Annotated in this window: 51 protein-coding genes and 1 pseudogene; 21 read left to right on the forward strand and 31 right to left on the reverse strand. The window is 70.1% G+C overall.

The window, feature by feature from the left end; translation table 11 throughout:
- Positions 1-584, reverse strand: a 584-nt coding sequence (locus VGT80_RS10785; RefSeq protein WP_327455635.1) for an EF-hand domain-containing protein, incomplete at its 3' end; no start/stop codon positions are given.
- Between the two features lie 137 nt (positions 585-721).
- On the opposite strand from VGT80_RS10785, the gene VGT80_RS10790 reads away from it, so the two are divergent.
- The gene (locus tag VGT80_RS10790) at positions 722-1084 is read left to right on the forward strand and encodes a phage holin family protein (RefSeq protein ID WP_327455637.1); all 363 of its coding nucleotides are present in this window, start codon (positions 722-724) and stop codon (positions 1082-1084) included.
- A gap of 13 nt (positions 1085-1097) precedes the next feature.
- Here the strand turns inward: VGT80_RS10790 and VGT80_RS10795 are convergent, their stop codons facing one another.
- From VGT80_RS10795 to groES, 3 genes are all read right to left on the reverse strand, one after another.
- On the reverse strand, positions 1098-2288 hold the full coding sequence (locus tag VGT80_RS10795) for a CaiB/BaiF CoA-transferase family protein (protein ID WP_327455639.1): 1191 nt from the start codon (positions 2286-2288) through the stop codon (positions 1098-1100).
- A gap of 115 nt (positions 2289-2403) precedes the next feature.
- On the reverse strand, positions 2404-4050 hold the full coding sequence (gene groL, locus VGT80_RS10800; protein ID WP_327455641.1) for a chaperonin GroEL: 1647 nt from the start codon (positions 4048-4050) through the stop codon (positions 2404-2406).
- Between the two features lie 55 nt (positions 4051-4105).
- Entirely contained in the window at positions 4106-4417 is a 312-nt protein-coding gene (gene groES, locus VGT80_RS10805; protein ID WP_327455735.1) for a co-chaperone GroES, read from the reverse strand.
- Positions 4418-4645: 228 nt separating this feature from the next.
- Between groES and VGT80_RS10810 the strand changes: the two genes are divergently transcribed.
- The 5 genes from VGT80_RS10810 (at position 4646) to VGT80_RS10830 (ending at position 11153) form a co-directional block, all read left to right on the forward strand.
- Complete coding sequence (locus VGT80_RS10810) at positions 4646-5881, forward strand: cyclopropane-fatty-acyl-phospholipid synthase family protein (RefSeq protein ID WP_327455643.1); 1236 nt, start codon at positions 4646-4648, stop codon at positions 5879-5881.
- Between the two features lie 148 nt (positions 5882-6029).
- Positions 6030-6443 carry a hypothetical protein gene (locus VGT80_RS10815; RefSeq protein ID WP_327455645.1) on the forward strand — a complete coding sequence of 138 codons (414 nt, stop codon included), beginning with the start codon at positions 6030-6032 and terminating at the stop codon, positions 6441-6443.
- A 318-nt stretch (positions 6444-6761) separates the two neighbouring features.
- Positions 6762-8081, forward strand: coding sequence for an acyl-CoA dehydrogenase family protein (locus VGT80_RS10820; protein WP_327455647.1), 1320 nt, complete (start codon positions 6762-6764; stop codon positions 8079-8081).
- Positions 8082-8172: 91 nt separating this feature from the next.
- On the forward strand, positions 8173-9651 hold the full coding sequence (locus VGT80_RS10825; RefSeq protein ID WP_327455649.1) for a tannase/feruloyl esterase family alpha/beta hydrolase: 1479 nt from the start codon (positions 8173-8175) through the stop codon (positions 9649-9651).
- Between the two features lie 14 nt (positions 9652-9665).
- Positions 9666-11153, forward strand: a complete 1488-nt coding sequence (locus VGT80_RS10830) for a tannase/feruloyl esterase family alpha/beta hydrolase (protein WP_327455651.1) — start codon at positions 9666-9668, stop codon at positions 11151-11153.
- On the opposite strand, the gene VGT80_RS10835 is transcribed toward VGT80_RS10830, so the two are convergent.
- Positions 11150-12058 carry a LysR family transcriptional regulator gene (locus VGT80_RS10835; RefSeq protein ID WP_327455653.1) on the reverse strand — a complete coding sequence of 303 codons (909 nt, stop codon included), beginning with the start codon at positions 12056-12058 and terminating at the stop codon, positions 11150-11152. The two genes, VGT80_RS10830 and VGT80_RS10835, sit on opposite strands and share 4 nt — an antisense overlap.
- A 95-nt stretch (positions 12059-12153) precedes the next feature.
- Between VGT80_RS10835 and VGT80_RS10840 the strand changes: the two genes are divergently transcribed.
- The 3 genes from VGT80_RS10840 to VGT80_RS10850 all read left to right on the forward strand — a co-directional run bounded on the left by VGT80_RS10840 (position 12154) and on the right by VGT80_RS10850 (position 13885).
- Positions 12154-12411, forward strand: a complete 258-nt coding sequence (locus VGT80_RS10840) for a hypothetical protein (RefSeq protein WP_327455655.1) — start codon at positions 12154-12156, stop codon at positions 12409-12411.
- Positions 12408-13160: a sulfite exporter TauE/SafE family protein gene (locus VGT80_RS10845; RefSeq protein ID WP_327455657.1), complete on the forward strand. Its 753-nt coding sequence runs from the start codon at positions 12408-12410 to the stop codon at positions 13158-13160. Before VGT80_RS10840 ends, VGT80_RS10845 begins: the two co-directional genes overlap by 4 nt.
- Positions 13161-13300: 140 nt before the next feature.
- Positions 13301-13885, forward strand: coding sequence for a GNAT family protein (locus VGT80_RS10850; RefSeq protein ID WP_327455659.1), 585 nt, complete (start codon positions 13301-13303; stop codon positions 13883-13885).
- Here VGT80_RS10850 and VGT80_RS10855 read toward each other — a convergent pair.
- From VGT80_RS10855 to tadA, 4 genes are all read right to left on the reverse strand, one after another.
- Positions 13882-14649, reverse strand: a complete 768-nt coding sequence (locus tag VGT80_RS10855) for an ABC transporter permease (RefSeq protein ID WP_327455661.1) — start codon at positions 14647-14649, stop codon at positions 13882-13884. The genes VGT80_RS10850 and VGT80_RS10855 overlap by 4 nt on opposite strands.
- A complete protein-coding gene (locus VGT80_RS10860) occupies positions 14646-15572 on the reverse strand; it encodes an ABC transporter ATP-binding protein (protein WP_327455664.1) in 927 nt (308 codons plus the stop codon). Before VGT80_RS10860 ends, VGT80_RS10855 begins: the two co-directional genes overlap by 4 nt.
- Positions 15573-15635: 63 nt before the next feature.
- On the reverse strand, positions 15636-16529 hold the full coding sequence (locus VGT80_RS10865; protein ID WP_327455666.1) for an SDR family NAD(P)-dependent oxidoreductase: 894 nt from the start codon (positions 16527-16529) through the stop codon (positions 15636-15638).
- A gap of 72 nt (positions 16530-16601) precedes the next feature.
- Complete coding sequence (gene tadA, locus VGT80_RS10870) at positions 16602-17042, reverse strand: tRNA adenosine(34) deaminase TadA (RefSeq protein WP_414693903.1); 441 nt, start codon at positions 17040-17042, stop codon at positions 16602-16604.
- A 102-nt stretch (positions 17043-17144) separates the two neighbouring features.
- Between tadA and VGT80_RS18610 the strand changes: the two genes are divergently transcribed.
- Complete coding sequence (locus VGT80_RS18610) at positions 17145-18269, forward strand: pseudouridine synthase (protein WP_414693902.1); 1125 nt, start codon at positions 17145-17147, stop codon at positions 18267-18269.
- On the opposite strand, the pseudogene VGT80_RS10880 reads toward VGT80_RS18610, so the two are convergent.
- Positions 18223-18927: pseudogene (locus VGT80_RS10880) on the reverse strand (enoyl-CoA hydratase/isomerase family protein); the annotation flags it as partial. The gene VGT80_RS18610 and the pseudogene VGT80_RS10880 overlap by 47 nt on opposite strands.
- Positions 18928-19017: 90 nt before the next feature.
- Here VGT80_RS10880 and rsmD point away from each other — a divergent pair.
- A complete protein-coding gene (gene rsmD, locus VGT80_RS10885; protein ID WP_327455672.1) occupies positions 19018-19587 on the forward strand; it encodes a 16S rRNA (guanine(966)-N(2))-methyltransferase RsmD in 570 nt (189 codons plus the stop codon).
- A 54-nt stretch (positions 19588-19641) separates the two neighbouring features.
- Positions 19642-20418, forward strand: coding sequence for a MerR family transcriptional regulator (locus VGT80_RS10890; protein WP_327455674.1), 777 nt, complete (start codon positions 19642-19644; stop codon positions 20416-20418).
- A 9-nt stretch (positions 20419-20427) separates the two neighbouring features.
- On the opposite strand, the gene mutL is transcribed toward VGT80_RS10890, so the two are convergent.
- Entirely contained in the window at positions 20428-22266 is a 1839-nt protein-coding gene (mutL, locus tag VGT80_RS10895) for a DNA mismatch repair endonuclease MutL (RefSeq protein ID WP_327455676.1), read from the reverse strand.
- A gap of 48 nt (positions 22267-22314) precedes the next feature.
- Between mutL and VGT80_RS10900 the strand changes: the two genes are divergently transcribed.
- Positions 22315-23295, forward strand: a complete 981-nt coding sequence (locus tag VGT80_RS10900) for a TraB/GumN family protein (RefSeq protein ID WP_327455678.1) — start codon at positions 22315-22317, stop codon at positions 23293-23295.
- 4 nt (positions 23296-23299) lie between these two features.
- Here VGT80_RS10900 and VGT80_RS10905 read toward each other — a convergent pair whose 3' ends face one another.
- From VGT80_RS10905 to VGT80_RS10940, 8 genes are all read right to left on the reverse strand, one after another.
- Complete coding sequence (locus VGT80_RS10905) at positions 23300-23854, reverse strand: DUF3035 domain-containing protein (protein ID WP_327455680.1); 555 nt, start codon at positions 23852-23854, stop codon at positions 23300-23302.
- 159 nt (positions 23855-24013) lie between these two features.
- The gene (lspA, locus tag VGT80_RS10910; protein WP_327455682.1) at positions 24014-24499 is read right to left on the reverse strand and encodes a signal peptidase II; all 486 of its coding nucleotides are present in this window, start codon (positions 24497-24499) and stop codon (positions 24014-24016) included.
- Positions 24496-27429: an isoleucine--tRNA ligase gene (ileS, locus tag VGT80_RS10915; protein ID WP_327455684.1), complete on the reverse strand. Its 2934-nt coding sequence runs from the start codon at positions 27427-27429 to the stop codon at positions 24496-24498. Before ileS ends, lspA begins: the two co-directional genes overlap by 4 nt.
- Positions 27430-27599: 170 nt before the next feature.
- Entirely contained in the window at positions 27600-28229 is a 630-nt protein-coding gene (locus VGT80_RS10920; RefSeq protein WP_327455686.1) for a hypothetical protein, read from the reverse strand.
- A gap of 113 nt (positions 28230-28342) precedes the next feature.
- Positions 28343-29281, reverse strand: coding sequence for a bifunctional riboflavin kinase/FAD synthetase (locus VGT80_RS10925; protein WP_327455688.1), 939 nt, complete (start codon positions 29279-29281; stop codon positions 28343-28345).
- Positions 29278-29709, reverse strand: coding sequence for a MaoC family dehydratase (locus VGT80_RS10930; RefSeq protein WP_327455690.1), 432 nt, complete (start codon positions 29707-29709; stop codon positions 29278-29280). The genes VGT80_RS10925 and VGT80_RS10930 overlap by 4 nt, the downstream gene beginning before the upstream one ends.
- A 23-nt stretch (positions 29710-29732) precedes the next feature.
- On the reverse strand, positions 29733-30596 hold the full coding sequence (locus VGT80_RS10935) for a TIGR01459 family HAD-type hydrolase (RefSeq protein ID WP_327455692.1): 864 nt from the start codon (positions 30594-30596) through the stop codon (positions 29733-29735).
- Positions 30597-30678: 82 nt separating this feature from the next.
- Positions 30679-31938 carry an EAL domain-containing protein gene (locus tag VGT80_RS10940; RefSeq protein ID WP_327455694.1) on the reverse strand — a complete coding sequence of 420 codons (1260 nt, stop codon included), beginning with the start codon at positions 31936-31938 and terminating at the stop codon, positions 30679-30681.
- Between the two features lie 180 nt (positions 31939-32118).
- On the opposite strand from VGT80_RS10940, the gene VGT80_RS10945 reads away from it, so the two are divergent.
- On the forward strand, positions 32119-33612 hold the full coding sequence (locus tag VGT80_RS10945) for an NAD(P)/FAD-dependent oxidoreductase (RefSeq protein ID WP_327455696.1): 1494 nt from the start codon (positions 32119-32121) through the stop codon (positions 33610-33612).
- A 35-nt stretch (positions 33613-33647) separates the two neighbouring features.
- Here the strand turns inward: VGT80_RS10945 and VGT80_RS10950 are convergent, their stop codons facing one another.
- On the reverse strand, positions 33648-34526 hold the full coding sequence (locus VGT80_RS10950) for a 3-hydroxybutyryl-CoA dehydrogenase (RefSeq protein ID WP_327455698.1): 879 nt from the start codon (positions 34524-34526) through the stop codon (positions 33648-33650).
- Positions 34527-34655: 129 nt separating this feature from the next.
- On the reverse strand, positions 34656-35555 hold the full coding sequence (gene gcvA / locus VGT80_RS10955) for a transcriptional regulator GcvA (protein ID WP_327455700.1): 900 nt from the start codon (positions 35553-35555) through the stop codon (positions 34656-34658).
- A gap of 134 nt (positions 35556-35689) precedes the next feature.
- On the opposite strand from gcvA, the gene VGT80_RS10960 reads away from it, so the two are divergent.
- On the forward strand, positions 35690-36034 hold the full coding sequence (locus VGT80_RS10960; RefSeq protein ID WP_327455702.1) for a hypothetical protein: 345 nt from the start codon (positions 35690-35692) through the stop codon (positions 36032-36034).
- Positions 36035-36149: 115 nt separating this feature from the next.
- Here the strand turns inward: VGT80_RS10960 and VGT80_RS10965 are convergent, their stop codons facing one another.
- Positions 36150-37094: an electron transfer flavoprotein subunit alpha/FixB family protein gene (locus VGT80_RS10965; RefSeq protein ID WP_327455704.1), complete on the reverse strand. Its 945-nt coding sequence runs from the start codon at positions 37092-37094 to the stop codon at positions 36150-36152.
- Positions 37095-37844 carry an electron transfer flavoprotein subunit beta/FixA family protein gene (locus tag VGT80_RS10970; protein WP_327455706.1) on the reverse strand — a complete coding sequence of 250 codons (750 nt, stop codon included), beginning with the start codon at positions 37842-37844 and terminating at the stop codon, positions 37095-37097.
- Positions 37845-37997: 153 nt separating this feature from the next.
- Here VGT80_RS10970 and VGT80_RS10975 point away from each other — a divergent pair, with 153 nt between their 5' ends.
- On the forward strand, positions 37998-38288 hold the full coding sequence (locus VGT80_RS10975; protein ID WP_327455708.1) for a hypothetical protein: 291 nt from the start codon (positions 37998-38000) through the stop codon (positions 38286-38288).
- A gap of 87 nt (positions 38289-38375) precedes the next feature.
- Here VGT80_RS10975 and VGT80_RS10980 read toward each other — a convergent pair whose 3' ends face one another.
- Positions 38376-38951 carry a cob(I)yrinic acid a,c-diamide adenosyltransferase gene (locus VGT80_RS10980; protein WP_327455710.1) on the reverse strand — a complete coding sequence of 192 codons (576 nt, stop codon included), beginning with the start codon at positions 38949-38951 and terminating at the stop codon, positions 38376-38378.
- Between the two features lie 9 nt (positions 38952-38960).
- Positions 38961-39158, reverse strand: a complete 198-nt coding sequence (locus VGT80_RS10985) for a twin transmembrane helix small protein (protein WP_327455712.1) — start codon at positions 39156-39158, stop codon at positions 38961-38963.
- Between the two features lie 306 nt (positions 39159-39464).
- Here VGT80_RS10985 and VGT80_RS10990 point away from each other — a divergent pair, with 306 nt between their 5' ends.
- Positions 39465-40115, forward strand: a complete 651-nt coding sequence (locus VGT80_RS10990; RefSeq protein ID WP_327455714.1) for a TetR/AcrR family transcriptional regulator — start codon at positions 39465-39467, stop codon at positions 40113-40115.
- 15 nt (positions 40116-40130) lie between these two features.
- A complete protein-coding gene (locus tag VGT80_RS10995) occupies positions 40131-40814 on the forward strand; it encodes a TetR/AcrR family transcriptional regulator (protein WP_327455716.1) in 684 nt (227 codons plus the stop codon).
- Here VGT80_RS10995 and VGT80_RS11000 read toward each other — a convergent pair.
- Positions 40811-42457 carry an acyl-CoA dehydrogenase family protein gene (locus VGT80_RS11000; protein ID WP_327455718.1) on the reverse strand — a complete coding sequence of 549 codons (1647 nt, stop codon included), beginning with the start codon at positions 42455-42457 and terminating at the stop codon, positions 40811-40813. The genes VGT80_RS10995 and VGT80_RS11000 overlap by 4 nt on opposite strands.
- A 77-nt stretch (positions 42458-42534) precedes the next feature.
- Between VGT80_RS11000 and VGT80_RS11005 the strand changes: the two genes are divergently transcribed.
- A complete protein-coding gene (locus VGT80_RS11005) occupies positions 42535-43161 on the forward strand; it encodes a glutathione S-transferase family protein (protein WP_327455720.1) in 627 nt (208 codons plus the stop codon).
- A 3-nt stretch (positions 43162-43164) separates the two neighbouring features.
- Here VGT80_RS11005 and VGT80_RS11010 read toward each other — a convergent pair whose 3' ends face one another.
- The 3 genes from VGT80_RS11010 to VGT80_RS11020 form a co-directional block, all read right to left on the reverse strand.
- Entirely contained in the window at positions 43165-43716 is a 552-nt protein-coding gene (locus tag VGT80_RS11010; RefSeq protein ID WP_327455722.1) for a hypothetical protein, read from the reverse strand.
- A 1-nt stretch (position 43717) separates the two neighbouring features.
- Entirely contained in the window at positions 43718-44512 is a 795-nt protein-coding gene (locus tag VGT80_RS11015; RefSeq protein WP_327455723.1) for an alpha/beta hydrolase, read from the reverse strand.
- Between the two features lie 159 nt (positions 44513-44671).
- Complete coding sequence (locus VGT80_RS11020) at positions 44672-45529, reverse strand: M15 family metallopeptidase (RefSeq protein WP_327455725.1); 858 nt, start codon at positions 45527-45529, stop codon at positions 44672-44674.
- A gap of 88 nt (positions 45530-45617) precedes the next feature.
- On the opposite strand from VGT80_RS11020, the gene VGT80_RS11025 reads away from it, so the two are divergent.
- Positions 45618-46841 (forward strand): L,D-transpeptidase, encoded by a 1224-nt coding sequence (locus VGT80_RS11025; RefSeq protein ID WP_327455727.1) that lies wholly within the window; start codon positions 45618-45620, stop codon positions 46839-46841.
- On the opposite strand, the gene VGT80_RS11030 is transcribed toward VGT80_RS11025, so the two are convergent.
- Positions 46801-47898, reverse strand: a complete 1098-nt coding sequence (locus tag VGT80_RS11030; RefSeq protein WP_327455729.1) for an aromatic ring-hydroxylating dioxygenase subunit alpha — start codon at positions 47896-47898, stop codon at positions 46801-46803. The genes VGT80_RS11025 and VGT80_RS11030 overlap by 41 nt on opposite strands.
- A gap of 107 nt (positions 47899-48005) precedes the next feature.
- On the opposite strand from VGT80_RS11030, the gene VGT80_RS11035 reads away from it, so the two are divergent.
- Positions 48006-48401 carry a hypothetical protein gene (locus tag VGT80_RS11035; protein WP_327455731.1) on the forward strand — a complete coding sequence of 132 codons (396 nt, stop codon included), beginning with the start codon at positions 48006-48008 and terminating at the stop codon, positions 48399-48401.
- Here the strand turns inward: VGT80_RS11035 and VGT80_RS11040 are convergent.
- Positions 48387-48605, reverse strand: a 219-nt coding sequence (locus tag VGT80_RS11040) for an alpha-glucosidase C-terminal domain-containing protein (RefSeq protein ID WP_327455733.1), incomplete at its 5' end; no start/stop codon positions are given. The genes VGT80_RS11035 and VGT80_RS11040 overlap by 15 nt on opposite strands.

Here is a 48605-nt window from a genome sequence, read left to right on the forward strand (position 1 = left end):
TTGGCCACCGGCTCCGGCTCATTGATCAGCGAGTAGCGCGCCGCGCCTTCGCGGCCGACGCCGCCGCTCGCCCGTCCGCCGCCGCCATCGCCGTCAGCCGTCCGGCCGCCACGACGCCCGCCGCCACCGCCCCGTCCGCCGCCACGGCCCATGCCGCCGCCTCCGCCGCCCCGACGTCCCCCGTCGCCGCTCGCGCGCGGCTGGCCGACGCCCGCGCCCGGCTCGCGGTCGAGGTCGGTCGCGGTGATCTCAGGGGCGATGTTGTGCTCGTAGGCCTGCATCTCGAAGCCGTCGATCTGACCGTCTCCATTGGCGTCCAGCAGGCGGAAGAACCGCCGGGCGTCAGCCTCGAACTCCTCGCGGGTGATCGCCCCGTCGTGGTCGGTGTCGGCGCGGGCGAACCAGGCGCCCAGCGGGTCGGGCCCGCGGAACGGCTCGCCGGAGGGGCTGATGAACAGCCGCCGGAAGCGCGCCTCCGCGCCGGGCGGCGGACCGCCGCGGCGGCCGAGGTCGCGGCGCCTGGGTTCCGAGGCGCAGGCGCCGACGGCCAGCACCAGTCCGGCGATCAGCAGCGGCCTCAGCATCGGATGGTCCCCTTTTTTGCCCAGGCGAAGCTCGCCGCCGGTTGCGGCCGAATTGCGCCTCAAGGCTGACACGCTGAAGCTCTTCCGTTCCGGCGCGCAGAGGTCTCTACTGCGGTGAGATCGGGAAAGGGGCGTCGATGGTCTTCAAGTTCGTCATCCGTGCGCTGTTCGCCGCGCTTGGCCTGTGGCTCGCGGCGCGCTTCGTGCCGGGCGTGCATGTGCGTGACGCGGCGACGGTGGTGTTCGCGGCCCTGCTGCTGGGCCTGGTCAACGCCTTCATCCGGCCGGTGGTGATCGTGCTCACCCTGCCGCTCACCATCGTGACGCTGGGGCTGTTCATCCTGATCGTGAACGCGCTGATGATCATGCTGGTCTCGGCCTTCCTGCCCGGCTTCGAGGTGCACGGGCTGCTGGCCGGAGTCATGGCGGCGATCGTCACCGGCCTGACCAGCTGGATCGGCCAGATGGTGGTGCGCGACAGCGAGTACCGCCCCCGCTAGCGAGGTCGCCGCGCTAGAGCGCCACGCCAGCGGCCATCAGCGCCGCCACCTCGTCGTCGCCGTAGCCGGCCTCGACCAGCACCTCGCGGGTATGCTGGCCGAGCTTGGGCGCCGGTCCGCGCGGCGTGGTGTCGACGCCCGGGAACCGCACGGGCGAGGCGGGTCCCATGAAGCTGCCGCCCCAGCCGTCCGGGGTCTCCACGAAACAGCCGGCCTCGTGCGCCTGCGGGTTCATTTCCAGCTCCAGCAGGGTCTCCATGGGGGCCCAGGCGACATCGGCCTCGTTCAGCAGCGCGCCCGCCTGCTCCAGGGTCATGGCGTCGAAAGCGGTTTCCAGCGCGGCGCGGACGTAGCGCACGTCATGGATGTCGGTGAACGGGGGCTGGAAGCGCGGCTCGGCGAGGATGTCCTCGCGCCCGATGGCCTTCAGCACGTTCGGATAGTCCGACGCGCTCTTCACCACCACCACGAACCAGCGGTCGTCGCCGGTGTGGAAGAAGCCCGACAGCGCCACCATCCGGTCCTTCTTGGGCTGGGCGGTGGTCACGTCGCCGTAGCGCAGGTGCAGCGACAGGTCCCAGCCGATGGCGTAGGCGCCGACCCGCATCAGGGCGGTCTCCACCTGCCGGCCCCGGCCGGTCTGGCTCCGCTCATGCAGGGCGGCGAGCACCCCCGACAGGGTCGCCAGCGCCGTGAAGTGGTCACCGAAGCCCGGGCGGCTGGGGAACGGCTCCTGGTCCGGCGGGATGGTCGAGGCGGCGACCCCGCTGCGGGTCCAGAAGGCGGTGATGTCGAAGGCGGCCACATCGGCCATGTCGCCGGTCAGGCCGTAGCCGGTGACATTGGCGTAGATCAGCTGCGGCGCCTCGGCTTTCACGCTGTCGTAGTCGAGCCCGGCGCGCTTGAGCGAGCCCGGCCGCACATTGGTGATGAACACGTCGGCGGTCTGCATCAGCCTCAGCAGGGCCGCGCGGCCTTCGGGCCTGGAGGTGTCGAGCACCACGCCGCGCTTGCCGCGGTTTTCCATGGTGAAGACCGGATTGCCCGGGCTCTCAGGCGTATCGGGGAAGAAGGCGCGGGTGGCGTCGCCGGCGGCGCTCTCCACCTTGATCACCTCGGCGCCCCAGTCGGCCATCACCGCCGCGCAGCCCGGCCCCGCCACCCAGGTGGACCACTCCACCACCTTCAGGCCTTCGAGCAGCATGGGTGTTCTCCCAACGGTCGGGTTCGAGAGGGCATCATCGACCGGGCGCGCGCAAAGAAAAAGGGCGGCGCCTCGCGGCGCCGCCCTCGTCCGTACGCGGTACTGAACTCTCGGACTAGAAGTCCATGTCGCCCATGCCGCCGCCCATGCCGCCGCCGGGCATGCCGCCGCCGCCGCCCTTCTTGGGCGCCTCGACGATGGCCGCTTCGGTGGTGATCATCAGGCCGGCCACCGAGGCCGCATCCTGCAGAGCGGTGCGGACCACCTTGGCCGGGTCGATCACGCCGGCCTGCACCAGGTCGACGTACTCTTCGGTCTGGGCGTTGAAGCCGAAGGTCGGAGAGGGGTTCTCCAGCACCTTGCCGACCACGATCGAGCCTTCGACGCCGGCGTTCTCGGCGATCTGACGGATCGGAGCCTGCAGGGCGCGGCGCACGATGGCCACGCCGGCTTCCTGGTCGTCGTTGTCGCCCTTGAAGCCGTCCAGAACCTTGGAGGCCTTCAAGAGGGCGACGCCGCCGCCGGGCACGATGCCTTCTTCCACGGCCGCGCGGGTCGCGTTGAGGGCGTCGTCGACGCGGTCCTTCTTTTCCTTCACCTCGACTTCGGTCGAGCCGCCGACCCGGACCACCGCAACACCGCCCGCGAGCTTGGCGAGACGCTCCTGCAGCTTTTCCTTGTCGTAGTCGGAGGTGGTGTCCTCGATCTGCTTCTTGATCTGGGCGATCCGGCCTTCGATGCCGGCCTTGTCGCCAGAACCGTCGACGATCGTGGTGTCGTCCTTGGTGATGGTGACCTTCTTGGCCTTGCCGAGCATGTCGAGGGCGACGTTCTCGAGCTTGATGCCGAGGTCTTCCGAGATCAGCTGACCACCGGTCAGGATCGCGATGTCTTCCAGCATGGCCTTGCGGCGATCGCCGAAGCCCGGCGCCTTGACCGCCGCGACCCGCAGGCCGCCGCGCAGCTTGTTGACCACCAGGGTGGCCAGGGCTTCGCCTTCGACGTCTTCGGCGATGATCAGCAGCGGGCGGCCCGACTGGACCACCGCTTCCAGCACCGGCAGCAGGGGCTGCAGCGAGGAGAGCTTCTTTTCGAAGAGCAGGATCAGCGGCTCCTCGAGATCGGCCTCCATCTTCTCGGCGTTGGTGATGAAGTAGGGCGACAGGTAGCCGCGGTCGAACTGCATGCCTTCGACCACGTCGAGCTCGGTCTCGGCGGTCTTGGCTTCCTCGACGGTGATGACGCCTTCGTTGCCGACCTTGTCCATGGCCTTGGCGATCATCGCGCCGACTTCGACGTCGCCGTTGGCCGAGATGGTGCCGACCTGGGCGATCTCGGCGTTGGTGGTGACCTTGCGCGAGGAGTTGCGGATCTCTTCGACGACCTTGGCGACCGCCTTGTCGACGCCGCGCTTCAGGTCCATCGGGTTCATGCCGGCGGCCACGGACTTGAGGCCTTCCACGACGATGGCTTGCGCCAGGACGGTGGCGGTGGTGGTGCCGTCGCCGGCCTTGTCGTTGGTCTTGGAGGCCACCTCACGGATGAGCTGGGCGCCGAGGTTCTCGAACTTGTCGGCAAGCTCGATTTCCTTGGCCACCGAGACGCCGTCCTTGGTGGAGCGCGGGGCGCCGAAGGACTTCTCGATGACCACGTTGCGGCCCTTGGGGCCGAGCGTCACCTTGACCGCATTGGCCAAGGTGTTGACGCCGCGCAGCATGCGGTCGCGGGCGTCGGAGGCGAAATAGACGTCTTTGGCAGCCATGTGGCTTCCCTCTTTCCTGATATCGACGGGGTGCTGTGTGAGGTGCGGGGCGCGCTTAAGCGGCCTTCGCGGCCTTGTCGGCCTCGAGCACGCCCAGAATGTCGCTTTCCTTCATGATCAGCAGGTCCTTGCCGTCGAGCTTGACCTCGGTGCCGGACCACTTGCCGAACAGGATGCGGTCGCCGGACTTCACGTCCAGCGGCTGGATCTTGCCGCTGTCATCGCGGGCGCCGGGCCCGACGGCGATCACTTCGCCTTCCTGAGGCTTTTCCTTCGCGGTGTCGGGGATGATGATCCCTCCGCGGGTCTTTTCTTCTTCCTCGACGCGCCGGACGAGGACGCGATCTCCAAGAGGACGAAACGCCATGATGCTCAAATCTCCGTTCGAGACGGTTGGGAATTAGGTGGCGCGGGCGGCTGCGGGGCGAGTGTTAGCAGTCTCGACCCTTGAGTGCCAACGCCGGGACGGGAGGTAAGGTCACGGGGCCGCAGAGTCAAGACTCAGACCGGGTTTGAGGGCCTTCTCCGACGGTTCCGGGGAACCGCCACCGTGGAAGCATCGTTCAATTTCCCGGCAGGGGGACGCGAGGGCGCCATGGCTTTGCACGCCTATCTCCAAAGGGTCATCCGCGAAGGCGCGCTGAAGGTGCGCATGCCGGGCGGCGAGACGCTCACCTTCGGCGACGGGTCGGGACCGCCGGTGGCGGTGGCGATCACCAGCCGGCGCTGGCTGGCGCGCATCGCCGCGAACCCCGCCATGGGCCTCGGCGAGGCCTATATGGACGGCGGGCTGGTCATGGAGGATGGGTCGATCCACGACCTCGTCGACCTGATCGGACGCAACGGGAAATATCGGCCGCTCAAGAGAGCGGGAGCCCTATCCCGCTGGTGGCTCGACCGGCGGCTGCAGGCCAATGCCCGCCTGGCCGCGCGGCGCAACGTCGCCCACCATTACGACCTGTCGGTGGACCTCTACCGGCGCTTCCTCGACCCGGACCTGCAGTATTCCTGCGCCTATTTCCCCCATCCCGGCGCGAGCCTGGAGGCGGCGCAGACCGCCAAGAAGCGGCACATCGCGGCCAAGCTGCTGCTGGCGCCGGGTCAGAAGGTGCTCGACATCGGCTGCGGCTGGGGCGGGCTGGGGCTCAGCCTGGCCAAGGCCGCCGATGTGGAGGTCGAGGGCGTGACCCTGTCGCGCGAACAGCTGGCCACCGCACAATGGCGCGCCGACAAGGCCGGGCTTTCCGACCGGGCGCGGTTCTCGCTGACCGACTACCGCGACGTGGAGGGCCCCTACGACCGGATCGTCTCGGTCGGCATGTTCGAGCACGTGGGGCGACCCAACTTCCAGGCCTACTTCGACCAGGTCGCGCGCTTGCTGAACGAGGACGGGGTGGCGCTGATCCACGCCATCGGCCGCGCCGACGGGCCGGGGTTCACCCAGCCGTGGATCGCCAAATACATCTTCCCCGGCGGCTACATCCCCTCGCTGTCGGAGGTGCTGCCCTGCGTCGAGCGCGCCGGGCTGATCGTCACCGACGTGGAGATCCTGCGCCTGCACTACGCCGAGACGCTCGCCGCCTGGCGCGAGCTCTTCGCCGCCCAGCGCGAGGAGATCGCCCGGCTCTACGACGAGCGGTTCTGCCGTATGTGGGAGCTCTACCTGTCGTTCAGCGAGATGGCCTTCCGCCACCGCAGCCACTTCGTGTTCCAGATCCAGCTGGCCAAGACGATCGACGCCGTGCCCCGGACCCGCGACTACATCGCCGAGGCCGAAGCCGAGATCCAGCAGGCGCGGGCGATGCGGCCCCTGGCGTCCGTAGCGGCGTAGACGTTTGATTCCAGAGCACGATTCAGCCGTCAGACGCTTCGGTCTGGCGCCATCGTGCTCTAGGGCGGAATTGTCGCAAGGTCTTGTTCCTGCCGCCAACGTCTGTTTGAACAGAGACGACACGCTGCTGGAACAAGAGAGAAAACCCATGCGCCGCGCCTTCGCGCTTGCCGCCCTTATCGCCCTCACCGCCGTGGGCGCCGCCTCGGCCGAGACCTGGAAGAAGTACGTCGACGCCGACAACGGCACCGCCTGGTCCTACGACGCGGACTACGCCTACAAGGACCGCGCCACCGGCCGCATCGTGGTCATGCAGGCGATCTCCAAGCCCTCGGCCAACCTCGGCCCGTCCGCCCCCGGCAAGCCGGACGGCGTGGGGTCGGTGGTGGCCATCGACTGCACGGCCCGCAACATGATCGTGCTCGGCAACTACACGCCGTCGAAGCCGCTCAACCTGTCGCCGACCTGGCGCTCCGACGCGCCGAAGAAGGCCAGCGGCTCGGACAACGAGGCCCTGCTTGGCGCGGTCTGCGCCGGCGGCGCGAAGTTCCCGACGAAGTAAGTCCCACGCGCCGCGGCCGTCCCTGGCCGCGGCTCGCCAACCTTGCGAAAGCTTAACTGGAAGCGCCGGGCGCGCTTTCCTATCTGAGCCGTCATGGGATGGTGGCTCAAACTCCTTCCGGCGCTCGCGGCGCTCGCCTTGGCGATCCTGCTGATCTGCCTGGGGGTGGCCCCGCCGCTTTACAACTAGGCATCCCTCCTCCTCAGGGGGAGGGATCAGTAAAACGCTTGTTTGATTTTGGCCGCGATGTGGGCCAATGCTTCCGTCAGGGCCGGCGCCAAGTCGGCCGGCACAATAGACCGCTCGGGAGCGCCCTCCATGACCATGACCGCCGACAGGCCGCAATCCAGCTTCGCACTGAGCCCGCAGGACGAACTCAACGACCTTCGGATGAGCGAAAAGGCGCTGCCCCTGCTGAACCACGTGAAGCGGTTCATCAAGGAGGTGGTCGAGCCGATGAGCGAGGAGTTCCATCGGCTGGGCGAGGGCAATCGGGACATCTGGTCCTATGCGCCCGGCCAGCTCGAGGTGCTGGAGAAGGCCAAGGACCAGGCCAAGAAGGAAGGCCTGTGGAATTTCTTCCTGCCCAACGCCGAGACCGGCGAGGGCCTGTCGAACCTGGACTACGCCTATATCGCCGTCGAGCTCGGCAAGAACCGCATGGCCTCGGAGACCATGAACTGCGCCGCGCCGGACACCGGCAACATGGAGGTCCTCGAGCGCGTCGGGACGCCAGCCCAGAAGAAGCAGTGGCTGGAGCCGCTGCTGGCCGGCAAGATCCGCTCGGCCTTCGCCATGACCGAGGTCAACGCCGCCTCCTCCGACGCCAAGAACATCAACACCCGCGCGACGCTGGTCGGCGACGAGTATGTGATCAACGGCGAGAAGCACTACATCTCCGGCGCCGGCGACCCGCGCTGCAAGATCATGATCACCATGGTGCAGACCAGCCCCGACGGCCCGCCGAACCTGCGCCAGTCACAGATCCTGGTGCCCACCGACGCGCCCGGTGTGAACATCGTGGGACCCATGTGCGTGTTCGGCGATCCCGACGCGCCGCACGGCCACATGCACATCATCTTCGACAACGTCCGCGTGCCGAAGGAGAACATGCTCTTGGGCGAGGGCCGCGGCTTCGAGATCAGCCAGCTGCGCCTGGGCCCGGGGCGCATCCACCACTGCATGCGCGCCATCGGCTCGGCCGAGAAGGCGCTCGACCTGATGGTCACCCGCGGCCTGACCCGCGAGGCGTTCGGCAAGCCGCTCGTCCAGCTCGGCGGCAACCTGGAGATCATCAGCCGCGCGCGGATCGACATCGAGGCCATGCGCCTGATGGTGCTGAAGGCCGCCAAGGCGATGGACGTGCTGGGCAACCAGGAGGCCCGCGTCTGGATCCACATGGTCAAGGCCATGGTGCCCGAGCGGGTCTGCCAGATCATCGACCAGGCGATCCAGATGCACGGCGCCACCGGGGTCTCGCAGAAGACCCCGCTCGCCCGGATGTACACCTCGACCCGGACGCTGCGCATCGCCGACGGCCCCGATGAGGTCCACCACATGGTGGTCGGCCGCAACGAGCTGCGCCAGTACCGCGAGACGCCGAAGGACCCGGGCGAGACCTCGATCTTCCGGCACTAGGAAACGGGCGCCTTCTCTCCGTGCGGGAGAAGGGCTTCGCCTGACCTCCAAGCTGTGTTGAACTGCCTCCCAACAAGCCTGGGAGGGATCGATGAAGCGGTATCTGATGGGGGCCGGTGCGGCCCTGGCGCTCGGCGCGCCCGGCCTGGCCCATGCCGAGACGGCCTGCGCGGACCTGGCGAAGACGGCGCTGCCGCATGCGGAGGTGACCGCCGCGAGCGTGGAGAAGGCCGGCGCGGGCGAGGCCTGCCGGATCGCGGTGGCCAGCCATCCGACCAGGGACTCCAACATCAAGCTCGAGGTCTGGATTCCGCTGGGCCAGGCCTGGAACGGCAAGTTCGTGCAGATGGGCAACGGCGGCTTCGCCGGCACGGTGGTGTCCGGCCAGCTCCGCGCGATGGCGGGGCGCGGCTATGCGGCTGCGGGCACCGACGACGGCCACCAGACCCCGGTCGGCACCAACGCCGCCTGGGCGCTCGGCCATCCGGAAAAGCTCATCGACTTCGGCTGGCGGGCGCTGAAGGAAACCACGGACATCTCCAAGGCGCTGATCGCCGAGCAGAAGGGCCTGAAGCCCAAGACCTCCTATTTCTTCGGCTGCTCCGACGGCGGGCGCGAGGCGTTGATGGAGGCCCAGCGCTTCCCGACCGACTTCGACGGCATCGTCGCCGGCGCGCCGGCCAACGCCATGAGCCAGCTGTTCGGCATCTCCGCGGCGCAGCACCAGGCGCTGAACCAGCCGGGCGGCTACCTCGGCATGGCGGAGCTGCAGCTGCTGCAGAAGACCGCGATCGCCCAGTGCGGCGATGGCGGTCCGTTCATTCGCGATCCGGCGTCCTGCCACTTCGATCCCGGCAAGCTCCAGTGCAAGGCCGGCCAGACCGAGGGCTGCCTGACCGCGCCGCAGGTGCATTCGGCGCGGGTGATGTACGAGGGCCGCCGCGATCCGCGCACCGGCAAGATCGCCTTCCCCGGATTCACGCCCGGGGCGGAAGGCCTGGGCGGCAGCTGGCCGACCTGGGTCACCGGCGGCACGGCCGATCGGCATTCCCAGGCGGCGGGCTATCAGTTCTCGTCCAACGCCTTCAAATATTTCGCGTTTGGGGACCCCAGCTTCGACTTCCTGAAGATGGACCTGGGCGCCCAGTTCGATCGGGCGCGCCACAAGATGGGGCCGATCATCGATAGCGACAGCCCGAACCTGAGGGCCTTCAAGGCCCATGGCGGCAAGCTGATCCAGTACCACGGGTGGAACGACCCGGCGATCCCGGCGCGATCCTCGATCCTCTACTACGAGGACGTCCGCAAGACGATGGGCGACACCGGCGGCTTCTATAAGCTCTACCTCGTGCCGGGCATGCTCCATTGCGGCGGCGGGGCGGCGCCCACCAACGTCGACTGGCTGGGCCAGCTCGACAGCTGGGTCACGCAGAACAAGGCGCCGGCGGCCCTCACCGCGGCTGCGGCGCCCAACGGCTCGGGCGCGACGCAGCTGCTCTGCCCCTATCCGGGCGTGGCGAGGAAGACCGGCGAGGCGTGGAGCTGCGCCGCGCCGAAACGCAGATCCTGAAGGAGCGTGCGCCCATGAGGACCCTGTTGCTGGCCGCCGCCCTGCTGTTCGGCGGGGCCGCCGCGGCCCATGCCGAGACCAGCTGCGCAGACCTGGCCAAGGCCAAGCTGCCGCACGCTGAGGTGACCCAGGCGGTGGAGGCCGACGCCGGCGGCAAGCCCGCCTGCAAGATCCTGGTCACCAGCCGGCCGAGCGCCGACTCCGATATCCGCATCGAGGTGTGGATCCCGCGCGGCGAGGCCTGGAACGGCAAATATGTGCAGGTCGGCAACGGCGGGCTGGCCGGCGCGGTGCCCTCCGCGGCGATCCGCGCGCGGGCGGCCTCGGGCTATGCCGCGGCCGGCACGGACGACGGGCACGAGGCGGACGGCCGCTCGGCCGAATGGGCCTATCACCATCCCGAGAAGATCAAGGACTTCGCCTGGCGCTCCCTGAAGGCGACCACCGACGCCGCCAAGGCGTTGATCAGCGACCAGAAGGGCGTGGCCTATATCCGCTCCTATTTCGTCGGCTGCTCGGCGGGCGGGCGCGAGGCCTTGATGGAGGCCCAGCGCTTCCCGAATGACTTCGACGGCATCGTCGCCGGCGCGCCGGCCAACTACAACACGCTCGGCACGGCGGGCCGGGCCTACATGATGCAGGCGCTCAGCCGACCCGGCGCCTACCTCGGCAAGCCGGAACTCGAACTCCTGCAGACCGCCGCCCTGAAGCAGTGCGCTGATGGCGGGGCGTTCATCCGCGACCAGGCCGCGTGCCGCTTCGATCCGAAGGTCCTGCAGTGCAAGGCGGGCCAGGCGGGCGAGGCCTGCCTCACCGCCCCGCAGGTCGCCGCGGCCAAGGCGATCTACTCCGGCCGCAAGATCGGCGAGCGCTCCGTGTTCCCGGGCTATATGCCGGGCGGCGAGGCGCTGGAAGGCGGCTGGCAGGCCTGGATCACGGGGCCAACGGCGCAGGCCAACGACAAGGCGGCCGGCTACCAGTTCTCGTCGCAGGTGATGAAGTACTTCATCTACGACGATCCGCGGTTCGACTTCCTGAAGGCCGACCTGGGGCCGAAGTTCGATCGCGACCGGCAGGGGCCGGCGAAGATCCTCGACGCGGTGAGCCCGGACCTTACGGCCTTCGCCCGCCACGGCGGCAAGCTGATCCAGTACCACGGCTGGAACGACCCGGCGCTCGCGCCGCGCGGCAGCCTGCGCTACGCGGGCGAGCTGGCGGCCAAGATGGGCGACACCTCGGGCTTCTACCGGCTCTACATGGTGCCGGGCATGCTGCATTGCCGGGGCGGCGCGGGACCGGGCGAGGTGGACTGGCTGGGCGTGCTCGACGACTGGGTGAGCCACACCAAGCCGCCGGCGGCGATCGTCGCGTCTGCGGGCGACAACAAGCAGGCGGCCGCCAAGAGCCAGCTCCTGTGTCCCTATCCGGCGGTGGCGCGCGGCCATGGCGACGAGGCCTCGGGCTACCGTTGCGAGACGCCGAAGCGCGCCAAGAAGGGCTAGGCCTCGCTGAGAGCGCGGGCCGCGGCCGTCACCTCGCGGCGGAAGCGGTCGACGAGCGTCGAGCGGTCGCGCTTGCGGGTGGCGAGCAGCAGGGGCGCGACGAGGCCCTTGGTCCCGCGCAACCGGACGAACTGCACGCCCTCGACGTTCATCCGCTGCATGGAGGCCGGCGTGATGGCGACGCCCAGGCCCGAGGCCACCAGGCTGAGCGTCGAGGCCATGCGCGGCGCCTCCTGGCCCACGGTCGGCGAGAAGCCGGCGGCGAGGCAGGCGGCCATGATGGCGTCGTAGAGTCCGGGGCCCGTGGGCCGCCGGTAGAAGATGAAGGTTTCCCCTGCCAGATCGGCCAGGGTGACCTTGCCTTCGCCCGCCAGCCGATGCCCGACAGGGACCGCCACGACCATCTTCTCTTCCAGCAGGGGCTCTAGCGACAAGCCGGCGATGTCGGGGGAGGCCGAGCGCAGAAAGGCCGCGTCCAGCCGCTCCTCCTTGAGGCCCGAGACCAGCTCCGGCGTGCCGTCTTCGGCGAGCGCCAGGATCACGCCGGGACGGGCGTCGCGGAATGCGCGGATCTGCTGGGTGACGAAGGGATGGAAGGCGGCCGAGGAGGTATAGCCCACGGCCAGGCGGCCCTGTTCGCCACGCGCGGCGCGCTGGGCGGTCTCCTTGATGCGCTCGGCGCGGGCGATGACGTCGCGGGCTTCCTCGACCACGACGCGGCCGGCTTCGGTGGCGCGCACCCCGCGCGGCAGGCGCTCGAACAGGGTGACGCCGAGCTCTTCCTCCAGCAGGCGGATTTGGCGGGTGAGCGGTGGCTGCTGGATGCCCAGCCGCTCGGCCGCGCGGGTGATGTGGCCCTCGTCGGCGACGGCCACCAGGTAGCGCAGTCGGCGAAGCTCGATCATCGAGATACCTCCAAGGTATCGAGAATGGCTCGGCTATATATTGGACCCTCGGAGGCAATCGGTCCATGCCTTGACCATTCACGGGGAGAACCGAGATGGACGCTTCGGACCACATCGACGGCCAGGCGCGCGACGGCCTGATCCGCCAGCTGGTGGATTGGGCGCAGGCCAAGCCCAGGACCTACGGCGAGGCGATGGAGGCGTGGCCCTCGACCTGTCCGGCGCTGACCATCTGGGAGGATGCGCTCGCCGCGCGGCTGATCGAGGTGCGCGGCGTGCCCGGCGCCGGGACCCGCGGCAGCGAAGTGCGGGTCACCGACGCCGGCCGCGCCTGGCTCAGCGCGGCGCGATGAGCCTCTACGCCGGCCTCTTCCTGATTGCGGCCTCCTTCATCACGGCGGCGCTGTCGGGGGTGTTCGGCATGGCCGGCGGGCTGATGCTGAAGGGGGCGATCGCCCTCGTGCTGCCGGTCTCGGCGACCTTCGTGACCCACGGCCTGCTGCAGCTGGTGGCCAACGGCTGGCGGGCCATCCTGCATCGTCGGCATCTGGCGTGGCGGATCGTGGCGATCTATGCGGCGGGCTCGCTGGTCGCGGGGCTGATCATGGCCTCGATCGCGGTCGAGCCGACCAAGGCGACGCTGTTCCTGCTGATGGGTGTCGTGCCGGGCATCCTGTGGGTCCCGCAGCGCTGGGTGCGGCTGGACGCGGGACGGACGCCCGACGCCCTGCTGTGCGGCCTGTCGGTGACGGGGCTCAACCTGACGGCGGGCGTCGCCGGGCCGCTGCTCGACGTGTTCTTCGTGCGCACCGAGCTGACACGGCACGAGATCGTCGCCACCAAGGCCGCCACCCAGGTGTTCTCGCACCTGGCCAAGATCGTGGTCTATGGGGCGCCCTTGATCGCGCTCGGCGGCAAGGGCCTGCCGCCCTGGTGGATGTTCGCCTTCGCCGTGCCGCTCTCGATGGCCGGGACGGTGGTCGGCGGCATGGTCCTGGAGCGGATGAGCGACGTCCACTTCAAGCGCCTATCGCGCCTGATCGTCACGGCCACAGGCCTGGTCTACCTGGCCGGCGCGGCGCAGCTCTACCTGCGGGGCTGAGCAAAAAAACACCCGGGTCATTGCTGACCCGGGTGGTGAAGTCATAGGGAGGAAACGCCCAGAATGGGCAAAGGCTGAGATATGTCCGCGGCGGAGCCATACAAGAGCGGGCGACGAAAAAATTTGCGCGGGGATGTCGGATGCAGCTTGAGCCGAAGGTGCTGGAGAACCGCGTCGTGCGGCTGGAGCCGATGGGCGAGGCGCGCCGCGAAGAGCTGCAGGCGGCGTGCGACGCCGACGCGGACTTTTTCCGGGCCATGTATCCCTACTCCTGGGCCGGCGAGCACTTCATGCCCACCTGGGACAAGCTGATGGCCGACCAGGCCGCCGGGAACACACTCGGCTTCGCGGTGGTGGTGGATGGGCTCTGCCGCGGGATCAGCACCTACTACGCTATCGACCGGGCCAACGACGTCGTCGAGATCGGCGGCACCTACTATCACCCCGACCTGCGCGGCGGGGCCGTGAACCCCGCGGCCAAGCGGCTGATGATGGGTCATGCCTTCGACGGCGGCGCGCGGCGGGTGGTCTATCGCGTCGACGCCATCAACGCCCGCAGCCGCGCCGCGGTGCTGAAACTCGGCGCCGTGCAGGAAGGAATCCTGCGCCAGGACCGCGTGACCTTCACCGGCCGCATCCGCGACACGGTGATTTTTTCGGTGCTGGCCGAGGAGTGGCCGGCGGTACGCCGTGGCCTCGAAGCGCGGCTGGCGGACTTCGCCTAGCCGCTGCGGGCCAGCTTGCGGGCCGCTAGCGCGGTCAGCACGGCCGTCGTGGCCGCGAGGATCGCCACGTGGCTCCAGACCGAGCCCTGGCTGTGCAGGCCGGCCGAGCCCAGGGCCAGTTGCGCCAGATGATAGGTCGGCCAGATCGGCTGGAAGGTCTTGAGGCCGGGCGGCAGGGGGAAGAACAGGCCCGAGAGGAAGGCCATGCCGAGATAGACGATGTTGGCGATGGCCGCCGCGCTGGACGACGGCGCCCAGGCGCCGATGAACAGCCCGACGGCGCAGGCCGGGAAGACGCCCAGCGACATCACCGCGGCCACCCTCAGGAGCTTGTCGGCGCCCAGGGTCACGTGGCCCAGGGTGACGCCGAGGGTGACCAGGATCGCCATGACCGCGACGGCGAAGACGTAGGCCATCATCAGCTTGGCGGCGAGATAGGAGCCGGTCGGCATCGGCAGCGCCCGCTTGAACGTGAGCAGGCCCATGTTGCGCTCCACGGCCACCAGGATGCCGAAGCCGAACAGCCCAGGTCCCATCACGCCGTAGACCGTCCAGCCGACGAACATCAGATTGGCCAGGGCGCCGCCGCTGCGCGCGCCCATCAGCAGCACGCCGAACAGGGTGTAGAACAGGATCGGCATGAACAGGATCGGCACGGCGAAGGCCGGGGTCCGCAGCAGCCGCAGGGACTCGTACTTGGCGTCGCTGAGATAGGCCGCGGCGAGCCGCGCGAAGGTCATCTGCGGCGGGGCGATCGCGGTCATTGAACCGGGTCCTTGGCGGCGGGCTCCTGGGTGAGTTCGGCGAAGGCCTCCGACAGGCCGGCGCGGCGGACCTCGAGGTCGCGCAGCTTGGGATCGCCCGCCAGCAGCCGGCGCACGACGCCCTCGGCGTCGGCGGTGGTGATCGACAGCTGGTCGCCCGCGCGGCTCACGGCCGTGACTGCCGGCCAGGCTTCTATCGCCGCGAGGTCGAGGGCGGTGGTGCAGTCGATCCGCTTGCGGGCCACCACGGCGCGCATCTCGGCCACCGTGCCTTCGGCGATGCGGCGGCCCTTGGCCATGACGAACACCCGGTCGGCCAGGGCCTCGGCCTCCTCGATGTAGTGGGTGGTGAGCACGATCGAGGTCCCGCCCGCCACCAGGTTGCGCAGCGTCGCCCACATGGTCTCCCGCGCCGTCAGGTCGAGGCCGGTGGTGGGCTCGTCGAGGAACAGCAGCTGCGGCCGGCCGCAGACGGCGAGCGCGAACTGCGCCTGGCGCTTCTGGCCGCCGGAGAGCTTGGCGTAGGGACGGCCGGCGATCTTCTCCACGCCGGCCAGGGCGATCGCCTCGGCCTGGCTAAGCGGGTCGGGATAGTAGGCCCGCGTCATGGCGATCAGGTCGCGGACCCGAAGCGCGTCCGGCAGGGCCACCTCCTGCATCATCACGCCCACGCCGCGACGGGCGGCGAGGTCGAGGGGCGAACGGCCGAACAGCTCCACGGTCCCGGCGTCCGGCCGCTGCAGGCCGAGCAGCAGGGCGATGGCGGTGGTCTTGCCGGCGCCGTTGGGCCCGAGCACCGCCAGGAGCTCGCCGCGGCGGATCTCCAGGTCGAGGCCATCGAGCGCGGTGACCGCGCCGTAGCTCTTGCGAGCCCCGGCCAGCCTGGCGAGCACCGCGTCCGCCCGCCCGCTTCCGTCCGCCATGCCGCGCCCCCGGTCCCTGTCGTCAGATAGTCGCCGCCGGCGACGCCGGCGGATGCAGCGGGCTCAGGCGGGCACGGGTTTTCCGGCCGGTGTCAGTCGATGCACGTTCTCCGGCTCGGCGAAGAACACCTTGTCGGCGGCCGCGGCCACGTCCTGGGCGGTGTAGGGCCGGCCGGGGGCGAAGCCCTCGGTCTCCAGCATCTTGATCTCGCGAACGCCGCGCGAGGAGACGCCAAGGATCTTGCCCGAGTGCTCGGCCGAGAGGTCGGAGACCATGTAGAGCACGCCCGGCGCGATGTTCTCGGGCAGGGAGAGCGGATCGGGCTCGCGGTCCTTGCGGCCCGGCAGGTCGGAGGTCATGCGGGTGTAGGCGCCCGGCGCCAGGCCCATGACCCGGATGTTGTATTTGCGACCCTCGATCGACATCACCCGGACCATGCCGTAGATGCCGGCCTTGGCGGCCCCGTAGTTGGTCTGGCCGAAATTGCCGTAGAGGCCCGAGGTGGACGAGGTCAGCACCATCGAGCCGCCGCCGTTCTCCTTCATGAACTTCCACACTGGCAGGGCGCAGCAATAGGTCCCCTTCAGGTGGACCTTGATCACCGCGTCCCAGTCGGCCTCGGAGGTGTTGGCGAAGGTCTTGTCGCGCAGGATGCCGGCGTTGCAGACCAGGACGTCGACCTTGCCGAAGTTGTCGAGCGCGGTCTGCAGGATGTTCTCGCCACCCTGCACGGTGGAGACGTCGTCGCCGTTGGCCACCGCCCGGCCGCCGCCGGCCACGATGGCGTCGACCACCTTCTGCGCGGCGGATCTGTCGGCGCCGGTCCCGTCGCGGGCCCCGCCCAGGTCGTTGACCACGACCGCGGCCCCCTCCTTGGCGAACAGCTTGGCGTAGGCTTCGCCCAGCCCGTTGCCCGCGCCCGTAATGATGGCGACCTTTCCGTCCAGCAAACCCATGGCGACCTCCCAATGCGTCTTGGAAATTATGGGCGGCATCCTCACGCCGCGAGGACGCCGATGGCAAGAGGATCAGGGTTTGCGGCGTTCGCGGAAGAAGGCCTTCAGGAGCGCCGAGCTCTCCGCGGCCATGACGCCGCCGGTCACCTGCGGCCGCGAGTGGCAGGTGGGCTGGTCGAAGAAGCGCGGGCCGTGGATCACCGCGCCGCCCTTGGGGTCCTCGGCGCCGAACACCAGCCGGCCGATGCGCGCGTGGCTGATGGCGCCGGCGCACATGGCGCAGGGCTCCAGCGTCACCACCAGGGTCAGGCCGGTCAGCCGGTAGTTGCCGAGCGTGCGGGCGGCTTCGCGCAGCGCATTGATCTCGGCGTGCGCCGTCGGGTCGTGGGCGCCGATGGGATCGTTGGCGCCGATGGCGATGACCCGGCCGGTGGCCGGATCGAGGACCACGGCGCCCACCGGGGTCTCGCCGCGGCGGGCGGCGTCTTGCGCCGCTTCGAGGGCGATGCGCATGGTGCTCTGGTCATGGTCCACGATCCGCACCGAACCCACCCGGCCGCCGCCGGTCAAGCAAATGCGGCCCAGGACCCGAACGAAGCGGGCGCAGGCGAGCGGGTGGCCAAGGCGCTGGCCCGCGCCGGCGTCGCCTCGCGCCGCGAGGTCGAGCGCCTGATCGAGGCCGGCCGCGTGGCGCTGAACGGCAAGACCCTGACCACGCCGGCCGTGAAGGTCGATCCGGGCGACGTGCTGACCGTCGACGGCCAGGTGGTGAACGAGGCGGAGCCGGCGCGGGTGTTCCGCTACCACAAGCCGCCGGGCCTGATGACCACCCACAAGGACCCGCAGGGTCGGCCGACCGTCTTCGAGGCCCTGCCAAAGGACCTGCCGCGGCTGATCTCCATCGGCCGGCTCGACCTCAACACCGAGGGCCTGTTGCTGCTCACCAACGATGGCGGTCTGGCCCGCGCCCTGGAGCTGCCGGAGACCGGGCTCGTCCGCCGCTACCGGGCCCGGGCGCGCGGCCGCATCACCCAGGAACGGCTGGACCGGCTGAAGCACGGGATCACCGTCGAGGGCGTCCGCTACGGGCCGATCGAGGCGACGCTGGACAAGGCCAGGGAAGCCGCGCCGGGAAGCCGTCAGGGCGCGAACCTGTGGATCACGCTCACCCTCTCCGAAGGCAAGAACCGCGAAGTCCGGCGGGTGCTGGAATCGTTGGGCCTGGCGGTGAACCGGCTGATCCGCCTGGCCTATGGCCCCTTCGCCCTGGGGACGCTGGCGGTGGGCGAGATCGAGGAGGTGGGTCCTCGCGTGATCCGCGAGCAACTCGCCCAGCACATCGCGTCCGAGGCCCTGCCCAAGGGCGAGCGCGCCCAGTGGCGCAAGCCCGCCGTCCAGGCCAAGCGGCGGGGGCCGCAGAACGACGCGGAAGCCGAGCGGGCCGGCCGCCGACGGGAGGCCGAGGCGGCGCCGAAGAAGGACTACAAGCCCGGCTGGGCCAAGCCGAAAATCAAGCCGAAGCCGGCGGCGAAGGGCAAGGCGGTGCGGGTCTCCGGCGCCAAGGCCGGCGGCGCCATGGGCGGTCCGAAGGGCGGCGGGGTCAGGCCTTCTGGATCTCCGCGGGCGGACGGGCGGCCCGCAGGCCATCGCGGGCCGAAGCCGTCCGCATCACGGCCGAAAACGAGCGGCGCTCGTCGGCCAGGCCCTCGTCCAGGGGGCGATCGAGGGCGGCGCGGGTGAGCCGCTTGGCGAAGGCGATGCCTTCCGCGCCGCGCTGATCCCACTCCGCGGCGATCTCCAGGGCGCGGGCCAGCGGATCGTCGGCGAGCTCGTGCACCAGGCCGATCCTCAGGGCCTCGTCGGCCTCGACGACCAGGCCGCGCAGGATGATCTCCAGCGCCTTGGCCTCGCCCACCACGCGCGGCAGCCGCTGGGTGCCGCCGCCGCCGGGGAAGATGCCGACGCGGGTCTCCGGCAGGCCGATCTGCACGTCCTCGCGCGCCGCGATGCGAAGGTCGCAGGCCAGGCTCATCTCGAAGCCGCCCCCCATGCACAGGCCATTGATCGCCGCCACCACGGGCTTGCCCGCCTCGGCCAGGAGATCGCAGAGCGCCAGGAAGCCTTGGGTCGGCCGGGCGCCCGGCGCGGACGGCGGCGGGGCGGGCGCGTCCTTGGCCGCGTCGCTGGCGGTGGAGAGCTCGCCCACATCGTAGTGGCGCACGAAAATGCCCGGCACGCCGCCGGTGATCACGATGGAGCGCACGTCGGCGTCGGCGACCAGCGTCCGGACCTTCTCGAGCATCTCCTGCGCGCCGGCGGCGGTCATGGTGCCGATCGGCGGGTTGGCGTAGGTGACGACCGCGACCCCGCCGCGCCGGTCGAGGGTGACGAAACCCATCTTGGCCTCCCGTTTTGCCCCCGACCTTGGTACGGGGACGGGCCTGCGGCAAGCACGCGGCCACTACGGCGCCTTTGGGGGGGATCAGCGTTGCGCATCGTTTCCGGCGAGTTTCGCGGCAAGCCGATCCGGACGCCGCCCGGCGACGCCACCCGGCCGACCTCGGACCGCGCGCGCCAGGCGGTGTTCAACATCCTGGAGCATGCGCCCTGGTCCAAGGGCGTGCGCGGCGCGCGGGTCATCGACCTGTTCGCCGGCTCCGGCGCGCTGGGTCTGGAAGCCCTGTCGCGCGGGGCGGCCTTCTGCCTGTTCGTGGAGACCGACGCGGCGGCGCGCGGCGCGATCCGCGAGAACGTCGAGGCCCTGCAGCTGTTCGGCCAGACCCGCGTGCATCGCCGCGACGCGACCGACCTGGGCGTCCGGCCCGGCGCCGATGGCCCCGCCTTCGACCTGGCCTTCCTCGATCCGCCCTATGGCAAGGGCCTGGGCGAGACGGCGCTGGCCAAGCTCGCGGCCGGCGGCTGGCTGGCGCCCGGCGCGACGGTGGTCTTCGAGCGCGGGGCGGGCGAGGCGGCGTTCGAGGTCGACGGCTTCGCAGCCCTGGACGCGCGGACGTACGGCGCGGCGACGGTGCACGTCCTCAAATATGAGCCGGCTTGACCCTCACGCGGCGTGAGGGCCGAGTCACCTTGTCCATCGGCAAGGGATCGATCGGTGAGCGGCTATACGGTCAGCGAGGTGGCGAAGCTGTCGGGCGTCTCCGTCCGCACGCTGCACCACTACGACGAGGTGGGCCTGCTGAAGCCCGCCGCCGTCGGCGCCAACGGCTACCGCTACTACGGCAAGGACGAACTCCTGCGCCTGCAGCAGATCCTCTTCCATCGCGAGCTCGGCTTCGCCCTGGAGGAGATCGGCCGCGTGCTGGACGCGCCGGACTTCGACCGGGTGGCGGCGCTCAAGGCGCACCGGGAGCGGCTGGTCGCCGACGCCCGGCGCTATCGCCGGCTGGTGCGGACCATCGACGAGACCCTGGCCGCCCTCGAAGGAGAGACGACCATGGACGAGAAAGGCATCTATGCGGGGTTCGACTTCGATCCCGAGAAGCAAGCGGCGCGTGAGGCGCGGCTGGTGGAGCGGTTCGGGGACGGCGCCCGGCCGGCGATCGAGCGCAGCCTCGAGCTGTTGTCGAAGACCAGTCCGGCTGACCTGCAGGCCCGCAAGGCCGAACAGGACGCCATAGAGGCCGCGTTGGTTGCGGCCCTGGAAGGCGGCGCGCCGGCCGACAGCGCCGCGGTGCAAAGCCTGATGCGCCGCCAGCATGCTTGGGTCGGCGCCTGGTGGGGCGCCCTGCCCGACAAGCCGCGCTTCGTGGGCCTGGGTCGAGTATACGTCGAGGATCCCGAATTCCGGGCGCGCTACGACTCCGTCGCGCCGGGGCTCAGCGAATATCTGGCCGAGGCGATGCGGGTGTTCGCCGAGCGGGAGCTCTAGTCGCGCGCCTCACCTGCGCCCGAACAGGCGCTCGATGTCGGCGAGCTTGAGTTCGACGTAGGTCGGGCGGCCGTGGTTGCACTGGCCGGAGTGGGGCGTGGCCTCCATCTGGCGGAGCAAGGCGTTCATCTCGGCCGCCGTGAGCCGGCGCCCGGCGCGCACCGAGCCGTGGCAGGCCATGGTCGAGCAGACCTCCTCGAGCCGCTCCTTCAGGGCCAGGGCCTGGCCGTTCTCGGCGAGGTCGTCGGCGATGTCGCGGACCAGGCCGGCTGCGTCGGTCTCGCCCAGCAGGGCGGGGACTTCGCGGACCAGGATGGCGCCGGGCCCGAACGGCTCGATGACGAGGCCGAGCGCCGCCAGCTCCTCGGCCTTGGCCGCGACGCGCTCGGCCTCCGCCGGATCGAGCTCGACCACCTCGGGAAGCAGCAGGGCCTGGCGCGTGACGCCGCCACCCTCCATCTCGGCCTTCATCCGCTCATAGACCAGCCGCTCGTGGGCGGCGTGCTGGTCGACGATGACCATGCCGTCGCGGGTCTGGGCGACAATGTAGGTCTCGTGCACCTGGGCTCGCGCCGCGCCCAGCGGGAAGTCGAGCGGGTCGAACACCGGCGCGGCTTCGCCCGGCTCGGCGACGCCGGGCGCATCCCAGGCCATTTCCGCGCGGGCGGAGACCTGTTCGAGGCCGGGCAGGACGGCGGCCGCGGCCATCCCCGGGCTCCAGCCGCCTGAGCGCCAGGCGGAGAAACCGGCCGCTGAGGGTGGCGGCGTCCAGCCGCCGCCCGGGCGGAAGCCGCCCAGCGCGGCGCTGGCGACCGTGGTCGAGGCGCGGTGGCCGGCGGCGGCCAGCGCATGGCGCAGCGCCCCGATGATCAGGCCGCGCACCAGGCCCGGGTCGCGGAACCGCACCTCGGCCTTGGCCGGGTGGACGTTGACGTCGACCAGGCCGGCGTCGAGCTCAACGTAGAGCGCGGCCAGCGGATGGCGGTCGCGGGCCAGGAAATCGGCGTAGGAGGCGCGCAGCGCCCCCTGCAGGAGCCTGTCGCGGACGGGCCGGCCGTTGACGAACAGGTACTGGTGGGCGGCGTTGCCGCGATTGTAGGTCGGCAGGCCCGCGAAGCCGGTGAGGCGGATGCCCTCGCGCTCCTGGTCGAGCTCGAGGGCGTTCTCGGAAAACTCCCGGCCCATGATTGCCGAGAGCCGCGCGAGCCGGCCCTCCGGCCCCGGCGCCTCGGCCGGCAGGCGCAGGGTGCGGCGGCCGTCGAGGTCGAGGGTGAAGCTCACCGCCTCATGGGCCATGGCCTGGCGCTTCAGCTCCTCGGCGATGGCCAGGGATTCCGAGCGCTCGGACTTCATGAACTTCAGCCGCGCCGGCGTGGCGTAGAACAGGTCGCGGACCTCGACGCGCGCGCCGTGCGGGCCCGGGAAGGCGGCCGGGGCGACCGCGCCCATCGCGCCGGCGTCGACGAAGATCGAGTGCGCGTCCGCGCTGCCCTTGGCGCGGCTGGCGATGGACAGCCGGGCCACCGAGCCGATGGAGGGCAGGGCCTCGCCGCGGAAACCCAGGGTGGCGATGCGCAGCAGGTCGTAGTCGCCGTCCTCGCCCGGCTTCAGCTTGGAGGTGGCGTGGCGCTCGACGGCCAGGGGCAGCTCGTCCGGCGGAATGCCCGCGCCGTCGTCGGCCACCAGGATGCGCGACAGCCCGCCGCCGTCGGCCTGCACCTCGACGGTCGTGGCGCCGGCGTCGAGCGCGTTCTCCACCAGCTCCTTGACCGCGCTCGCGGGCCGTTCCACCACCTCGCCGGCGGCGATGCGGTTGATCAGTTCGGGCGGCAGGCGGCGGATGGGCATGAAAGAGCCTTGGATGATCGACCACTATAGGGCGATTCCGGAGGCCCGATGAACGCGCGACGTCGTCTTGGGGGAATGGTGCTGGCCCTGGCCCTGGCCGCGCCGGCCGTGTCGCCCCTTTGGGCCCAGGTCCCGATCACCCCGGCCCGGCCCGATCCGCGCGACCCCGACGCGGTGATCGTCGAGGAACTGGTGGTGACGGCCCGCGACAAGGGCCCGGCCTGGTGGACGGTCACCAACGGCGCGGCGACCGTCTATGTGCTGGGCGTCCCCTCGATCGCGCCGAAACATATGCAGTGGGACCGCGGCGTCTTCGAGCGACGGCTGAAGGGCGCCACGGCCGTCATCCTGCCCTATCAGGACGTGCGCGTGCGGCTAGGCACCTCGCTGGGCGCTGCGTGGAACTACCTGCGGCTGAAGTCCTCGACGCCGTTCGAGGAGGCGCTGGATCCGGCGGCCAAGGCCCGGTTCGTCGACGCCCGCAGCCGCGTCGGCCAGCCGGCCAAGCGCTACGGCACCCGCAATCCACTGGCGGCCGCCCTGCTGCTGATCACCGACTATCGGGACAAGACGGGGCTCACCAACACCGATCCGATGAAGCTGATCAAGGGCCTCACCCAGCAGGCCCATGTGCCGATCTGGCAGAAAAGCTACGACATCGCCCCCCAGCTCGGCGCCATCCTGCGGACCTCGCCGGAGGCCGGCAGCGGCTGTCTGGACGAGGTGATCGCCCAGGTGCGGGCGGGGCCGGGCGGCACGCTGGCGGCGGCCAAGGCCTGGGCGGACGGCGATGTCGCCGCGGCGCTGGGCAATGAGCGCACCTATGAGCGCTGCATCGCCCTGGTGCCCGGCGCGGCGGCCTTCGATGCGCGGGCCAAGGCCGACGAGGTGGCGGAGATCGAACAGGCGCTGAAGGCCCCGGGCCACGCCATCGCGGTGGTGCAGCTGCGACCCCTGCTCAGCCAGGGCGGCGTGCTCGATCGCCTGCGCAGCCAGGGCTTCACGGTGAAGACGCCGGGGGAGGAGTAGGCGCCTACAGCCCCGGGAGCTTGATGCGGCGGGGGCCTTCGCGGCTGATGACGATCTGCTTGCCGCCCGTCAGCTTGGCGATGCGTTCGGCTTCGGCCGCGGCGTCGACCGGGGCGGCGGTGTCGGCGGCCACGGTGGCGTCGGACCTGGCGGCCCTGGACGAGCGCCAGAACATCACCTTGTCGGCGAAGCTCTTTTCCTTGTGGGCCACGTCGCCGAATTCGTCGTCGACCACGTAGCGGATCAGGGGATCGGCCTTCTCCGCGCCCGCCTTGCCCACCAAGAGCTTCTCGCCCTGCGAACGCTGCTCGGCTTCACGCTGGCCCAGCAGGGCCAGGCGCGCGGCGCTTTCCGGCTGCAGTTCCTGCGGGCGCGGCTTGCCCGGCGCCGGCGGGCGCAGGGCATAGTCCGGCGGCACGACCAGGGGGGCCTTGGTCACCACGCGGAATTCGTCCGGGGTCACCTTGGTCATCCCAAGCGCTTGCTGGGCCGACTGGCACCCGGCCAGGCCAAACGCCGCGCAGATAGCGGACGCGGCAATCACTTTGCTGACGCTCATGAAGCTAACGGACTCCTAGGGCCGCCCCCGGCCACGCAAGGTGGATAGCGCAATCGGACGATGACGCCAACGTCCCCGAGCCGTGTCCGATTGCGACCAATCGGACACGGCTCAGAACCTTGTTTGGGAAAGATGAGCGTTTTCCAAAGCGGAAAACGCTCAGGAGGCAGCGGGTTCTCGCCGCAGGCTGTCGAGCAGCAGGGCTATGACCCCCACGGTGATGGCGCTGTCGGCCACGTTGAACACCCAGGGGAAGAAGCCGATGCGCTGCACGTCGATGAAGTCGACGACCCAGCCGAAGCGGGCCCGGTCGATGGCGTTGCCCACGGCGCCGCCGACGATCAGGCCGTAGCCCAGGGCCTGCAGCGGCCGGTGCGCGCGCCTCGCCCACCACACGATCATCGCCGCCACCATGAGCGAAAACACCACCAGGCCCCAGCGGGCCAGGTCCTGGTCGGCGCGCAGGAAGCCGAAACTGACGCCCTTGTTGGGCACCAGGGTGAACTGCAGCACCCCCGCGACGGGGCGGCTCTCGTAGAGGCGCAGGCCGAGGCCGAGGATCCACGCCTTCACGGCCTGGTCGAACACGATGACCAGGCCCGCCAGTCCGTAGGCGCTCCAGCCGGAACGGGTGATCTGGTTCATGCGGGCACGCCCTCGGGGTTGGCTGCGTCGAAGACGGCGACCGCGTCCTCGCAGCGCAGGCAAAGCATCTTCGGCGGGGTCACTTCCGGCAGCACGCGCCAGCAGCGGGCGCATTTGCAGCCCTCGGCGCGGGTCGGCTCCACGGCGACGCCGGCGATCTCGGGCAGGCGGAAGGCGCCGGCCGGGCCTTCACCGGAGACCAGCTCGGAGGCGCTGGTGCGGAACACTTCGGCCGGATCCAAGCCCTCGAAGGCCGCGACCAGCGCCGCATCGGCGACGTGCACGCGCGGCGCCGCCTCCAGCGAGGCCCCGAGGCGCTTCTCGCGCCGCTCGACCTCCAGGGCGCCGGTCACCACGGAGGTGACCTGCTGGACCTTGCCCCACCGCTCAGCCTCCTCGTCGTTGCGCCAGTCAGCCGGGGTCTTTGGAAACTCCCGCAGGCAGTTGGAGCCGGCCTCGGGGAAGCGCGTGGTCCAGGCCTCTTCCATGGTGAAGGGGAGCAGCGGGCTGAGCCAGACGGTCAGCCGCTCGAACACCGCGTCCATGACGGTGCGCACGGCGCGGCGCTTGAGGCTATCGGGGCGATCACAGTAGAGGCTGTCGCGCCGCACATCGAAGAACAGCGACGACAGCTCGTCCTGGCAGAAGGCCAGCAGCGAGCGGGTCACGTCCTGGAAGTGGTAGTCGCGGTAGGCTGAGCGCACCTCCCCGTCGAGCTCCCAGAGCCGGTGCAGGATGTAGCGCTCCAGCGGCGGCATTTGAGCCGGCGCCACGCGCTCGGCCTCGGTGAAGCCGCCCAAGGCGCCCAGCATGTAGCGGATCGTGTTGCGCAGCTTGCGGTAGGCGTCAGAGGTCGTCTGGAGGACGGTCTTCCCGATCTTCTGGTCCTCGGTGTAGTCGACCATGGCCGCCCAGAGCCGCAGGATCTCGGCGCCCGACTCTTTGATCACCGCCATCGGCTCGACGGCGTTGCCGAGCGACTTGGACATCTTCTCGCCGGTCTCGGTGACCGTGAAGCCGTGGGTCAGTACGGCGTCATAGGGCGCGCGGCCGCGGGTGCCGCTGCTCTCCAGGAGCGACGACTGGAACCAGCCGCGGTGCTGGTCGGAGCCTTCCAGATAGAGGTCGGCGGGCCAGCGGGTGTTGGCGCGGCCCTCCAGGACGAAGGCATGGGTCGATCCGGAATCGAACCAGACATCGAGGATGTCCTGGACCTTCTCGTAGCGGTCGGGGTCGTGGTTCCCCAGGAAATCCGCATCCGGGCGGGTGAACCAGGCGTCGGCGCCCTCGGCGCGGATGGCGTCCACGATCCGCTTGTTGACGGCCGGATCGTTCAGCGGATGGCCGGTGTCCCTGTCGACGAACATGGCGAGCGGCGAGCCCCAGGCGCGCTGGCGGCTGATCAGCCAGTCGGGCCGGCTCTCGACCATGGCGCGGATGCGGTTGCGCCCCGATTCCGGGTGGAAGGCGGTGGCGTCGATGGCCTCCAGCGCGGTCTCGCGCAGGCTGCGACCCCCGCTGGCAAAATTTGGGTGCGCTGGATCCTCCAGCGGCTCGTCGATGCGGATGAACCACTGGGGCGTGTTGCGGAAGATCACCGGCGCCTTGGAGCGCCAGCTGTGTGGATAGGAATGCTCCAGCCGGCCGCGGGCCAAGAGGTTCCCGGCCTCGATCAGCTTGTCCATGACCGCGGTGTTGGCCGGCCCGAACTTGCCGGCTTTCTTGCCCTCGGTCTCCAGCACCTTGAGGCCGCCGAACAGGGCGACATGGGGATAGTAGGCGCCGTCCGGATCGACGGTCTCGGGGATCTCGCGATGGCCGTGGGCCAGCCAGACCAGGTAGTCGTCGGCGCCGTGGCCCGGCGCGGTGTGCACGAAGCCCGTGCCCGCGTCGTCGGTGACGTGGTCGCCGGCCAGCAGCGGCACGGAGAAGCCGTAATGGCTGTCGAGCGCGGCCAGCGGATGGGCGCAGACCATGCCCTGGCAGTCGACGGCCTCGACCTTGCGGTATTTGGCGACCTTGGCCGCGGCCATGACCTCGGCGGCCAGTTTTTCCGCCAGGATCAGCCGGTCGCCCGCCTTGGCCCAGGGCGCGAAGGGCAGGTCCGCCTCGATCGCCTGGACCTCATAGACCGCGTAGGCGATGTCCGGATTGTAGGCGATCGCCCGGTTGGCCGGAATGGTCCAGGGCGTGGTGGTCCAGATGACCACGCTCGCCTGGCCGGCGGCGTTGGAGCCCTCGACCACCGGGAACTTCACCCAGACGGTGGGCGAGACATGGTCGTGGTACTCGACCTCGGCGTCGGCCAGCGCCGTGCGCTCGACCGGGCTCCACATGACCGGTTTGGAGCCGCGATAGAGCTGGCCGGTGGTCAGGAACCTGTGGAACTCGGCGACGATGGCCGCCTCGCTCGAATAGTCCATCGTCGAATAGCGGTGCTCCCAGTCGCCGATGACGCCGAGCCGCTTGAAGCCCTCCATCTGCACGCCGATCCAGTGCTCGGCGTATTCGCGGCAGCGGGCGCGGAACTCGGCCTTGGTCACCTCGTCCTTGCGGCGACCCTTGGCGCGCAGCTCCTCCTCGACCTTCCACTCGATGGGCAGGCCGTGGCAGTCCCAGCCGGGCAGGTAGTCGACGTCGTAACCCAGCGCGAAACGCGAGCGGACCACGAAATCCTTCAGGGTCTTCTGGAGACTGTGGCCGATGTGGATGGCGCCATTGGCGTAGGGCGGGCCGTCGTGCAGCACGAACAGCGGGCGGCCGTCCTTCTGCCGCTGGGCGCGGATGGCGTTGTAGAGGTCGAGCTCGCGCCAGCGCTCGAGGATCACGGGCTCCTTCTGCGGCAGGCCTGCGCGCATGGGGAAGGGCGTGTCGGGCAGGAAGATGGTGGCGCGGTAGTCGCGAGACGGTTTTTCGGCGTCGTCGGCCATAACTCAATCCAAAAGGGTTCGGAGCGGTCCCGGCTGCGGGCCGGGATGACAGTTTCTATGGAACCCGGCGCGCGCTGGAGGTCGTCCGGCGGCGTCACGCCGGGCGGTTAATTCGCGTCGCTGTCCGAACCAAGGTCATGGGGCAGGCTCTAACAGAGCCCCGCGCGGAACTAAAGCGCCCGGGCGATGCGGATGCGCGTCCCGGCCGGCCAGGCGGCGGGCTCAGGCTTCGGCGCCGGGGCGGTGTCTTCGCGCGGCTGGGGCGCGAGGGCGGCGTGGACGAGGTAGGCCTGCCCCACGCCGCGCTGGGCGAACCGGGCGATCAGCTCGTCGAGCTCGGCGGCGAAGGCGGCGCGGTCTTCGGGCGTGAGCCGCAGCACCCGCCAGGTCTCCATCGCCTCGGGCGGCGTATCCCCCCGCGCGCCTTCCATACGCGGGACGCCATGGGCGTCGGCATAGAACACCAGGCCCTTTCCGGGCTGGGCGGCGGCGCTGCGCAGGCTGGCGCGCAGCTCGCGGGCCAGGCGCTCGGTCAGCAGCTCGGGCGCGGCGGCGTGGGGGACGAAGAAGGCCTCGGCGGTGGTGCGATAGAGCTTGATCGGCCGCCCGGCGCGGGCGCGGGCTTCGGCCACTTCCAGGAGGCCCAGGCGGCAGAACCGCAGGACGTGGTGGTGCAGGCGCTTGAGGTCGAAGCCGCCGTCACGGGCCGCATCCGCGAGGGCGCGCGGGCGGTGGAAGGCGAACACCATGGTTCGGGATTGCGGATCGAGGAGCGTGGCAGCCGCTTTGGGATCGGTCACGCATTGCGGACTACTCAGGACGTCTTGGAACATCCGGAGTTGATGGCGGGAGCGTGGGCTGGACGCAAGCAACCTCACCTTGTCGGCGAGCGTTCCGCGCGGCTGAGTAGGGCTCAGGCGCCGAGGATCCGCCGCGCTTCGGTGGCGTCCTTGAGCACCTGGACGGTCATCTCGTCGAGGCCGGCGAACTTCGCCTCGGGGCGCAGGAAGGCGATGAGGTCGGTCTCGATGATCTGGTCGTAGATGTCCTCGTCGAAGTCGAACAGCCAGACCTCCAGGCGCGGATCGATGGTCCCGTCGATGGTCGGGTTGACGCCGATGTTGGCCACGCCCGGCAGCTTGCGGCCGTCCGGCAAGCGGGTGCGGGTGGCGTAGACGCCGTACTTGGGCACCACATAGTCGGCCAGCGCGACATTGGCGGTGGGGTAGCCCAGCTTGCGGCCGAGCTGGCGGCCGCGAACCACCACCCCCTCTATGGCGAAGGGCCGGCCGAGGATACGGGCGGCCTCCTCCGGGTGGCCGTCGCGCAGCGCCTCGCGGATCGAGGTGGACGAGAACTTCTCACCGTCGCGGTCGACGACTTCCTGGGCGACCGAGACCCCGAAGCCGAGTTCCTCGCCGTACTGGCGCATGGTGTCGGGCGTGCCCGTCCGGTCCTTGCCGAAGGAATTGTCGAAGCCGAGCGCCACGTGGCGCGCGCCCAGACCCTCGTGCAGCACGCGCGTGGCGAACTCGCGGTCGGTGATGTCGGCGAGCTCGGCGTAGGGCAGGACGTAGAGGATGTCGACGCCGAGCGCCTCCAGCGCGCGGGCCTGCTGGTCGGGCTTCATCAGCCGGAAGGCCGGCTGGTCCGGGCGGTGGAAGACGCGCGGGTGCGGATCGAGGGTGATCACCCCCAGCGGCGCGCCGAGCTCGCGGGCGGCCTCGGCGGCGAGCCCGATGACCTTCTGGTGGCCGCGGTGGACGCCGTCGAAATTGCCCATGGCGACGGCCGCGCCGCGGTCGCGCTCGGCGAGCTGCGTCCAGCCGTGGATCACGCGGACCCGGCTCACGCTGGCCGATTTCTCTTCGGGGTCATGACCACGGCCTCGCCGTCCATTACGGTCTTCCCGGCCACCAGGCAGACGGTCTCCAGCGTGACGTGGCCGCGCTTCTCGTCCAGCGCCTTGACGGTGACGCGGGCGGTCACCTCATCGCCGATCCGCACCGGGCGGCGGAAGCGCAGCGATTGCGACAGATAGATCGCGCCGGGCCCCGGGAGCCTGGTCCCCAGCACCGCCGAGATGTAGGCCGCCGACAGCATGCCGTGGGCGATGCGGCCGCCGAAGGTCGTGCCCTTGGCATAGGCCTCGTCGAGGTGCACCGGATTGGTGTCGCCGGAGACGGCGGCGAAGGCCTCCAGGTCGTGCTCGCCCACGACGTGGGTCGCCTCGGCGCTCTGGCCAACGGCGAGCTCGTCGAAATAGAAGCCCTGCTGCATCGCCATCCCTTACCAGACCCGCGCTACCAGACCAGTTCCGGCATGGCCCAGGTCGCGGTGACGCCTTCGGTCTCGAAGACGTGGTCCATCATGGCGACGTCCAGATGACCCTTGGCGAGGATCTCCTGGCCGTGGATGCCGGCGGCAATGAACAGGGCGTCGAGGCCTTGCGCATTGGCGCCGCGCAGGTCGGTGCGCGGCCCGTCGCCGATGCAGAGCACGCGGGTGCGCTGGACCGGGCCGTCCTTGAGCTTGGCGGCCTGCGCCAGCGCCAGGTCGTAGATCAGGGCGTGCGGCTTGCCGGCCATCAGCACCTGGCCGTCCAGCGCCTCGTACAGCTGGGCCAGCGCCCCGCCGCAGTAGATCAGCCTGTCGCCGCGTTGCACGACGATGTCCGGGTTGGCGCAGATCATCGGCAGGCCGCGGGCCACGGCGCCCCTGAACCGATCCCGGTAGTCGTCGGGCGTCTCGGCCTCGTCGTCGAACGGGCCGGTGCAGGCGATGAAGCTCGCTTGATCGAGGTCGCTGAAATCCAGCTCCAACCCCTCGTAGAGCGGGTCGTCGCGCTCAGGCCCCAGCTTCCAGGCAGGCCCTGGCGCGCGGGCGGCCAGCAGCTGCCGCGTGGCGTCGCCGGAGGTGACTACAAGAGACCAGGCCTCGCGGGCCACGCCCAGCCGGTCGAGCTGCTCGATCACGCCTGCGTTTGGCCGCGGCGCATTGGAGATCAGGATCACCTCGCCGCCGCCGGCCCGGAAGCGGGCCAGCGCCTCGCAGGCCACGGGGAAGGCCTCGCGCCCGTTGTGGATCACGCCCCAGACGTCGCACAGCAGCACATCGTAGCGCTCGGTCAGGGCGGCGAGCCCGGCGGCGAGTTTCGGGGAGGTCATGGGGGCTCTCTAGCCGGCGCCCTCCTCAACTGTCATCCCGGATTCGCGGAACGCGAAGATGACAGCCCTTGTTGGCAGTCAGCTACCGCCCCACCGCGGCCCGGCGCTGGAAGTGGGGGCGCAGGTAGGCCGACGGCGGATCGGCTTCGGCCAGGACCGCGTCCTTGATGGCGCGGGGCTCTCCGAACAGGTGGCCTTGGCCGTAGGCGATATCGAGGTCGAGGGTGTCGACGATCTGGCGCTCCGTCTCGACCTTCTCGGCGATCACCTCGACGCCGTAGCGGCGGGTCAGGGCGGAGAAGTCTTCCGCCGCCAGGTCGGGCAGGGAGCGCAGGATCAGCCGGCCGTCCACCTCGGTCATCTCATCGAGCAGCAGCTGGGCGGCGACCTTCACGAACTTCACGTCGGAGCGCGACAGGTCTTGCAGGTCGAGGTCGAGGTCGGTGACCTTGTCGAGGGAGAAGCGGAAGCCGAGGTCGGCGAGCTTGCCCATGTTTCGCGCCTCCACCGAGCCGCGCGCCTCGAAGGCGGCCTGGCCGAGTTCGAAGATCAGGGCGCCAGCCAGGTCCTTGTTGGCGGTGAGCAGATCGAGGAAGTTCGGGAAGAAGCTCTCGTCGCCCAGGCTCGCCATGGAGATGTTGCAGAAGATGCCGATCTTGCGGTCCTGCTTGGCGAGCCGGCGCACGATCTGCACGCAGCGGAACAGCAGGAGGTTGTCGACCGCGGTCATCAGGCCGGCCGGCTCGGCCACCGACAGATATTCCGCCGGCATCATCACCCGGCCGGTCTCGTCGCGCAGCCGTGAGAAGCTCTCGTAGAACACGGTCTTGCGCTGCGGCAGGCCGACGATCGGCTGCAGGTAGAGGTCGACGCGGTTCTCGGTGAGCGCGTCGCGGATGGTTTCCAGCAAGGCGCCGGTGGCGCGGCGATCGGCGCCCGGCCGCTCGGTGAACGCAGCCACGCCGCCGTGGTCGTCGATCTGGTGGCGCATGCGCTGGACCAGATCTTCCAGGATGTGGACCTCGTCGGCCAGTTCCTCGGAGCGGCGCAGCGCGGTTTCGGCGACCGTCTCGGCGACCTCGGTCATGCGCGCATCCAGCCGTTCCACCTGGTCGATGAGGATCCTGTGCGCGTCGCGGACCGCTTCGATCTCACCCTTGATCTGGCCGGTCTCCAGCGCCCGCTCGATCAGGCCGTGGAAGGCGAAGCACAGGCCCAGGCCCCCCACCAGGGCCGCCACGCCCGCGCCCCAGCCGCCGCCGTACCGCCACAGCGTCAGCGCGACGATCAGCGACAGGCACAGGTAGGTCGCACACAGCAGGGCGAGGGTGAGGCGTCGCATGGTCCCCATGCCATCCGAATCACCTGCGAGTATCCGCCGCGCCATCCTCAGGTGTCGAATGGATTAAGCCGGGCGGGACGCGGCGCCGCAGGCCTCGAAACGCTGGTCTTCGGCCCGCATATATGTGATCAGCGATAAGGTATCGGGCGAGACCCCCAGAGGAACCGGCAAGGGACCCAGATGGCCGACCAGCATTTCGACGTGGTGATCGTGGGCGCGGGGCTCTCCGGGATCGGGGCCGCCTACCACCTCCAGACCGAGGCGCCGGACCGGTCCTATGTGATCCTCGAAGGCCGCGCGGCGATCGGCGGCACCTGGGACCTGTTCCGCTATCCGGGCGTCCGCTCCGACAGCGACATGTACACCCTGGGCTACAACTTCAAACCGTGGCGCGAGGCCAAGGCCATCGCCGACGGGCCCTCGATCCTGCGCTACGTCCGCGACACCGCGCGCGAGAACGGCATCGAGCCGCACATCCGCTACGGGCATCGGGTGACGGGCGCGGCCTGGTCGAGCGCCGACGCCGCCTGGACGGTCGAAACCGCGGGCCCCGACGGCCAGCCGGTCCGCTTCACCTGCGGCTTCCTGTTCCTGTGCGGCGGCTACTACGACTACGAGGCTGGCTACACGCCGGAGTTCCCCGGCCGCGATCGTTTCAAGGGTCGCATCGTCCATCCGCAGCACTGGCCGGCCGACCTGGACTATGCCGGCAAGCAGGTGGTGGTGATCGGCTCGGGCGCGACCGCGGTGACGCTCGTGCCGGAGATGGCGCGCACGGCGGGCCACGTGACCATGCTGCAGCGTTCGCCGACCTACGTGGTTTCGCGCCCGGCCGAGGACAAGGCGGCCAACTGGCTGCGCGAGCATCTGCCGGCCCAGCTGGCCTACCAGCTGGTGCGATGGCGCAACGTCCTGATGGGCATGTACTTCTACCGGCTGACGCGGAAGAAACCGGCGCAGGTCAAGGCCGCGATCCTGAAGATGGTCAGCGACCAGCTCGGCCCGGACTACGACGTCGCGACCCATTTCACGCCCACCTACAATCCCTGGGACCAGCGACTCTGCCTGGTGCCGGACGCCGATCTCTTCGAGGCGATCAAGGCCGGCGCCGCCTCGGTCGCCACCGACCACATCGAGGCCTTCACGGAAGACGGCATCCGGCTGACATCGGGCAAGACCCTGCCGGCCGACGTCATCGTCACGGCGACGGGCTTGAACCTGAAGGTGCTGAACGGCGTCGACCTGACCGTCGATGGCCGGCCCGTCGATCCGTCGAAGACGCTCTCCTACAAGGGGATGATGTACGAGGGGGTCCCGAATCTCGCGTCCTCGTTCGGCTACACCAACGCTTCCTGGACGCTGAAGTGCGACCTGACGTGCGAGTACGTGACGCGCCTCTTGAACCACATGAAGGCCACCGGGACCCGCCAGGTCACCCCGGTGAACACCGATCCGGATATCGAGCGACTGCCCTGGCTCGACTTCTCGTCGGGCTATGTGCAGCGCGCCATGGCCAAGTTCCCCAAGCAGGGATCGAAGGCGCCCTGGAAGCTGCACCAGAACTACGCGCTCGACCTGATGAACCTGCGTTACGCCAAGCTCGAGGATGGGGTGCTGGAATTCTCCAACCCGGTTCCGCGGCGCAATTCCGAGACCGTGAAGGAAGCGGCGTAAAATCCCTCCCCCGCTGGGGGAGGGGAGCATCTAGATCACCGCGTGGGAACCGGCGTCTCGCCGCGATAGTCGTAGAAGCCGCGGCCGGTCTTGCGGCCGAGCCAGCCGGCCTCGACGTATTTCACCAGCAGCGGGCAGGGCCGGTACTTGCTGTCCGACAGGCCCTCGTAGAGCACGTTCATGATCGACAGCACCGTGTCCAAGCCGATGAAGTCGCCGAGTTCCAGTGGGCCCATCGGGTGGTTGGCGCCCAGGTGCATGGCCGTGTCGATGGCCTCCACCGTGCCGACGCCTTCGTAGAGGGTGTAGATCGCCTCATTGATCATCGGCACCAGGATGCGGTTGACGATGAAGGCCGGGAAGTCTTCGGAATTGGCGGTGGTCTTGCCCAGCGACTGGGCGAAGGCGACAGCGGCCTCGTAGGTGGGCGCGTCGGTGGCGATGCCGCGGATGATCTCCACCAGCTTCATCAGCGGCGCCGGGTTCATGAAGTGCAGGCCGATGAACCGCTCGGGGCGGTCGGTGGCCGAGGCCAGGCGGGTGATCGAGATCGACGACGTATTGGAGGCCAGCAATGTCTTGTCCGACAGGTGCGGCTGCAGCGCCTTGAAGATGGTCTTCTTCAGCTCCTCGTCCTCGGTGGCGGCCTCGATGGCGAGATCGGTCTTGCCCACCGCCTGCAGTTCCGCCGCCGGCTTGATGCGGCCCAGCGCCTGGTCCATCGCGGCCTGGTCGATGAGGCCGCGCACCACTTGGCGCGAGAGGTTGCGCTTGATGATCTCGAGACCGGCGTCGAGCCGCTCGGCGCTGACGTCGTGCAGCAGGACGTCATAGCCGCCCAGCGCGCAGACATGGGCGATGCCCGTGCCCATCTGGCCCGCGCCGATGACGCCGACCTGCTTGATTTGAACCATCCGGCGAAGCCTCGAGCCGCTCGAAGAAATGTCCGGGGCCGCGATCGCGTCGCCCCGCAAGGGCGAGCTTTCTAACACGCGTTTGCCGCCCTGCGGCAATCCTTTTGCTGCGCCGCAGCGTGAAGGCTGTCAGGCCGTGGCGGCCTCGCGCGGCTCCGAGGCGCGCACCTCGGCCGTGAGCCAGTCGCGCAGCGCCCGGATGCGGGGCAGTTTGCGGCTGTCGGCGCGCCAGACGACGAAGAAGCCGAACTCCGAGGCGAGCTCGGTCTCCAACACCCGGACCAGCCGGCCGCTGGCCAGGTCCGGGGCGATCAAGCCGCTGCGGGCCAGGGCCACGCCCATCCCCTCCGCCGCGGCCTCCAGCGCCACGAGGGAATCGTCGACCACCGGTCCGCGCTGCGGCGGCGCCTCGAGGCCGAAGGCGTCGAACCACAGGCTCCAGGGGCGATGGCGGCTATGCACCAGCGGCGCGGTCTGCAGATCCTGCGGCCGGCGGATGGGGTGGCTGTTGGCCAGCTTCGGACTGCACACCGGAAACAGGGTCTCGGTGAACAGCCGCGTTGTCTCGAGTCCGGCCCAGTGGCCGCCGCCGTAGCGGATCGCCACGTCGACGCCGTCGGTGGTCAGGTCGGCGCGCCGCTCCTCGGAGCGCAGCTCCAGGTTCGCCCCGGCGGGATCGGCGAGCAGGCGGGCGAGCCGGGCCGGCAGCCAGCGGGTGGCGAACTGCGGGTCCATGCTGATCACCAGCGGATCGCACTCCGCCGAGCAGGAGAAGTCGGCGACCGCCTCGCGCAGGATGGCCACGCCGCGAGCGACTTCCTGGGCCAGCCTCAGGGCCTCGGGCGTCGGCTCCATGGCGTTGCCGCGCCGCTCGAACAGCCGCGCGCCCAGTTCGGCCTCCAGCTTGCGGATCTGCTGGCTCACCGCCCCATGGGTCACCGTCAGCTCCTGGGCGGCGCGGCTGTAGCTGCGATGCCGGGCGGCGGCCTCAAGGGCGCGAAGCGCGAAGAAGGGCGGCAGGCGGACCATACGGCTTAGCTGGTGGTTGTTAGCCGCAGTAACAACCCCGCGCAAAATCTATCGTTCGTGAAGCCGGCCGGCCAAGCCTATATCCAATCCAACGACGCGCCGGAACTTATCAGTCAATACAAAGGACTATCGCCATGAAGAAGCAACTTCTTGGAATGATGGCGGCTGGCCTCCTGCTCACTGCGGGCGCTGCCCAAGCCGCTGTCGATCCCCAGGTCCAGGCCTTCGTCGACCACGTCCAGGCGCAGGTGCAGGCCAAGGTGAACGACTGCGGCGTCGATCTCGCCCGCAGCCCGGTCAAGATCACCGGCTACATCGAGCCCGATGGCCGCCTCAAGAGCATCCATGTCGAGAGCGCCGATGGCGGTCGTGCGTCCGAGGCGAGCATCGTCGCGGCGGTCCGCAAGGTCCGGGTCGACGACGTTCCGGCGGGGCTGATCGACGCCAAGCTGACCATCTACCTGGGTCACGGCGGCTAGCCGCTGAGCCACTCGAGGCCGGCGCCGCCCCAATGGCGCGGGTTTCGGGCAAAGGGGCGGCTCCTTGCGGTGGAGTCGCCCCTTTCTTTTTGGCCGGAGGGCCTGGTCGGCTGGGCTACTTGCCGGCCGCCGACAGCGCGGTCATCAGCTCGGGCACGGCGGTCTTGTAGTCGGCCACCAGGCCGTAGTCGGCGACCTGGAAGATCGGCGCGTCGGCGTCCTTGTTGATCGCCACGATCACTTTGGAATCCTTCATGCCGGCCAGGTGCTGGATGGCGCCCGAGATGCCGATGGCGATGTAGAGCTCCGGCGCCACCACCTTGCCGGTCTGGCCGACCTGGTAGTCGTTGGGCGCATAGCCGGCGTCCACCGCGGCGCGGGAGGCGCCTACGGCGGCGCCCAGCTTGTCGGCCAGCGGCTCGATGACCTTCTGGAACTCCTCGGCCGAGCCCATGGCGCGGCCGCCGGAGACCACGATCTTGGCCGCGGTCAGCTCGGGCCGCTCGCTCTTCACCAGTTGCTGGTTCACGAAGTGGGTCTTGGCCGGGGCGGCCGGGGCGGGGACGGTCTCCACCTTGGCCGAGCCGCCGTCGCCCGCCGCCTTGAAGGCGGTCGGCCGCACGGTGATCACCTGCTTGGCGTCCGAGGACTGCACGGTCTCCAGCGCGTTGCCGGCGTAGATCGGCCGCACGAAGGTCTTGGCGTCCACCACCTCGATGACGTCGGAGATCTGCGCCACATCGAGCTTGGCGGCGATGCGGGGCGAGAGGTTGCGGCCCTGCGAGGTCGAGGGCGTCAGGATGGCGTCGTAGTTCGCGGCCAGCGGCACGACCAGGGCCTCGAAGGCCTCGGCCAGGCCCTGGCCCAGCTCGGCGCTCTCGGCGAGCAACACCTTGCGGACGCCGGCGATCTTGGCGGCGGCGTCGGCGACGGCCTTGGCCCCTTGGCCGGCGACCAGCACGTCCACGTCGCCCGACAGCTTCTGGGCCGCGGTCACCGTCTTGGCCGTGTCTTCCTTGAGCGTCGCGTTGTCGTGATCGGCGATGACGAGAACGGCCATCTAGAGAACCCCCGCTTCGTTCTTCAGCTTGGCGACCAGATCGGCCGCCGTCTCAACCTTGACGCCGCCGGACCGCTTCGGCGGCTCGGTGACCTTGACCACCTTGAGGCGCGGCGCGGTATCGACGCCCAGGGAGGCCAGCTCCTTGATGTCGAGGGGCTTCTTCTTGGCCTTCATGATGTTGGGCAGGCTCGCGTAGCGCGGCTCGTTGAGGCGCAGGTCGGCGGTGACGATCGCCGGCAGGCTCACTTCCAGGGTCTGCAGGCCGCCGTCCACCTCGCGGGTCACCTTGGCCTTGCCGGCCGACAGCTCGACGGCGCTGGCGAAGGTCGCCTGCGGCCAGCCGAGGATGGCGGCCAGCATCTGGCCGGTGGCGGCGTTGTCGCCGTCGATGGCCTGCTTGCCCATGATCACCACGTCGGGGCTTTCCTCGCCGATCACCGCCTGCAGGACCTTGGCGACGGCCAGCGGCTCCAGATCCTCGGTGGTCTGCACCAGGATGGCGCGGTCCGCGCCCATGGCCAGCGCCGTGCGAAGGGTCTCCTGCGCCTGGGCCGGGCCGATGGAGACGGCGACGACCTCGGTCGCGGCGCCCTTCTCCTTCTGGCGCACGGCCTCCTCGACGGCGATCTCGTCGAAGGGGTTCATGGACATCTTCACATTGGCGAGGTCGACGCCCGTCTGGTCGGACTTCACCCGCGCCTTGACGTTGTAATCGATCACCCGCTTGACCGGGACCAACACCTTCATGGGGGCGCCTCAAATCGAATTGGCAATAATGGGGTCGCAGCGGGCAATAACGCTTCTCGCGCGCATTGCAAGCCGCCCCTGTTCGCAGGCGCCGCAATTCAGCCCGAACGGTGGACTAGCGAGCCCGCCGCCCGATCCGCTAGAAGACCTCCCATGAACCCGGTCATCGACCGCCTCAAACTGATCTTCGTCGGCGTCTTCCTGGTGGCCAATATCGTCATGCTCGTCTGGGAGTTCGGCTGGGTCATGCCGCGCGAGAATTGCGAGAAGGCCCACAAGTGGTGGGACGGCGGCCAGAGGGTCTGCGCCCAGCCGATCCTGATCTCCGACATCACCGGCCGGGTGATCGACAACCCCAAGGCCCGCGCCGAGGCCCTGAAGGCGATCGGCCGGGCGCCGGCGGCGAAGGCCGCGCCAGCGCCGGCCAAGCCCGCGGCGAAGTAGGGGCGCAGGCCCAGCGGCAACCGGCCTAGACCCTCGCTCCTCTCCCGGCCGCTCCCATGGCGCCGGGCGCCTAAGAGAGGGGCGGGTTCAGCGCGTCTTCCCCGATTGCCAGAACACCTCCGCGGCGCCGCCGTCGTTGGCGTGGCGGGCGGCGACGAACAGCAGGTCGGAGAGGCGGTTGAGGTAGCGCAGCGCCGGTCCGCTGACCGGCTCGCCGGCCTCGATCAGGCGCACGGCGGCCCGCTCGGCGCGGCGGCAGACGGTGCGCGCCAGGTGCAGGGCCGCGGCGGCCGGCGTACCGCCCGGCAGGACGAAGGACGTCAGCGCCGGCAGCTCGCCATTGAGGGCGTCGATCTCGCCCTCCAGCCGCGTCACCTGGGCGTCGCTGACCCGCAGCACCGTCCCCTCGACCTCCTCGGGCCTGGGCGGGGTCGCGAGGTCGGCGCCGAGGTCGAACAGCTCGTTCTGCAGACGCGCCAGCATCGCGTCGAAGGCGCCGGCGCCTGCGGTGTGCAGCCGCGCCAGCCCCAGGCAGGCGTTGGTCTCGTCGACCGCGCCGTAGGCCTCCACCCGCAGGTCGGCCTTGGAGACCTGCTGGCCTGTGGCGAGGCGGGTCTGCCCGGTGTCGCCGGCGCGGGTGTAGATGCGATTGAGCGTGACCACGAGGCGCCGTCAGCTCCGCGAGCGCCACCAGAAGGCGGCGACCAGCACGACGATGGCGATGAACTGCATCAGCACCCGCAGCCGCATCAGCTTGTTGGAATAGGACCGGCCGAACTCGCCGCCCCGGAACAGGGCGTAGATGCCGAAGCCGAGGACCAGCGTCACGGCGGCCAGGGCGGCGGGGATCAGGAAGCTGAAGACGTCCATCGTTTCGACCTTAAGACCCATTCTGAGCCGCCGCTATCGGCGAAAGCGGGCGTCATCGCTTGACGAAGGCGTCGGCGATCATGTTCAACAACCGTCATTCGTTGAGTCGCGTCGAATTTCGGCCGCACTCGCATTCCATATCGCCTCAGAGACCGCTTTTCGGTGCGATCACCCGGCCCAAAGCCTTGATTCGTCGCCATTTGCAGGCTGCCCCGGAATCGCGTAACGGGGTATCTGAACGTGTTCACCCAACCCTGCTCGGTCGCGCCGCAGTGGGATCAGAGGACGGTCCTCCCCGTCAGACACATGAAGCACATCTCCCCCAATCAAGTCGCCGGCGAGACCGCCGTCAAGATGCCCACCCGCCGGGCGCTGGCCAAGCAGCATACCCGCGCCAAGGTGCTGGCGGCCGCTCGTCGGCTGTTCAGTGAAAGCGGTTACGAAGGCGCCACGATCCGCGACATCGCCGCGGAAGCCGGCATGTCCACCGGCGCGGTGTTCGCCAACTTCACCGACAAGTCGGACCTGTTCCGCGAGATCATGGGCGCCGACATGGCGAGCCTCGCCGAGGCCATGCACGAGGCGGCCGGCCGCGGCCGAGGCGTCGAAGACGTCCTGCTCAAGATGTTCACCGCCGGCTATGCCTTTTACAAGGGCCAGCTGCCGCTCGCCCGCGCCGCCTTCAGCGTCTCCTGGGCGCCGCAGGACGGGCCGGTGCTGCGCAACGCCCCGCAGGTCGGCAGCCTGCTGGACCTGATCACCGAGCAGCTGACGCTGGGGGTCCAGCGCGGCGAACTCAGCCAGGAAGCCGAGATCAAGCTGCGCTCGCAGATGCTGTTCGACGCCTATCTGTCGAACTATCCGCAGGCGATCTTCGAAGGCTGGAGCCTGGACGCCCTGCAGGCGCGCTCGCGCGACCAGATCCGCATCCTGCTGGCAGGCGCGCGCCGCGGCTAAGGGCCCCTCCCACGCATGAGCACCGAGCTCAACGGCCCCCGGCGCGTCGTCGCCCGCAACCCTCGCCGACCGGCTCGGCCGGCGCAGGTGGCGACGTCGTCGCCGCGCCAGACGCAGAAGGCGGCGACCCGCAACCGCGTCATCGAGGCGGCCCGCGAGCTGTTCGACACCCAGGGCTACCAGGGGACCACCATCCGCGAGATCGCCAGCCATGCCGGCGTCTCGGTGGGCAGCGTGTTCACGACCTTCGCCTCCAAGGGCGAGATCCTCAGCCAGGTCATGGAAGGGCGGCTGGAGGGCTTCTATGCCGAGCTCGACCGGCTGGCGCCGCATCTGCGCGGCTCGACCGCCGACCGGCTGCGCTCGATCTATGCGATCTTCTTCGCGGTCGAGGCGCCCAGGACCAGGCTCTTCCTGTCGCACATCGCCGCCGCCTTCGACTGGACCCTGACCTCCACGGCCCGTCCCTACGGGCGCAACGAACGGGTGCGGGCGCTGCTCCTGGAAACCCTCGTCAAGGGCCGCGAGGCCGGCGACGTCGATCCCGAGGCGGACCTCGCCGGCATCGTCGAGCTGCTGATCGCGGTCTACGGCTGGACCTACCACATGGTGGTCACCGAGGGCGCTGACACCCAGCGGATGACCGAGACCATGGACCGCCAGATCGGCCTGATCGCCGACGGGTTCCGACCGCGCTAGTTGGCGCCGTCCAGCAGGCGCCGGGCGATCACCTGGGCCTGGATTTCGCCGGCGCCTTCGAAGATGTTCAGGATGCGCGCGTCGGCCAGCAGGCGGCTGACCGGCTGCTCCACCGCAAACCCCGTTCCACCGTGGATCTGCACGGCGTTGTCCGCCGCCGCCCAGGCGACGCGCGCGGCCAGGAGCTTGGCCATGCCGGCTTCCAGGTCGCAGCGCCGGCCCTCGTCCTTGGCGCGCGCGGCGAACCAGGCCAGGCGCCGGGCCCCCATGATCTCCGCGGCCATCATGGCGAGCTTGTTGGCGACCCGCGGGAAGGCCGCCAGCGGCTCCCCGAACTGGCGGCGCGCCAGCGCGTAGTCGAGGCCGAGATCGAGCGCGTTCTGCGCCACGCCGATGGCCCGCGCCGCAGTCTGGATGCGGGCGCTCTCGAAAGTCGCCATCAGCTGGCCGAACCCTTGGCCGGGCTGGCCGCCCAGCAGGTCGGCATGGGCCACCTCGAAGCCGTCGAAGGCCAGCTCGTATTCGCGCATGCCGCGGTAGCCGATCACCGGGATCTCGCCGCCGCTCATCCCCCTCGCCGGGAACGGATCGGCGTCCGTCCCGCGCGGTTTCTGCGCCAGGAACATCGACAGGCCGCGATGGTCCTTCGAGGCCGGATCGGTCCGCACCAAGAGCGTCATCAGGTCGGCGCGCGCCGCGTGGGTGATCCAGGTCTTGGCGCCGGTCACCCGCCAGACGTCGCCGTCGCGCACGGCCCGCGTCCGTAGCGACGCCAGGTCGGAGCCGGCCTCGGGCTCGGTGAATACCGCCGTCGGGATGATCGCGCCCGAGCAGATGCCGGGCAGGAAGCGGGCCTTCTGATCCTCGGTCCCGTGCGCCAGGATGAGCTCGGCGGCGATCTCCGAGCGGGTGCCGAGCGAGCCCGTGCCGATCCAGCCGCGCGACAGGGCTTCGGAGACCACGCACATGGCGACCTTGCCGAGCCCTGAGCCGCCCCAGGCTTCCGGCGCGGTGAGGCCGAAGACGCCCAGCGCCCCGAGCTGCTCGAAGAGCTCGAGGGGGATCAGGGCATTGGCCAGGTGCCAGCCTTGCGCGAAAGGGCTGATCTTCGCCGCTGCGAAGGCGGTGAACTGCTCGCGCACCGCCTCCAGCGTCTCGTCGAGGCCGCTCGCCTCCAGCGACGGACGTCCCCGCGCCCGCTCGAGCAGGGCCACGATCCGGTGCTTCACCGCCTGGCCGGCCCCGGGTCGCAGGCGGTCGATCGCCGGCCCCAGCCGCTCGGTCCCCACGCCCAGGTCGGCGGGGCGGAAGGTTTCCCCCTGGTTCATCGCCACGCCGCCGGCCAGCTGGCTCAGATATTCAAAGGCCAGCAGCTGGGCGGGCAGGGCCTCGGCCTCGCCGAGCCGGCCCTGGGCCTCCAGATCGCGCGCCCAGGCCGCGGTCTGGCGCAGGGTCTGCGCATAGGCGGCGCACCAGCCGAGGCCATGGGCGGCGTGTTGCTCGCGGTCCAGCGCGGCGCGGTCCAGCCGACCGTCCGGCGCCACGCGCTCGGCCACCGCCCGCTGCAGCTCGGCGACGATCCCGGCGGCGGCCTCGGCGGCGCGGTCCAGCTCGGCGACCAGGTCGGGCAGGATCAGGCTCATGGCCTCACCATAGCCCAGCCTTGCCTTGCGCAGCGTAAGCGAGCTTTTTGTACCGCTGTTCTCCAAAGGAGCCGGCCATGATCGTCGTCCATCACCTCAACGACTCGCGCTCGCAGCGCATCCTGTGGCTGCTCGAAGAGCTCGGCGTGCCCTATGAGATCAAGTTCTACCAGCGCGACGCCACCACCCGCCTGGCCCCGCCGGAGCTGACCGCCATCCATCCGCTGGGCAAAAGCCCGGTGATCACCGACGGCGACCGGGTGGTGCATGAATCGGGCGCGATCATCGACTACATCATCCGCCGGCACGGCGGCGGCCGGCTGGCCCCGGCGCTGGGCTCCGAGGCCTACGAGACCTACCAGCAGTGGCTGCACTATGCCGAGGGCTCGGCCATGCTGCCGCTCCTGCTCTACATGTATGTCAGCCGGCTGGGCGAGGCGGGCAAGCCGCTGCACGCCCGCATCGACAGCGAGATCGCCAACCACATCGGCTATGTGAACACCTGCCTCGCCGGCCGCGACTGGCTGTCGGCCGACTTCTCCGCCGCCGACGTGCAGATGAGCTTCGTGGGCGAGGTGCTGCTGCCGTTCGGCCGGCTCGACGCCTATCCGAACATCAAGGCCTGGGTGAAGCGCTTCCAGGCCCGGCCGGCCTACAAGCGGGCCCTCGAGAAGGGCGGCGTCTACTCCTACGGAAACGCCTAGCGCCTAGCTTCCCGCGTCTTCGGCCAGCGCCGCGCGGAACTGCCGCGAAGCCCTCAGCCGCGCCGCGTAGCGGATTGGCCGCCGCGCCTTGAGCGGGAAGGCCGAATTCTTGAGCGAGCCCCGAGCGCCGCAATAGGCGGCGCAGCCGCCGTCCATGTCGCCGGCGAACACGGTCTGTCCCTCGCGGCGGATATGCATCACGCAGGCCGGCGCCCCGGCATAGGCCGGCGGCGGCTCGCGGCTGCGGTAGATGAGTTCGTCGCCGGCGCGGTGAGCGATGCCGTTGATGGCGCAGATGTGGCCGTTGAAGAACTCCAGATGCTCGCGGAAATAGGCGGCGTCCGGGCCGGTCGGCACGATCTCCAGAATATCCTCTGAGGCGTATTTGCGGCCGCTCACGTCGCCGTTCTCGAACTGGCGCTTGTAGACCCCGGCGAGCGCCTTCGGATCGAGGGCGGGCGGCGCCGCGGATCTTGCGGCATCGACGACGAGCAGGACGGCGGCAGCGGCAAGGGCGCGCCCGATCCATTTCACCATGGCGTCGCGGACCTCCAACCTAGAATCCCTCGGGGAAGTCCGGGTCCATCATCCCGTCCAGGAAGTCGAACACCGCGGCCTTGGTCAGCGCGTGCGGGATGGCCGAGAAGTGGTCGCAGCCCACGACGGTCACGCCATGGCCGCGCGGGAAGATGCGGGCCAGGTCCTCGGGGTCGCCGGCGCCTTCGTCGCGCTGGCCGGCCACGACCAGCACCGGCATCGGCAGGCCGCGCATGGCGTCCTGATCGAGGGGCGGGTTCCTGGCCTGGACGAAGGCGGCCAGGGCCTTGCGGTCCTCGCCCTGCTCGTCGGCGAACTGGCGGAAGCTCTTCAGCATCGGCTGGCTGATGGTCTCGGGATCGGCGGCCAGCAGCGCCTCAGACATCGGATTGCCGGTCACGCTCGGCGACGGCTCCAGCAGCTTGCCGCCCACCCCGCCGAGGATCAGGTTCGAAAACCGGTCGGGCGCCGTCATCGCCGTCTTCAGGGCGGTGCGCGTGCCCATCGAATAGCCGAACAGGTCGGCGCGCCCGACCTCGAGATGGTCCATCAGGGCCAGGGCGTCGGCGGCCAGCTTGTCGCGGGTGTAGGCCTGCGGGTCGTAGAGCTTGGCGCTCTCGCCGTGGCCGCGCTGGTCCAGGGCGATCACCCGCACGCGGCGCCGCTCGAAGGCGCCGTACCACCCGGTCCGCCGCCAGCCCTCATTGCGGTTGGAGGTGAAGCCGTGCAGCAGCACGATCGTCCGCTCCGCCCCGCCGGCCGGGCTGATGTCGTCATAGGCGAGGAGGACGCCGTCGTGGGTGAAGCTGGCCATGGGCGCAGCCTAGAGCGGGTTGAGCAAAAGTGGATCCACTTTTGCGCCCGCAACCCGCTCCGGATATTTGAATCTAGAGCACGATCCAGCCGTCAGGCGATTCCGCCTGACACCATCGTGCTCTAGGGGCGCAGGCGCGGGCTTGGCAAGCGCGCGGTGTCAGGGCGGCTCGCCGGTCCACTCCCAGTGCCAGGGCTCGAAGGGATAGGGCAGGAAGCCGAACCGGTCGGCATTGAGGACGAGCCAGCGATAGGCCGGCGTGCGGGCCATGGCGGCCCGGTTGGCGTCGTCCGTGGAGGTCGGGTCCTGGCCCGGCGCGTGGTCGAGGTAGAGGTCCATGGCCAGGCCTGTGCGGTGCGCCGAGCAGTGGGCGCGGGTCAGGGTGTTGCAGCCGCCCTGCGCGCAGCGCGCCGCCTCCTCGACCGGGCTTCGATAGCCCGAGACCAGCTTGAGCACCTCGCCGTGCACCAGGCCCTCGGCCCGCGCGGCGGCGACCAGCCGGCGATAGGCGGCGAGCGCGCCTTCGCGCAGCTGGATGGGCTTGCCGCCATAGCTCTCGGCGGGCGCCGCGTCGGCCAGCGCCGTGTCGGCGGGCGCGGCCGGGCACAGGCCCTTGGCGGTCTGCTGCACGAACGGCCGGCGCAGCGCCATGGCGTTGCGCAAGGGGGCGAAGTCGCCTTCCTTGACGATGCCGTCGGCGGGCAGTTGGTGGGCCGCCTGCCAGCGGGCCCAGGCGGCGGCGAACCCCGCGGTGGCGGGTCCGCAGCGCGTGCCGATCTCGCGGGCGATCAGCGGCGCATAGGTTTCCCAGCCGGTCTCGGCCCGGCCGAAGGGCGCCCAGGCGAGGCTGCTCAGCGAGCGGTCGTTGGCGGTGGCGGCGTCACGCCAGCCGGTCTGGCCGCAGGCCTCGGCCCTGGCCGCCGGCGCCGGCGGAAGCGGCGGCGGCGCGGCGGGCGCGGGCCGGTTCGGGCCATGCGAGGTCACCCGCCAGACGATCAGGGCCCCGATAAGCGCCACAATAACCAGGCCCCCGAGGAACCGCGCGATGTCTGACGCCTTGATCATTCGTCGCGTAGCAACGCGCGTCCCACCCCGAAAGTCCAACATGCAAGTTTTCCGGCCGGCGATGTCCAGCGCCCTGTTCTGGGGCGCCAGCCTTCTGGCCCTCGCTGCATGTTCCGATCCGCCGCGGCCCCCCGCGCAGTCCGTCGCCCAGGCGCAAGCCGCCGCCCCGGTCGCGGCGCCGCCGCCGAGCGTCGCTGTCGCCGATGCCCCCAGCCCGATCACACCGGTCACCGACCCGGGCCCCTTGGCGGCGCCGCCGCCGGCCCTGCCGGAGGGCGACGCCGCCCCCGCCGCCCAGGCGATCAACCAGTCCAGCCTGCCAGGGGCCGGCGCCCCCGCCGCGGCCAAGCGCGCCGCCCTGGTCCGCGCCGAGGTGCTCTTGGCCCGCGCCCGCTTCTCGCCCGGGGCGATCGACGGCCAGGACGGCGGCAATCTGAAGAACGCCGTGGCGGCCTTCGAGACCGCCAAGGGTCTGCCCGCCGACGGCCGGCTGACGCCCGAGGTCTGGACCGCCCTGACGACGGCCGACGCCGCGCCCGCCGTGGTCGCCTATGTGATCGCGCCGGAGGACGTGAAGGGGCCGTTCCTCGCGAGCATCCCGACCAAGTACGAGGACATGGCCAAGCTGGACCACCTGGGCTTCCTGAGCCCGCTGGAGGGCCTGGCCGAGAAGTTCCACATGGACCAGGCGCTGTTGAAGTCGCTGAACCCCGATGCGGACTTCGGCCAGGCGGGCACCAGGATCCTGGTCGCCGCGGCCGGGCCGGAGACCCTGCCCGCGCCGGTGGCCGCCATCGAGGTCGACAAGAACCAGCGCCAGGTGCGCGCCTTCGCCGCCGACGGGAGCCTCATCGCCACCTATCCGGCCACCGTGGGCTCGACCGAGCGGCCGGCCCCCACCGGGACCTTCACGGTCAATGGCGTGGCCCGCAATCCGACCTATACCTACGACCCCTCGCGCCTGACCTTCGGCGACAAGTCCATGGGCAAGCTGACCATCAAGCCCGGCCCGCACAATCCGGTGGGCGCGGTGTGGATCGACCTCTCGATCCCGACCTACGGCATCCACGGCGCGCCGGATCCGCGGCTGGTGGGCAAGACGGCGAGCCACGGTTGCGTGCGCCTGACCAACTGGGACATCCGCCAACTGGCGTCAGGCGTGAAGAAGGGCGCCAAGGTGACCTTCGTGGGCGTCGAGCGCCCACCCGGTCAGAAGGCCAAGCTCAACTCCGCCAGCGCAGGGTCATCGGCTCAACCGGGTTGACGAAGGCCCGGCCCTCGCGCCGGCTCGCGGCCCATTCGCGCTTCAGCTGGTGGTACCACTTGGCCTGCTTGTCGGCGTCGTCGACCCACAGCAGGGGCGGGTCGTATTTCAGCCCCTGGTTCTGCAGGTTCACCATGTCGCCGTCCTGGCGCAGGAAGGCGCGCGCCCCGGCCGCGATGAACGGCTTGAGGAAGACGAACGCCGGGTGGTCGGACCAGACGATCTGGGTGATCCGGGTCCGGGTCTGCGAGACCGGCGTCAGGCAGGTCAGCGACAGCACCTGGCGCTGGCCGACCGTGACATGTTCCCAGCGCAGGCCCGGGATGCGGAAGGTGATCTCGGTCAGCGGCTCCCCGCCGAGGATGGCGTAGGCTCTGGAGTTCTTCGACGGCTCGTGGCGGGCCATGGCGAAGCCCTGCTCGCGCGGCTCGAAACGCTTGGCCTTCTCGTGCTGGCTGGCTTTCGAGCGCCACCACCACTGCTGGTGCACATAGGGGCCGTGCGCCGGGTCCATCAGCCCGACCACCGCATGGTCGATATGGGCGTCGAATTCCATGCGGTCGACGAGCTTGGGGGCGCCGCCCACCACGCCGGGGAACACCGGCGGCGGTTCTGACGGCTCGGCCTCGCCGCGCGCGTCAGCGGCGACCCAGACGAAGACCAGCCCCTGGCTCTCGGCGATGGGATAGCGGCGCACGCGGATGCGGCTGACGTCCATGGCCTGGTCGTCCACCAGCGAGGGGATCGCCGCGCAGGCGCCGTCGGCCCGGAAGCGCCAGCCATGATAGGGGCACTCGACGGTCTCGGCGCCGGAAGCTTCCCGGTGGAAATGGCCCGACGACAGGGGCGCGGCGCGATGCGGGCAGATGTCGCGAAGCGCGAACAGCGCGCCGCCGTGCGAGCGACCCAGCAGCACCGGCTCGCCCAGCAGCTCGTAGCGCGCCATGCGGCCCGGCTTCAGCTCCGACGACAGGGCGGCGAAGTACCAGATGTCGGTGAGGAAGCCCTCGCCGAACCTCGCCTCCGACCGCGCGCTCTTGGCCTCACCGTCTGGCATGGATCGCTTCTATTCCCCCGCTGATCCCGGCGAAAGCCGGGAGCCAGGCCGAATCGCCGCACGGCCAGCTTGCGGCTAAGCTAGCGCATCGGAGGGAGGTCCAGACCATGGCACGGATCGAACGCGCGGCCCTGGCCGCAGGCGTCGCGGCTCTGCTGACGACCGCCGCCGCGGGGCAGACGGCCGACCCGATGGCCGGCTTCTATGGCCATCGGCTGAAGATCGAGCTCACAGCCGGTTATTGGACGGGGGTTCGCGTCTTCGCGCCGGATCACACCTATCGCGACTCCTACGACGCCGAGGGCGAGAAGGGCGTCACCTTCGGGCGCTGGACGGTGGAGGACGGCAAGATCTGCACCATCGCCCACGAGCCGGACGCCAAGCGGTTCTGCAATCTCGGGCTCGGCAAGCAGCCGGGCGACACCTGGATGGACAGCGATCCCTACACCGGCAATCGAATCCGCTTCTCGCTGGAGGCCGGCCCGGCCTCAGCCAAGCCTTAGGAAGACCGCGGCGTAAGGGCTGAGGCCCAGCGATCCGCCGCGCAGTTCGGCCTCGCCGGCGCGCATCGGCAGCAGTTCGGCGCCCTCCAGGGCGGCCAGCGTCGGGAAGGCGGGCGAGCCCGACAGGTTGAACACGCAGGCGATGCGCGCCTCGCCCTCGCGCCGCACGAACGCCAGGATCGGCTCCTCCGCCTCGAGGAATTC

It is taken from the genome of Phenylobacterium sp., from assembly GCF_035944335.1.
Lineage (GTDB): Bacteria > Pseudomonadota > Alphaproteobacteria > Caulobacterales > Caulobacteraceae > Phenylobacterium.

Bases quoted from the DNA above. Each gene is read 5' to 3' on its own strand.
- VGT80_RS10790 (WP_327455637.1), top strand. From the start codon at position 722: ATGGTCTTCAAGTTCGTCATCCGTGCGCTGTTCGCCGCGCTTGGCCTG.
- VGT80_RS10795 (WP_327455639.1), bottom strand. From the start codon at position 2,288: ATGCTGCTCGAAGGCCTGAAGGTGGTGGAGTGGTCCACCTGGGTGGCG.
- groL (WP_327455641.1), bottom strand. From the start codon at position 4,050: ATGGCTGCCAAAGACGTCTATTTCGCCTCCGACGCCCGCGACCGCATG.
- groES (WP_327455735.1), bottom strand. From the start codon at position 4,417: ATGGCGTTTCGTCCTCTTGGAGATCGCGTCCTCGTCCGGCGCGTCGAG.
- VGT80_RS10810 (WP_327455643.1), top strand. From the start codon at position 4,646: ATGGCTTTGCACGCCTATCTCCAAAGGGTCATCCGCGAAGGCGCGCTG.
- VGT80_RS10815 (WP_327455645.1), top strand. From the start codon at position 6,030: ATGCGCCGCGCCTTCGCGCTTGCCGCCCTTATCGCCCTCACCGCCGTG.
- VGT80_RS10820 (WP_327455647.1), top strand. From the start codon at position 6,762: ATGACCATGACCGCCGACAGGCCGCAATCCAGCTTCGCACTGAGCCCG.
- VGT80_RS10825 (WP_327455649.1), top strand. From the start codon at position 8,173: ATGAAGCGGTATCTGATGGGGGCCGGTGCGGCCCTGGCGCTCGGCGCG.
- VGT80_RS10830 (WP_327455651.1), top strand. From the start codon at position 9,666: ATGAGGACCCTGTTGCTGGCCGCCGCCCTGCTGTTCGGCGGGGCCGCC.
- VGT80_RS10835 (WP_327455653.1), bottom strand. From the start codon at position 12,058: ATGATCGAGCTTCGCCGACTGCGCTACCTGGTGGCCGTCGCCGACGAG.
- VGT80_RS10840 (WP_327455655.1), top strand. From the start codon at position 12,154: ATGGACGCTTCGGACCACATCGACGGCCAGGCGCGCGACGGCCTGATC.
- VGT80_RS10845 (WP_327455657.1), top strand. From the start codon at position 12,408: ATGAGCCTCTACGCCGGCCTCTTCCTGATTGCGGCCTCCTTCATCACG.
- VGT80_RS10850 (WP_327455659.1), top strand. From the start codon at position 13,301: ATGCAGCTTGAGCCGAAGGTGCTGGAGAACCGCGTCGTGCGGCTGGAG.
- VGT80_RS10855 (WP_327455661.1), bottom strand. From the start codon at position 14,649: ATGACCGCGATCGCCCCGCCGCAGATGACCTTCGCGCGGCTCGCCGCG.
- VGT80_RS10860 (WP_327455664.1), bottom strand. From the start codon at position 15,572: ATGGCGGACGGAAGCGGGCGGGCGGACGCGGTGCTCGCCAGGCTGGCC.
- VGT80_RS10865 (WP_327455666.1), bottom strand. From the start codon at position 16,529: ATGGGTTTGCTGGACGGAAAGGTCGCCATCATTACGGGCGCGGGCAAC.
- tadA (WP_414693903.1), bottom strand. From the start codon at position 17,042: ATGCGCATCGCCCTCGAAGCGGCGCAAGACGCCGCCCGCCGCGGCGAG.
- mutL (WP_327455676.1), bottom strand. From the start codon at position 22,266: ATGCCCATCCGCCGCCTGCCGCCCGAACTGATCAACCGCATCGCCGCC.
- VGT80_RS10900 (WP_327455678.1), top strand. From the start codon at position 22,315: ATGAACGCGCGACGTCGTCTTGGGGGAATGGTGCTGGCCCTGGCCCTG.
- VGT80_RS10905 (WP_327455680.1), bottom strand. From the start codon at position 23,854: ATGAGCGTCAGCAAAGTGATTGCCGCGTCCGCTATCTGCGCGGCGTTT.
- lspA (WP_327455682.1), bottom strand. From the start codon at position 24,499: ATGAACCAGATCACCCGTTCCGGCTGGAGCGCCTACGGACTGGCGGGC.
- ileS (WP_327455684.1), bottom strand. From the start codon at position 27,429: ATGGCCGACGACGCCGAAAAACCGTCTCGCGACTACCGCGCCACCATC.
- VGT80_RS10930 (WP_327455690.1), bottom strand. From the start codon at position 29,709: ATGCAGCAGGGCTTCTATTTCGACGAGCTCGCCGTTGGCCAGAGCGCC.
- VGT80_RS10935 (WP_327455692.1), bottom strand. From the start codon at position 30,596: ATGACCTCCCCGAAACTCGCCGCCGGGCTCGCCGCCCTGACCGAGCGC.
- VGT80_RS10940 (WP_327455694.1), bottom strand. From the start codon at position 31,938: ATGCGACGCCTCACCCTCGCCCTGCTGTGTGCGACCTACCTGTGCCTG.
- VGT80_RS10945 (WP_327455696.1), top strand. From the start codon at position 32,119: ATGGCCGACCAGCATTTCGACGTGGTGATCGTGGGCGCGGGGCTCTCC.
- VGT80_RS10950 (WP_327455698.1), bottom strand. From the start codon at position 34,526: ATGGTTCAAATCAAGCAGGTCGGCGTCATCGGCGCGGGCCAGATGGGC.
- gcvA (WP_327455700.1), bottom strand. From the start codon at position 35,555: ATGGTCCGCCTGCCGCCCTTCTTCGCGCTTCGCGCCCTTGAGGCCGCC.
- VGT80_RS10960 (WP_327455702.1), top strand. From the start codon at position 35,690: ATGAAGAAGCAACTTCTTGGAATGATGGCGGCTGGCCTCCTGCTCACT.
- VGT80_RS10965 (WP_327455704.1), bottom strand. From the start codon at position 37,094: ATGGCCGTTCTCGTCATCGCCGATCACGACAACGCGACGCTCAAGGAA.
- VGT80_RS10970 (WP_327455706.1), bottom strand. From the start codon at position 37,844: ATGAAGGTGTTGGTCCCGGTCAAGCGGGTGATCGATTACAACGTCAAG.
- VGT80_RS10975 (WP_327455708.1), top strand. From the start codon at position 37,998: ATGAACCCGGTCATCGACCGCCTCAAACTGATCTTCGTCGGCGTCTTC.
- VGT80_RS10985 (WP_327455712.1), bottom strand. From the start codon at position 39,158: ATGGACGTCTTCAGCTTCCTGATCCCCGCCGCCCTGGCCGCCGTGACG.
- VGT80_RS10990 (WP_327455714.1), top strand. From the start codon at position 39,465: ATGAAGCACATCTCCCCCAATCAAGTCGCCGGCGAGACCGCCGTCAAG.
- VGT80_RS10995 (WP_327455716.1), top strand. From the start codon at position 40,131: ATGAGCACCGAGCTCAACGGCCCCCGGCGCGTCGTCGCCCGCAACCCT.
- VGT80_RS11000 (WP_327455718.1), bottom strand. From the start codon at position 42,457: ATGAGCCTGATCCTGCCCGACCTGGTCGCCGAGCTGGACCGCGCCGCC.
- VGT80_RS11005 (WP_327455720.1), top strand. From the start codon at position 42,535: ATGATCGTCGTCCATCACCTCAACGACTCGCGCTCGCAGCGCATCCTG.
- VGT80_RS11015 (WP_327455723.1), bottom strand. From the start codon at position 44,512: ATGGCCAGCTTCACCCACGACGGCGTCCTCCTCGCCTATGACGACATC.
- VGT80_RS11025 (WP_327455727.1), top strand. From the start codon at position 45,618: ATGCAAGTTTTCCGGCCGGCGATGTCCAGCGCCCTGTTCTGGGGCGCC.
- VGT80_RS11030 (WP_327455729.1), bottom strand. From the start codon at position 47,898: ATGCCAGACGGTGAGGCCAAGAGCGCGCGGTCGGAGGCGAGGTTCGGC.
- VGT80_RS11035 (WP_327455731.1), top strand. From the start codon at position 48,006: ATGGCACGGATCGAACGCGCGGCCCTGGCCGCAGGCGTCGCGGCTCTG.